This window comes from Pseudomonas sp. LRF_L74, from assembly GCF_965644255.1.
GTDB lineage: Bacteria > Pseudomonadota > Gammaproteobacteria > Pseudomonadales > Pseudomonadaceae > Aquipseudomonas.
In genome coordinates this window covers 57,672-99,552 of the sequence record NZ_CBFFRH010000014.1, presented here as the reverse complement: position 1 = coordinate 99,552, position 41,881 = coordinate 57,672, and the positions used below count along the sequence as shown (strand labels likewise).

The following is a 41,881-nucleotide window of genomic DNA, read 5'->3' as shown; positions in this document are numbered from 1 at the left end:
TGGCGTCCCCTAGGGGACTCGAACCCCTGTTACCGCCGTGAAAGGGCGGTGTCCTAGGCCACTAGACGAAGGGGACAAAACCTTCAATCAACCGAACGAGCTGGAAATCATTCGGCGGCAATTTGGTGGAGCTAGACGGGATCGAACCGTCGACCTCTTGCATGCCATGCAAGCGCTCTCCCAGCTGAGCTATAGCCCCGTCTCAACGACGGGGCGCATATTAGGATTCGAGCCCTGGGCTGTCAACACTATTTTTCACTACCCCCCTAAATTTTTTTTCGCCAGAACAAACACTTATAGGCGAGGAGCTAAAAATCAGGGAAAAGCGCCCAGGCACTCAACGACAGGCTACCCGGATTGAACAGCCAGCGAACCTAACGGAATGTTTCCAGCAGCTTCTTCCACTCTTTCGTTTCGCCATTGCTCACGCCACCAATCAATTCGATGGCCTGGCGCAGACGGAAACGCGAGAGGTCGGCGCCGAGGATTTCCATGGCGTCGAGCACCGATACCGAGCTGGACTTGCCGGTAATCGCCGGGAACATCAGCGGCATCAGATCACGCAGCTTCAGGCCCAGGCCCTCGCAGACGAACTGGATGCAGGCGGTGATCCTGTCCTTTTCCCACTGGCGCAGCGCTTCCAGTTCCCACAGCACCAGTTGCAGTGCCTGGCGCACCTGGTCGGGCGACAGCTTCTTGTGCTCCAGCAACTTGGCGTCGAGTTGCACGCCGCCGCTGAAAAAGAACCCGGCCAACGGTGCGATATCGCTGAAGGTCTCCACACGCTGCTGCACGTGCGGCGCGATCTTCGCCAGATAGCCAGGGTTGAATGCCCACGCCTTGACACGCTCGGAGAACGCCTCGACCGACAGCTCGCGCAACCACTGGCCGTTGAGCCAGGAGAGCTTCTCGATATCGAAGATCGGCCCGCCCAGGGAAACACGCGACAGGTCGAAGTGCTCGATCATCTCGGCCAGGGAGAACTTCTCGCGCTCGTCCGGCATCGACCAGCCCATGCGCCCCAGGTAGTTGAGCAGCGCCTCGGGCATGTAGCCCATGCGCTCGTAGAAGGTGATGCAGGTCGGGTTCTTGCGCTTGGACAGCTTGCTCTTGTCCGGATTGCGCAGCAGGGGCATGTAGCACAGCTTGGGCTGTTCCCAACCGAAATATTCGTAGAGCTTGATGAGCTTGGGCGCCGATGGCAGCCACTCTTCGCCGCGCAGGACATGGCTGATTTCCATCAGGTGGTCGTCGACCACGTTGGCCAGGAAGTAAGTAGGCAGGCCGTCGGCCTTCATCAGCACCTGCATGTCCATGCGATCCCACGGGATCTCGACATCGCCACGCAGCATGTCCGGCACCACGCAGACGCCCTCGCTCGGCACCTTCATGCGCACCACATGGGGCTCGCCCGCGGCAATGCGTTGCCGGGCAGCATCCGGGGAGATGTGCATGCAATGGCCATCGTAGCGCTGGGTTTCCTTGCGCGCGGCCTGCTCGGCACGCACCTGGTCCAGACGCTCGGCGCTGCAGAAGCAGGGGAAGGCATGCCCCTTGGCGACCAGCTCGTCCGAGTACTTCTGGTAGATCGCGCCACGTTCGCTCTGCCGGTATGGGCCGTGTGGACCACCGACATCCGGGCCTTCGTTCCATTCAATACCCAGCCAGCGCAGGGCGTCGAAAATCTGCTGTTCCGACTCGCGGGTCGAACGCAGTTGATCGGTATCCTCGATGCGCAGGATAAATTCGCCGCCGTGCTGGCGAGCGAAACACAGGTTGAACAGGGCGATGTAGGCGGTACCGACGTGCGGATCACCGGTAGGTGACGGCGCAATGCGGGTGCGGACTTTGGTCATGGCGGCTCTCGAGCGACAGGCTTTGACGATTAAGGGGCGCGATGTTAGCAGGGCCATGCCCGCAGGCTCCAGTTACGTCGGCAAGTGGGCGATGAGGAAATCGAGGAAGGTCTTGACCTTCATCGCCTGAAAGCGCCGCGACGGGTAGACCGCATACAGTTCACCGGCTGGCAACGGGGTATCGGGAATCAGCTCGATCAGGTCGCCATCACCGATCTGCTTCTCGGTGATCATCACTGGCAAGGCAGCGATGCCCACTCCAGCCATGGCCGCCGCCCGGGCAAAGGTGACATTGTTACAGGACAGCACGGCAATGCAGGACACCGGCTCACCGGGCAGCGGCCAGTGCCGGTGCGAATCCATGGGCAACAGGATTGCCCGGTGCCCGGCCAGTTCGGCGATGGTCCGCGGCGTGCCATGCTGCGTCAGGTACTGTGGGCTGGCGCACAGGTGCCGGCGGTTTTCGAACAGTTTGCGGGCGATCAGCGTGGAGTCGCGCGGCTGGCCGATCTGAATGGCGATGTCGACGCCCTCCTCCAGCGGATCGACATGCCGCGAGGTCAGCTCGACCTCGGCCTGGATCTGCGGATACTGGCGCATGAAATCACCGAGAATGCCGCCCAGGATCAATTGGCCGAACTCGATCGGCGAGGTGATGCGCAGCAGGCCGGCGGGCTCCTGCTGCAACTGCATGACCGCCTGCTCGGCCTCGGCGAAGTCGAGCATGATCTGCCGGCAGCGCTCGTAATAGGCTTGCCCCACTTCGGTCAGGCGCAACTTGCGGGTGGTGCGGTTGAGCAGCCGTACGCCGAGGCGCTGCTCCAGTTGCACGATGCGCCGGCTGACCGTGGACTTCTGCATGCCCATGCTGTTGGCCGCCTCGGTAAAGCTATGCAGCTCCACCACGCGAGTGAAGATCAGTGCATCATCGAGCCCCATGATCGTTCCCCAAAGACAACGAAGAGCGGCAATTCTAGCGTATTGATGCAAATACTCGATCGGCCATGACAGGGCAGGAACGGGCATTCAGTTTTTGCGTCCGGTGACCACCGATTGCTGGCTGCGCCTCGCTTTTCAGCGTCTAGACTGAAGCTCATGAGCATGTTCCATGCGCAGCCAGGGCCACGACCATGGGCGTTTTATGGCATTCAGAGGCACCGCAGACTGCGCATCCGGCGAAAGGTCCCAACGTGCCAAAGCCGAAAAAGCACCGGCGCGTGAAGATCGTAGTCTGGCTGAGCCTATTGGCCTTGTTCGCCGTGCTGGCCCTGCTTGGCTCGCATGAAATCAACACGTCCAACTTGCAATCCCGGGAGTTCAGCCGCTACGCCTCGACCCTGGACTATGCGCTTGGCGATGGCCCCAGCCATGCCATCGACTTTCCCTCCGCCGGGCCATTCGACAAACGCCTGGGCTACGCCAACCTGCCGCAGATGCTCGAACGCCTGACCCAACGCGACTACCGGGTAACCCAGCAGGTACAGTTCTCCCCTGCCCTGCTCAATTACACCCACCGTGGCTATTTCCCCCCCTACCCGGAGAAATTGCAGAGCGGCCTGGATATCACCGACTGCCGCGGCGAGCCACTTTACCGCTTCACCTACCCGCAGCAGCTCTACCGGCATTTCGCTGATATTCCGCCGCTGATGGTCAGCAGCCTGCTGTTCATCGAGGACCGCCATCTACTCGACACCGACCAGCCTCTGGCCAACCCGGCCGTGGATTGGCCGCGCTTCCTCAAGGCGGCGATATCCCAGGTCGGCAAGCGCGTCGCCATCCAGGATCAATCCGCCGGCGGCAGCACCCTGGCCACGCAATTGGAAAAATACCGCCACTCCCCCAATGGCCTGACCCTGGAGCCCATGGAAAAGCTGCGGCAGATGATTTCCGCCAGCATCCGCGCCTACCAGAAAGGTCCGCAGACCCTCGAAGCCCGCCAGGACATCGTGCGCGACTACCTCAACAGCGTGCCGCTCTCCGCAGCCCCCGGCCATGGCGAAGTCCACGGCCTGGCCGATGGCCTGCGGGTCTGGTACGGCGCCGACTTCGCCCAGGTCAACCGGTTGCTCAACGATGACCGCTCGCCCCTGGCCGAACGAGCCCTGGCGTTGCGCCAGTCGCTTTCACTGATGATTGCCCAGCGGCGACCCTCCTATTACCTGGGCCAAGGCCATGAGGAACTGGAGAAACTCACCGACAGCCACCTGCGCCTGCTCGCCAATGGCGGCGTAATCGATCCGCCGCTGCGCGATGCGGCACTGGCGCAACGCGTGCCGTTGGCGCCCACCCCGAGCGTGCAGCCGATCCCCAGCAACAAGGCGATCAATGCCGCACGTAACCGCCTCTCGGCGATGCTCGGCCAGCCGCTGTACGACCTCGACCGGCTCGACCTGGAAGCCAGCAGCACGATCAACGCGCAACTACAGGAGCAGGTCAGCCAGTACCTGGCGAACCTGGCCAAGCCCGACTTCGCCGAGCAGATCGGCCTGTTTGGCGAACGCCTGTTGTCACCGCAGAAAACCCGCGACGTGCGCTACAGCTTTACCCTCTTCGAGCGCACGGCAGAGGGTGCGCGGGTTCGGGTGCAGACCGACAATACCGACCAGCCCTTCGATATCAATGAAGGCAGCAAACTGGAGCTGGGCTCCACGGCCAAGCTGAGGGTTCTCACTACCTACCTGCAGATCATTGCCGAGCTGCACGACAAATATGCGCCACTGAGCGCCAGCGAACTGCGCAAGGTCGAGATCGCCGACCAGGACCCGCTCAGCCGTTGGGCAAGGGACTACCTGCTGGGCGTCAACGACCGCGGTCTCTCGCCGATGCTCGACGCGGCGCTGGAGCGGCGTTACTCGGCCAGTCCGGACGAGCGTTTCTTCACCGGCGGCGGCCTGCATCACTTCGGCAACTTCCGCCGCGAGGACAACGGTCGCATCCCGACCCTGCACGAAGCCCTGCGCGAGTCGATCAACCTGCCCTTCATTCGCCTGATGCGCGACCTGGTGCGCTACAGCACTTATCACGGCGAGAGCAACAGCGCCGAACTGCTCAAGGACGACCGCCACCCACTGCGCGCCGACTACCTCAAGCGCTTCGCCGACCGCGAGGGCACCACCTTCCTGCTGCGCTTCTGGCGCAAATACCAGAGCAAATCAGCCAATGAACGCCTGGACACCTTTCTCGACGGCCTGCGCCATACCTCGACCCGCCTGGCGGCCGTGCATCGCTACCTGCTGCCGAACGCCAGCGAGGCCGACTTCGCCAGCTTCCTCAAGGCGCGGCTGCCTCAGGAAAAACTCGACGACAAGCGCCTGGACAAGCTCTATCGCGATTACGGCCCCGGCGCCTGGAGCCTGCCCGACCAGGGCTACATCGCCCGCGTGCATCCGCTGGAGCTATGGCTGCTCGGCTACCTGATCAACAATCCCGACGCGACGTTCAAGGACGCCGTCACCGCCAGCACCGATCAGCGCCAGGAGGTCTATGGCTGGCTGTTCAAGACCCGCCACAAGAGTGCCCGCGACAGCCGTATCCGCAGCATGCTGGAAGTGGAGGCCTTCCTCGATATCCACCAGCGCTGGCAACGTCTTGGCTACCCCTTCGACCATCTCGTACCATCGCTGGCCACCGCGATCGGCAGCTCCGGCGATCGTCCCGCCGCCCTCGCCGAGCTGATCGGGATCATCCAGAACGATGGTGTTCGCGAAGCGGTGGTACGCCTCGACGAGCTGCACTTCGCGGCGAACACGCCCTATGAGACCCATGTGCGACAGAACGTGCATAACGGCCAGCGAGTGATGCCAGCGGAGGTCGCCGCGGCCATGCGCAAGGCCCTCGGTGAAGTGGTCGAGAGCGGTACCGCACGCCGCCTGCGCGCCACCTTCGCACTGCCTGACGGTACGCCACTGGCCATCGGCGGCAAGACCGGTACCGGCGACAATCGCTTCCAGAGCGTCACCCGTGGCGGCCACGTGATCAGCTCACGAGCGATCAACCGTACCGCCACCTTCGTGTTCTATCTCGGCCCCAATCACTACGGCACCCTCACCGCATTCGTCCCCGGCGAAGCGGCTGAGAACTTCCGATTCACCTCCGCTCTGCCGGTGCAGGTGTTCAAGGGCATGGCCCCCATTCTCCAGCCCTATCTGCAGGGCGGTATCCAGACCGGATGCGCGCTGCCCAGCGCGATGCAGGCACAGATGTGGTGAATCTCACACAGGCGGTTCTTCCCCCAGCCCCCGTGCAGGCATCACCTTTCTGCCCGGATTAGCGGAAGGGCCGATGACGACGCCCTGCTGGCGCGCTAGCATGGCGTCCTCTTCGAAGGGCCCGACCATGCCGTTACGCACCACCCGCAAAGCGCAGATTTGCCTGTTGTTGATTCTACTGACCCTGCAGCTCGGCGGTTTTCTCGCCACCAGCCTGATCAGCTACCACGTCGCCCGCGACAACATCCGACAGAACATCGTCGATACCGAGCTACCGCTGACCTCCGACACCATCTATTCGGAAATCCAGAAGGACCTGATCCGCCCCACCATCATCTCCTCGATGATGTCGCGCGATACCTTCGTGCGCGACTGGGTGATGAGTGGCGAACAGGATGTCGGCCAGATGACCCGTTACCTGCGCGAGATACAGGAACATTACGCAGCCTTCACCAGCTTCTTCATCTCCGAGCAGACCCACGTCTATTACCAGGCCAAGGGCATCCTCAAGCACGTGGATCAACAGTCGCCACGCGACACCTGGTACTTTCGCGTGCGCGACATGCAGGAACCCTACGAGATCAACGTCGATGTCGACATGGCCAACCAGGACCGCCTGACCTTCTTCATCAACTACAAGGTGTTCGATTACGAGCATCGCTTCATCGGCGCGACCGGCGTGGGCCTGACCGTAGACTCCGTGATCAAGTTGATCGACGACTACCAGCAGCGCTACGAAAGAAATGTCTACTTCGTCGATACCAACGGCAACGTGGTGCTGACCGGCTCCAAGGGTGGCCCGCAGGGTGCCCATGCGGGCCTGGCACTCAAGGAAATCCAGGGCCTGAAATCGATTCAGGAAAGCCTGTCGCACAACCATGGCGGGCGGTTCACCTATCGTGAGCAGGGACGCGGGCATTTTCTCAATGTGCGCTTCATACCCGAGCTGAACTGGTACCTGTTCGTCGACAAGCATGAGGAAAGTGCCCTCGCCGAAGCGCGGCAGACGCTCTACCTCAACCTGATCACCTGCCTGGTGGTCAGTTTCCTAGTCCTGGTCCTGGTCTACCTGTCGATGCGCCGCTATCACCAGCACATCGAGGCTCTGGCCACCACCGATACCCTGACCGAGCTGCCCAACCGCCGCGGCTTCAACATGCTCGCCACCCAAGCCCTGAACGAAGCCAAGCGCGACCAGTTGCCACTCAGTGCCCTGCTGATCGACCTCGATCATTTCAAGGTACTCAACGATACTCATGGGCACCTCGCCGGCGACGAAGTCCTGCGCGGCTTCGCCCAGGCCCTGCAGAGAGACTTGCGCCAGTCCGACATCATCTGCCGCTGGGGTGGCGAGGAGTTCATCCTACTGCTCAAGGGCAACGACGCCCAGGAAGCCCGCCACTTGGCCGAGAAGATTCGCCAGAGCGTCGAAAAGGCCCGCTTCGCCTTCAACGGCACGCAGTTGAGCATCACGACCAGCATCGGCCTGAGCGAACTGCGCCCCAGCGACAATCTCGACCGCCTGATCGGCCGTGCCGACCGCGCGCTGTACCGGGCCAAGCAGTCCGGACGCAACCGGGTATGCGAAGACCATACGCAATGACCGACACTCGCCACTGCCCGCTCTGCGGCGCCCTCAACACGTGCGCCCAGTCTGACCAGGACGAGCCAGTGGATGACTGCTGGTGCTTTCACACCACGGTCGCCTCGCAGTCGTTGCAAGCCTTATTGCCTGAAGACCTTGACCGCAGTTGCCTATGCCCACGCTGCGCCAAAGCCAGCGAGCGGAACGGCGAGTAGCCATGCGCCTTGATCGTCTTCTCGGCAACCTGCCCCAACTCAATCGGAGCGCCGCACGCCGGCTGATCGCCGAAGGCCGGGTGCGGGTCGACGGCCTGGCAGTTCGTGACGGCACGTTCGCGGTTCGCGATTTCAGCCGTGTAGAAGTGGATGATGCCGTCGTTCAGCCGGGCAGGACCGCGCGCTATTTCATGCTCAACAAGCCAACCGGCGTGGTCAGTGCGACCGAACATCCCGAACACCGAACGGTACTCGACCTGCTGGAACAGGCCGACCGCCCGGACCTGCATATCGCCGGACGCCTGGACCTGACCACCACCGGCTTGCTGATCCTGACCAACGATGGTTTGTGGTCGCGGCGCCTGACCGAACCTCGCAGCCGGCTGGGCAAGGTCTATCGCGTGCGTACCGAGCAACCGATCCTGCCCGAATACGTGGAAACCTTCGCCCAGGGCATGTACTTCGCCTACGAAGACCTCACGACCCTGCCAGCCGAACTGCAGATTCTCGACAGTCACGAGGCCCTGCTGACCCTGCACGAGGGCCGTTACCACCAAGTCAAGCGCATGTTCGGCCATTTTCGCAACAAGGTCACCGGCCTGCATCGTGAGCGCATGGGCCCCTTGCAACTCGACCCTGACCTTGCCAGCGGCGACTATCGTCCACTGCACGTGGAAGAGATCGCCCAAGTCTGAATACGGCGGTCTGACGGACGGTTGGGCGAAGTCGCGTAGATGACTTGCGACGGTAACAGTACCCTGCTTGAATGATTTCCAGGCCAGGATGTGACTCGAAGGCCTCGACATTATTCTAAGAACCTTTTTTCGATCGACGGTGTCTGCCCCCAGACTGGGCACCCTGTCCGCAACCCACGCCCAGCCTGGTGCTTGCGAGTCCGCGATCCGAAAACACCGCCAGACAACGACAAGAGTCGGCAGCCAGCATTAGCCGACACAGGCACTTATTTTCTTCCGGGTTTATGCCTACTGACCTGAGTCTCGTGCAGTCGCGAGGAAAGTGGCTGTGCGTCCGTTTCACCGAAAGCCAGGGGCTTTGCTATGAAACCAGAAATCGCTGTGCTGGATATCCAGGGGCAATACCGCGTTTACACGGAGTTTTACCGCGCTGAAAGCGCCGAGCACACCATCATTCTGGTCAATGGTTCTCTGTCGACGACGACCTCGTTTTCGCAAACCGTCCGCTACTTGCTGCGCCACATGAACGTGGTGCTGTTCGACCTGCCCTACGCCGGGCAATCGCGCGAGCACAACGATCATTCGCGCCTGATGAGCCGCGACGAAGAAGCCGACATCCTGAACGCGCTGATCGAGCACTTCGCCTGTGATCAGGTCATGTCCTTTTCCTGGGGCGGCATCGCTACCCTGCAAGCGCTCGCCCGCAAGCCGCGCGGGGTGACCAAGGCCATCATCGCCTCCTTCTCACCGATCACCAACGAACCGATGCAGGCCTATCTGCAGCGGGCGGTGGAAGTCCTGAGCACCTGTGATCGCGACAACATCGGGTCGGTCCTCAACAACACCATAGGCTCGCACCTGCCATCGCTGCTCAAGCGCTACAACGACCGCCACCTGGGTACTCTCGAAGATTACGAATACTTCCAGATGAGTCACCACGTGCAGACGGTACTGAACATGGAAGGCCGCTCCTGCACCAGTTATGCCGAGGAAATCGACATCCCGCTGCTGTTCGTCAACGGTGAGCAGGATGCCTACACCACCCCGGACGACGCGCGCTTGTTCGCACGCCACGTGCAGCGCTGCGACTTCCGGGTGATTCCGCAGGCGGGCCATTTCCTCGACATGGAGAACCGCACAGCCTGGATGCAGACCCGCGACGCACTGCTGGCATTCCTGATCCCACCAGTGGCCAGCCCCTCGCGCAGCACGGTTCAGGTTGGCCAGGCCATAGCGGTCTGAGCCTGTTCCCCACCCCGGCGCGGCGCCCCTCCGCGCCGGGTGTTTTGTTGCGCCGGTGATCGGAGAAGAGTGACGCGCCACACCACAGACTGCATTCTCGCGCCCGCTATTCTTCGTCTCTTTCTCCGCAATCGATCACTTAGTGCTGACCTGATGCTTGCCGCCCATACTATTGAGGCAAAATGCCGACTGATCGACATTAAAGCTCACGACCATCCCTGCCGACATAACACTGCAAGACCGCCCTGAAGTGCGGCCCAGACGCCTTCGCTTGAAAGAGACCATGATGAAAAACCTGCCGTTCAGTTACAAAATCCTGCTGGCTGCGACCCTGGTGGTCGCTGTCGCCTTCGCCCTCTTCAGCCTGTACAACGACAGCCGCCAAAGCGCCAGTATCCAGCAAGACCTGCAGGCCAACCTGAGCCAGGCCAGCAACGCGGCGGCTGGTAACATCGAAAGCTGGCTGTCAGGGCGCATCCTGCTGGTCGAAAGCATGGCGCAGAACCTCGAGCTGGCCATCGCCCAGGGCAACCTGCAGGCGGTTATTTCACGTCCGGTGTACAAGGACGCATTCCTCTCCACCTACATCGGCCAGGAGAGTGACGGACGCTTCCTTGCCAGTCCACCGGCGCAGATGGCACCGGACTATGATCCGCGCAAGCGCCCCTGGTATCAGGACACCACCCGCGCCAACCGCACCATTCTCACCGCGCCGTACCTCGACCAGATCAGCAACTCCCTGGTGATTTCGTCCAGCGCACCGGTACGCGGCAGCGATGGCAAGCTGTTTGGCGTCGCTGGCGGCGATGTCAGCCTGGATACCCTGGTGAAAATCATCAACTCGGTACACCTGGGCGACCTTGGCTATGCCTTCCTGGTCAACAAGGACGGCACCATCCTGGTCCACCCGAAGGCCGAGCGGGTGATGAAGAACCTGCACGATCTCTACCCGAACACCAGCATTGAGCTCGACGGCACACTCAAGGAGATCGAGCAGGATGGCCGCCAGCGCCTGCTGACCTTCGCCCCGGTCAAGGGCTTGCCGGATGCCGAGTGGTACGTCGGCCTGTCCATCGACAAAGACCTGGCCTACGCCGACCTCGCCGACTTCCGCTGGTCCGCCGCCATCGCCACGCTGATTGCCGTGGCGCTGATCATCGCCCTGCTCAGTGTGTTGATCCGCGTGCTGATGCAACCGCTGACCGCCATGGGCAAGGCCATGGAAGACATCGCCCAGGGCGAAGGCGACCTGACCAAGCGCCTGACCGTACACAGCAACGACGAATTCGGCACCCTGGCCAACTCGTTCAACCGCTTCGTCGAACGTATCCATGCCTCGATCCGCGAAGTGTCCTCGGCCACCACCCAGGTCCATGAAGTGGCGCAACTGGTGGTCAACGCCTCCAACTCGTCGATGAGCAACTCCGACGAGCAGGCCAGCCGTACCAACAGCGTGGCCGCTGCGATCAACGAACTGGGGGCCGCCGCCCAGGAAATCGCCCGCAACGCCGCCGATGCCTCGGCCCAGGCTTCCGACGCCCGGCATCAGGCCGAAGATGGCGGCAAGGTGGTGCAGCAGGCGATCCAGTCGATGAGCGAGCTGTCGGGCAGGGTCAGCGACGCCTGCACCAAGATCGAGATGCTCGCCAATAAAACGGTCGACATCGGCCAGATCCTCGAAGTGATCAAGAGCATTTCCCAGCAGACCAACCTGCTCGCCCTCAACGCAGCCATCGAGGCCGCCCGCGCCGGCGAAGCGGGACGCGGCTTCGCCGTGGTCGCCGACGAGGTACGCAACCTGGCGCATCGCACCCAGGAATCGGCCCAGGAAATCGAGAAGATGATCGAGGAACTGCAGGTCGGCTCCCGCGAGTCGGTCACCACCATGACCGAGAGCCAACGCTACAGCGAAGAAAGCGTGGTCGTCGCCAACCAGGCCGGCGAGCGCCTGGACAGTGTCACCACGCGTATCGGCGAGATCGACGGCATGAACCAGTCGGTGGCCACCGCCACCGAGGAACAGACATCGGTGATCGAAGCCCTGAACATGGACATCATCGAAATCAACACCCTCAACCAGGAAGGCGTGGAAAACCTCCATGCCACCCTGCGCGCCTGCGGCGACCTGGAGCGCCAGGCCGTGCGGCTGAAGCAATTGGTGGATAGCTTCCGGATCTAATTGTCATTCGATAAAAGCGCCGGAAGGCTGAAAGCTGGACGAAAAAGCTACTTCGTCAAGCCTTCCGGCGCTCTTCGTTTTTCGTCAAATCCGCCGATTGCGCCCCAGCAACCAGAGCAGATAGACACCACCAAGAATGCCGGTGGCCAAACCGATTGGCAGGTTGAGCTGCCACGGAAAACGCTGGCTGGCCAGGTCCGCGCCCAGCAGCAGGACAGCGCCCATCAGCGCAGCAGAGGCCAGCGGCACACCTGACGCGGCCGTCAACCGCCGAGCCAGTTGCGGCGCGGCCAGGGCGATGAACGCGATTGGCCCGGCGGCAGCCGTGGCGATGGCCGTCATGCCGACCGCAGTCATCACCATCAACAGCCGCGATGACTCGACGTCGACACCGAGCTGACTGGCCGTGTCGTCGCCCATCTCCAGAATATCCATGCGCCGGGCATGATGGATCGCCAGCGGTACGATCAGTAGCAAACCAAGCGCAGCCGGAAGCACATGGGACCAGGTGCGGGTATTCAGTGAACCAGCCAACCACAGTTGCGCGCTCATGGCCTGGTCGAGATCGCCCATCACCAACAGTACGGTGTTGAGCCCGGACAGCATCGCGCCAACGCCAATACCGACCAGTACCAGCCGATATCCGCCGCTGGCGCTGCCCTTGAGCGCCAGCAAGTAGACCAGCACTGCCGTGCAAACACCCGCCGCCAACGCCGCCATGGACGTCGCCAAAGGGCCGGCATCGCAGAGGATGATCTGTACGATGGCGCCACTCGCCGCTCCGGTGGTGAAGCCAATGATGTCCGGCGAGCCGAGGGCGTTGCGCGAGATCGACTGGAAGATCGAACCGGCCATGCCCAGGGCGGCGCCAACCAGCATTGCGGTTAGCACCCGTGGCACGCGTACGCGCTGGATGATGCGCTGCGCCGTCGGATTGTCGCCGCTGCCCAGCAGGCTGCTCGCCACCTCGCCGGGGGTGAAGGGCAAGGTGCCGGTGCCGAGCAACAGCACGCCCAGCAGCAGCGCAACCGTCGCCAGGATCAGGCACACCAATAGAACACGCGGCCGAAAGAGTACGGAGCCACCCCTCAGGCGTATCACCTTTGTCGTATTCATAAGGCTCGCAAGCGAAAGCGCCGTACCACGAGAATGAAGAACGGCCCGCCGAGCAACAGGGCGATGACTCCGGCGGCGACTTCTGCCGGGCTGGCGAGCAGTCGCCCGAGGATGTCGGCACCAAGCAGCAGCACCGCCGCGAACAGTGCTGCGTACGGTAGACCCCATCGGTAATCCGGACCGACCAGCATGCGCGCCACGTGCGGCGCGACCAGGCCGACGAAAGCGATGGGGCCCGCGCCGGCAGTGGCTGCGCCAGCCAGCAGCATCACCGCCACGCAGGCCAGGAACCAGGTCATGCGCACGTTGGCGCCGAGCGCGCGGCCGAGGTCGTTGCCCAGGGCCAGGGCATTGAGCTGGCCGACGATCGACAGCACCACGATACCGCCCAGCACGACGGCGACCGCCAGCACACCGGCCGCCTCGAAGCCGCTGCGCTCGATGGACCCGGCCGCCCAGTTGCGAAATTGGTCGAGTACGTCCGTGGGCGCATTGAGGATGAGGATGCCGGTGATCGATGCCAGCACCACCGACAGTCCCGCGCCGGCCAGCACCAGGCGAACCGGATTGGTGCCGGTCTCATGGGCCTGACCGAGCACGAATACAGCGGCGCCAGCCAGCCCGGCGCCAATGAAGGCGAACCACACATAGTCGATCACCGTCACCGGGGCCAGCAATACCGCACCGATGATCACCGCCAGCGCCGCACCGGCGTTGATCCCCAGCAGGCCCGGCTCGGCCAGCGGGTTGCGCGTGACCGCCTGCATGACCGCGCCAGCCAGGCCAAGCGCAAGCCCTGCGAGTACCGCCACAAGGGTACGCGGCACGCGCAGCTCGCGGATGACCAGGTGCAGATCGTCGTGACGGTCGTAGCTGACCAACGCCTGCCACACCGCCACCGGTGCGATGGCGCGCGAACCGACCATCAGGCTGAGCACCAGCATCGCCATCAGCAGTACCAAGCCGCCGAGCAGCCCCGACCAGCGTTTGCGTGCGTTCATGTATCAGCGCAAATGCCGGGCCACGCTATCGATCATCTGCCGTCCGGAGTAGTAATCGATGCGGAACGAGGTGATGCCAAGCGGGTAGACGCGCGCGTTGATTACTGCCGGCAAGTTGGCCAGCAGAGGATCAGCGAGGAACGCCTGCACATCGCCATCGCTGCCGCCGAGCAGGAACACGCTGTCGCCGGTGATTGCCGCCGATAGGTTTTCATGGGAGATGAACGCCACTTCCGAGGAGCGCTTGACCTGCGGCTCCAGCGCCTCCGGCAAGCCGACCACCTTGAAGCCAAGGGCACCCAGCAAGCGCGCTTGCGGACCTTGCAGGCGACTCACCGAATAACTGCCCGCGATGTTGTAGCCGACGATGGTCACCGCTGTCTGCGGCGGCTTGATACTCGACGCGGCCTGCGCCGCGTAACGGTCGAAACGTTCGATGGCGGACTCGGCCTGGGCCTGCAAGCCGGTCGCCTCGCCCAGCTGGCGCGCCAGCTCTTGCCAGCTGTGCTTGGAATAATCCACCACCAGGGTCTTGATGCCCTGGGCCTCGAGTTCGTCGCGGTGGGCGATGACGCTGTCGGCGCCGGTGGCCGAGATCACCAGCAGGTCCGGGTCCTGGGCGATCACCGCCTCGATGTCGAACTTCAGGTTGCCATACAGCACCTGCACGCCACGCTGGTCGGCGACCTGTGCCCATTGAGTAAAGAAGCCCTTGGCATCGGACAGCTTGCTCGGCGTGGTCGCGGCGCTGGCCACCAGCGGCGCGTCCATGGCCAGGAGAATGCCGGTCAGGCTCGGTGAGGTGGATACGATGCGCTCGGGCTTGGCGGCGGATGCGCAGAATGGCATGGCCAGCACGCACAGCGCAGCGATTGCCGTGGAGATCAGGGAGCGTCTTTTCATCGTCAGGGTTCGGGTCGGGCAAGCAGGAAAAGGTTTTCCATATTGCGGAATTAATTCTGCAACTTCAATATTGATTCTCAATTCGAACATCAGGATATCCGCATGACGCATCGCCTACACGCCGATGCGGTGACGCTGCGCTACGACGCACGCACCATTTCCCGGGACCTTTGCGTCACCATCGGCGACGGCTCGTTCACCGTCATCGTCGGCCCCAACGCCTGTGGCAAGTCCACCCTGCTACGGGCGCTGTCACGCTTGCTGGCGCCCGCTTCCGGCCAGGTCGTGCTCGATGGCGTGCCGATTGGCCAGTTACCGGCGCGGGAGGTGGCGCGACGCCTCGGCCTTTTGCCGCAAAGCGCCATCGCCCCGGACGGCATCAGCGTGGCTGACCTGGTCGCCCGTGGTCGTTATCCGCATCAATCGTTCCTGCGCCAGTGGTCGCGCGAGGACGAACGTGCGGTGGCCGAAGCGATGCGTGCGGCGCAGGTCGAAGAACTGGCCGAGCGCATGCTCGACGAACTGTCCGGAGGCCAGCGCCAGCGGGTGTGGATCGCCATGGTGCTAGCCCAGGAAACGCCGATCCTGTTGCTCGACGAACCGACCACCTTCCTCGACATCGCCCATCAGTATGAATTGCTCGACCTCCTCGCCGACCTGAACGCGCAAGGCCGCACCATCGTCGCCGTACTGCACGACCTCAACCAGGCCTGCCGCTACGCCTCGCACATCATCGCGATGAAGGACGGCGCCATCGTCGGCCAGGGCATGCCCCAGGCGATCTTCACCGAACAGTTGGTCGAAGAAGTATTCGGCATCGGCGCGCTGGTCATCGCCGACCCGGTCACCGGCACACCGTTGATCGTGCCCAAGGGAGGCAAGACGAAGAAGACGCTGGAGGCTTGAGTCTGGACGACAAGCATGCCGCGCCGCTCTTGCATCCAGCCGCCAGCGCTCTTGCTCGAACGCGAAGCCCGTTTTGCTCGAAAAGGCCGACAGCCGACTAGGGTCTGTTGCCGTTTCGGCGCAAGCCGCGTTGTCGCGAGAAATAGCCCCCGGTTAGGCGCAGGACGCAGGCAATGGTCGTTCCCTTACCAAGTCCTGCAACGACAGCGGGGGTTATTTCTCGCACAACCCGTAGGGCCGGGCCAGTTTTTACACGATGCAGCGTTACTCGATGGCTCATTTAGCCCACTAAACTTCGCATCTCGCGCCTCGCCTCGTGTAAAAACTGGCTCCGGCGCGGTCGCGACGAAACGGCAACAGACCCTAGGTTTGTGTCCAGCCAACGCCGCCGGTCGACTGATTGACCAGCGCCGCCGCATGGAACAGCGCCTTGCGCTCTTCCGGCGACTTCAACTGGCCGAGGTCAGTCACCGTGGTCACCACACAGACGATCTCGCCCTGGGCGTCGAACACCGGCGCGGCCTGGCCGGTGACGTTGGACAGCAGGTGGCTGGTCATCTCGCTCCAGCGGCTGCGCCGCACCTCGTCGAGTACCGCCTTGCTCGGCGGCGTGCCACGAAAATGCGCGGGCTGCGACTTGCGCGCCGCGTCGATCCGCGACTTGGGCAAAAAAGCCTGGAACACCAAGCCACACGAGGTGTTGTCGATCGGCAGGATATCGCCAAGGGCCAACGGGTTGATCGAGAAGTAGGCGCTGCGGTACCAGCGCACCAGGGTCGGCCCGCGGTCGGTCCAGATCGCCACCCCGCCGCTGGCGGCATTCTGCAAGGCCAACTGCTTCATGTACTGGGCGGCGACTTCCACCGCATCGACCCGCTTCAGTGCCGCGATGCCGATGTTCAGCGCCGCCGGACCGAGGTCATAGAGCCCGCTGGCCGGGTCCTGCTTGGCCAGCCCCTCCTTGACCAGGCTCTGCAGGTAGCGATGGGCACTGGAGGCACCGGTCTCGGTGCGTCGCGCCACTTCGCCAAGGGCGAGTTCGCTTTCCGCATTGGCCAATACCTGCAGAAAACGCGTGGCGATGGCGACCGACTGAATGGTCCCCGAGCGCTTCTCCGCTGCCGTGTCCATGGCGTCCTCTTCCGGGCGGTTTTTCCTCAACGGGTTCTCCTCACCACTGTCGCGTGACTGTTCATTGTTCGAGCGTGCTGCGCCGTCTGTTGCAGCGCGGCGCCCATGATAACGACTTTCCAGCGTATCGAAATGCAAACACGAATTACCACAATGCAGAATGAATTCCTTATTGAGGAATTTTGCCGCCACCTGTAACCTTCTTATGCCAACGATGATCATTCTCATTTGGAGCGAATCTTGAAGTATTACTCGCAGTTCACATTCACCCGTGGCTTCAGCGTCCTGAGCCTGTCGACGCTGCTTGGCGCAACCGCCGTGATGGCCGACGAAAGTACGTCGAATACCAAGGAAGTCCTCACCTTCGAACCCATCATGGTCACCGGGGAAAAGATCGAGCGCGACCTGAAGGACACGGCCGCCGCCGTCTCGGTCAAGAGCGGCAAGGACATCGACAAGGAAAAGACCGGCAACGCCTCGGTCCAGGAAGTGATCACCGACGTCCCCAACGTCCTCTACACCAACTCGATCAGCGCACCGATCATCCGTGGCCAGGACACCCAGGGCCCGCACAACGGCGCCACGGTGTTCTGGGGCGGCACCGTGCCCCGGGCGACGATCAACCTCGACGGTCACTACCTGAACTACCACGAGGTCTACTACGGCGCGACCTCGGTCTGGGACCTGGACAACATCGAGATATTCCGTGGCCCGCAGACCACCTCCCAGGGCGCCAACGCCATCGCCGGGGCGATCATCGTCAAGACCAAGGACCCGACCTTCACCCCCGAAGGCGCCTACCAGGCGGAAATCGGCAACTACAATTCGCGGCGCTACTCCGTTGCCGCCTCCGGCCCGCTGGTGGGCGAGGACTTGGCCGGGCGTTTCACCGTCGACTACTCCTCGCGCGACACCTTCATCGACTACACCAGCCCGACCTTCAGCAAAGGCAAGTCCGACGACCAGTTCCGCGCCCTGAACCTGCGCGGCAAGCTGCTCTGGCTGCCCAGCGACATCGAAGGCCTGGAAACCAAGCTCACCCTGTCCCACGCCGAGTACAACCGCCCCAGCCAGGAGTCGGCAAGCGCGTCATACAGTGACCTGGAGCACATCGGCGGGACCATGCCGTCGTGGAAGCAGAACGCCGACAGCGCCGTGCTGGATATCAGCTACGCGCTCAGCGATGAACTCAAGCTGTTCAACCAGACCCAGTACTCCGAGTCTCATGTGAAGCGCTACATCGGCGGTACCGCAGGCGGCAATGCCGATATCCAGCAGGACAACGCCTCCAACGAGACCCGCCTGAGCTTCGGCGACGCCCAGAGCACGTTCAGCGGCATGGGCGGCGTGTATGTGGCCAAGACCAGCTCCGACGAAATCCTCTGGATGACTGTCGGTAACTCGTCATTCGATGACACTAAGGAGAATTTCGGCCTGTTCGGCGAAACCAACTATCGCCTGACTGACCGCTGGACCCTGGGCACCGGCCTGCGGTACCAGCAGGACAAGGTCGACCGCCAGGGCACCTCGGCCTATGCCAGTACCCCGGTCGACTACCAGGAGACCTTCTCCGAGATTCTGCCGAAAGTGTCCCTGGCCTTCGCCGTGACCCCCGACTGGACGGTTGGCGGCATGATCAGCAAGGGCTATAACCCGGGCGGTGTTTCGCTCAATACCAGCGCACGCTCCTGGCAGTACTTCGACAAGGAAACGGTGTGGAACTACGAGCTGTTCAGCCGTGCCAGCCTGCTCGACAATCGCCTGCAACTCAGCGGCAACCTGTTCTACATGAAGCACAAGGATGCTCAGTACAGCATCCCCGTGGTGCTCACCTCGGGCGTGACCAACACCTACACCATCAACGCGGAAAAAGCCCACGCCTACGGTATCGAGCTGAGCGCCGACTACCAGCTTCTCGATAACCTCAGGCTCAAGGCCAGCGCCGGCACCCTGCGCACGCGCATCGACAAGATCGCCTCCAACAACGCCTACCAAGGCAATGATTTCGCCAAGTCGCCCGGCTACAACCTGAGCTTCGGCCCGAGCTGGGATGTCACCGACCGCTGGAACCTGTCGATGCAGGTGCGTTACACCGATGGCTACTATTCCGACGTGGCCAATACCAAGTCCTATGCCGTGGATTCCTATACCCTCACCGACTTGCGCACCAGCTATCGCTTCAGCAAACAGGTAGAGGTGTACGGCTACGTGAAGAACCTGTTCGACGACCGCTCGCCGACTTATTTCCAGGCGTCCCGGACAGCCAGCGGTACCACGTTCGACGAAGCCAGCATGACGTCGCCACGGATGTTCGGCGTGGGCGTCAAGGGTTCGTTCTAGCTTCACTGATCGTTCCCACGCACTGCGTGGGAATGATCAAATTGAGGCAGGAGCGGACGTCATTACCCGGTGTGTTTAGCCGTCACTCCCGCGAAGGCGGGAGCCCAGATACAAAGGCGCTTCTGGATTCCCGCCTGCGCGGGAATGACGAGGATATAAACCGATCATCGGACAAGTGTCCGCCCCTGCCTCAAAACGGCCGCTGACCGACCATCACTAAAATAACCAGGAGACCCTAACCGGCATGCCCCAGCGCAAGCGACTCCATATCGGCCTGTCACTGGCCCCCACCTGGCTCAGCGGCGACGCCTGGCGCCGCGCCAACAGCAATATCGAAGGCATCTTCACCGCCGACTTCGCCGTCGACCTGGCCAGGCGTGCAGAAGCCGCCCACCTCGATTTCGTGTTTCGCCCGGACGTCAGCTACCTGGCCGCCGAGATGCTCGAGACCGGCTCCGGTTTCGCCAGCCTCGACCCGAACATCCTGCTCGCCGCCGTGGCCCGCGAGACCTCTCACATCGGCCTGGTCTCGACCATTTCCACGACGTTCTATCCACCTTACGTCGTCGCGCGCCAGTTGCAGTCGCTGAACTGGATCAGCAACGGGCGGATCGGCTGGAACATCGTCACCGCCCTGCAAGGCCACGAGAATTTCGGCCACGAGCGGATGCCCAGCGCCGAAGAACGCTACGCCCGCGCCGCCGAGTTCACCCACCTGGTGCATGAGCTGTGGGCCAGCTTCCCCCATGAGGCGCTGAAGATCGACCGCGCCAAAGGGCGCTACGCCGACACTCGCCTGATCAAGCCGGTGGACCATGTCGGCGATTACCTCAAGGTCAAAGGACCGTTGAGCGTGCCAGCCTACCCCGGCACCCGGATTCCGCTGATCCAGGCCGGAGCCTCGGAGTCCGGCCGCGACTTCGCCGCCTCGGTCGCCGACCTGGTCTTCGCGCCGGCGCCAGATATCGAAGCAGCCCTTGAGCTGCGCCGCGACCTGCACGCCCGCGCCCAACGTCATGGCCGCAAGCCCGAGGACATTCGCCTGCTGCCGGGCTTCAGCCTGTTCCTCGCCGACACCCGCGAACAGGCGCGCGAGATGTTCATGGACACCCATGTCCGCCTGGACCGTCCACGCAAATTCGCGTCGATCAAGGAAATGATCGGCCTCGACCTCAGCGAGTGGCCGCAAGACCGCCCGATCACCCAGGCCGATCTGCCGCCGCCACCGGAGTTGCCGCACACCGGCAGCCGCACGCACACCAACATGCTCAGGCGCCTGCTGGAGCGTGAGTCGCTGACAGTCGGGCAGTTGCTGCTACGGCCGGAAGTGGTTTCGGCGGCGCACTGGCAGGTGATCGGTACGGTCGAGGATGCCGTGCAGCAAATCGCTCATTGGGCGGATGCCGGCGCCATCGACGGCTTCATCGCCGCGCCGGGTGGCGCGGTGGAGTCCATCGACCTGTTTCTGGAAGGCGTGGTGCTAAGGCTGGTCGAGGAAGGCTTGCTGCGCGCGGAGTATTCCGGGACGACCTTCGCTCATCATTTGATGGATTGATCGTTCCCATGCTCCGCGTCATCAAACCCCACGCAACGCCTCCAGCTCTGCCTCGGAAAAATCCAGTCGCTGCAACGCCTGCAGATTCTCCTGCAACTGCTCCGCCCGGCTCACGCCGACCAGCACCGAGGTGATGCGGGCATCGCGCAGCAGCCAGGACAGCGCCAACTGCGATAACGACTGCCCACGGCTGGCAGCGACCGTAGCGAATCTGCCGATGCGCGCATGCAGCTCCGCACTCAGGCTGCCTTCTGCCAGGTAACGGCTGCCACGTCCGATGCGCGAGTCCTCGGGCACACCGGCGCTGTATTTGCCTGACAACAGCCCCTGAGCCAACGGCGAATAGGTCACCACCCCGGCGCCTCGCCCATGGGCTTGTTCCAACACGCCGTTGTTTTCAATGTCACGGTTGAGCAGGTTGTATATCGGCTGCTGCAAGGTCAGCGGCACCTGGCGTTGCGCCAGCAACTCGGCGATGCGCGCGGCCTGCTCGGCGGAGTAGGACGAGATGCCGACGTACAACGCCTTGCCCTGGCGCACCACGCTGGCCAGGGCGTCGGCGGTTTCTTCCAATGGCGTATCGGGGTCGAAGCGGTGCGAATAGAAAATATCGACGTAGTCCAAGCCAAGCCTGAGCAGGCTCTGGTCGAGGCTGGCGAGCAGGTACTTGCGCGAGCTGCCACCCTGACCGTAAGGCCCTGGCCACATATCCCATCCCGCCTTGGTCGAGATGATCAATTCATCGCGATGGGCGCCGAAGTCCTGGCGCAGCAGTTGGCCAAGGTTGCGCTCGGCACTGCCATAGGGCACGCCGTAGTTGTTGGCCAGGTCGAAGTGGGTGATGCCATTGTCGAAGGCCGTATGCAGGATCGCCCGCTGGCGCGAGAGCGGCGTGTCATCGCCGAAGTTATGCCAGAGGCCCAGGGATAATGGCGGCAGCACCAGGCCGCTATGACCGGCGCGGCGATATTCACGCCCATCGTAACGGCGCGGGTCGGCGACGTAGATCGGTTGTGGCTGGCTCATTGCACGCTCCAACGGTAACGGTCGCTGGCTTGCCAGGCGTTGCTCAAACCAGTCTGGTCCAGAGCCTGTTGCAGGATGTCCGGGGCGATCCACTGGTCCACATCGATGGGCGCGCGGATCAGCCGGGCGTCCTGGGCCTGTTTCACGTCCTTGCGCAGGATGCCGACGTAATACGGGTCTAGCAGCGGCGAATAGATGAAACGCAGGTCGCCGCCACGCAGGCTCTCGGTCAGCACGTCGACCGGGTAGGCCGACTGCTCGGCGCTCAGCTCGATCTGCGCCTGGCGGTTTTCTTCTTGCGACAACCAGTCCAGGGCCTGGGCCACTGCGCCAGCCAGGCGCACGGTCGCTTGCGGGTGGGCGTCGATGAAGGCCTGGGTCACCAGCAGACCGCCCTGCCCCGCACCCTTGCCTTCCAGCTGTTGGCTGCCCAGCGGAATCTCGATCAGGCCTTTGTTCTTCAGCGCGAATAAACGCGCCGGCGCCCAGCTGGCATCGATCTGCTTCGCTGCCAGGGCACCGTTGACCGCGTTGAAGTCGAGGTTGATGACCTTGACGTCACGCTCGCTCAGGCCAGCGCTGGCCAGCACATCGATCAGCGCCAGGTGGTCGGCGGTGCCGCGCAGGATGCCGATGCGCTTGCCCTTGAGGTCTTCGATACGCTGGATGCCCGAGCCTGGAATCACCCCGAGGTAACCGTTGATACCGCGCCCGGTGGCGATTACCAGGCGCGTGTGCACGCCATTGGCCCGGCCGATGATCGACGCCAGGTCGCCAAGGAACGCCGCGTCGAGTTGGCCATTGGACATCGCCTCGTTGATGATCGGCCCGGCGCCCTTGAAGAAGCGCCATTGCACCTTCACACCCTCGGCGGCGAGCGCGTCTTCGAGCAGATGACGCGAATGCAGCACATCGACCACCGGACCGCCGCTGACCTTGGAACCGGCGCTCAGATCGGGCGCGGCAATGCGCAGCGTGATGTCCGCAGCCTGGGTGAACGTGGCGCTCGCCAGCAACGGCAGGGCAAACAGCAGCTTCGACAGGGTTCGTTTCATACCGGTCTTGCCTCTTCGAGCACGGCCGCACGGCGTACACGCCGTCGCGCAGGGAAATAGTCGGCAACCGCCAGATGTTGGGTACTGCGGTTGTCCCAGATGGCCACGGTGTTCTGCTTCCAGCCCCAGCGCATCTGGAACTCGGGAATCTGCAGGTGTTGCAGCAATAACGCCAGCAGATGCTCGGATTCCAGTGACGACAGCCCGCAGATATGCGAGGTGAAGGCGCGGTTGACGTAGATCGACTTGCGCCCGGAAACCGGATGCGTGCGGATCACCGGATGGCGCGTGGGCGGCGGCATCAGCTCGCGCGAGCGCTGGAGGCGCGCACGGCTGTCCTCGTCGTCATCGACATTGCTGGCATTCTCGAAACTGTGCATGGCACTGAGGGCGTCGAACACGACCTTGAGCGGTTCGGACAAGGCGCGATAGGCCGCCTCGGTATCGACCCAAAGCGTATCGCCGCCCAACGGCGGAATTTCCTCGGCATAGAGGATGCCGTACTTCAGCGGCCGCTCGGCGAACGTCACGTCGGCGTGCCAGGTATCGTTGGCGCCCTTGCGCTTGGCGTCGTAGGCGAACACCACCAGCTCGCGAACTTCCGGGTCGGCGTTGAATACCGGGTGTACGTGCAGGTCGCCCAGGCGCTCGGCGAAATGTTTCTGCTGTTCGGCGCTCCAGTGCTGGTCTTCGAAAAACACCACCTTGTGCTCGACGATAGCGGCCTCGATCCGTGCCAGCGTCGCGTCGTCCACGTCGGCCAGGTCGACGCCGCCGATGCGGGCGCCAAGCAAAGGATGAACAGGGTCAATCTTCACGCTCATGATGTCGCTCCAGGCGAAGGTGCCCCGGCCAATCATGCTGACTGCGGGGCACTGGGATTTCAGAAGTCCTTGCGTACCTGCACGCCGAAGTAGCGCTCGTCGTCACGCGGCACCAGGCGGCTGGTACTCGTGCCGCTGCCCAGCGAAGGCGAATAGGATTTGTCCGTGAGGTTCTTGGCCAACAGCGCCACACGCCAGCCCTGGTTGTAGTCGGCCAGGGCCACGCTGGCATTCCAGATACCGAAGGCGCCCTGCTTGGTCGATTCGGTCTGGTCGATGTTGTATTGCACTTCGCTCTGCCAGTTGTAGTCGGTGCTCAGTTCCACGTCCCAGCCATTGCCCAGCGGGATGCTGTAGTCAGCGCGCACATAGCTTTTCCAGTCCGGGGTGAACGGCAGCGGCTTGCCGTTGACGTTGCAGTTGGCCGCCGAGCCGGACGGGCAGGCGAATTCATCGATACGCGCATGGGTATAGGCCAGGGCGCCGGACAGTTTCAACTGACGCGTCACCTGCAGGGCATAGTCGAGCTCCACGCCTTTGCTGCTGACCGTGCCGGCGTTGACCAGGCGGGTGATCACCGAAGTACCGAGCACGTCGTAGACGTTGGCCTGGTAGTCGTCGTAGGTGGAATGGAACACGGCCAGGTTGGCGGTCAGACGGTTGTTCCAGGCGGTGCTTTTCAGACCGATCTCATAGGTGTCGGAGGTTTCCGGATCGAGCGGTTCGAGATCGGCCGCCTGCATATTGAAGTAGACGTTATAGGCCGGGCCCTTGTAGCCGCGCGAATAGGTCACGTAGCTACTGAGGTTGTCGTTGATGTCGTACTGCAGGCCCAGGCGACCGGAGACACCGGAGTCCTGGTGCGATCCGCTGCTGGCATAGGACGGACGAATCGCGTTGACCGCAGTGGCGGACGTGGAAACGCGGCGATGGTCGTACTCGATCTGGTCGAGGGTCCAGCGCAGGCCGAAAATCGCCCGCAGGTCGCTGCGCAGGTTGAAGGTGCTTTCGCCGAATACCGCGTAGCTGTCGTTGGTCGAGCTGTAGTCGGCGCGAGCGTTGGTCGCCACGGAACTGTTCACGCTCAGGCGGCGATAGACCTCCTCCGACTTGCCGTGGAACAGGTAAGTGCCCAGCACGTATTCGGCGAATTGGCCCTTGGGCGACGCCAGGCGCAGCTCCTGGCTGTACTGGTTGAAGTCGACCGTGCCCTTGTCGTGCAGGGCGGTGCGCGGCAAGTCGGCGAGGTTGTCGTTGTCCTGGTACTGGGTGTTGTCCCAGCCACGCCAGGCGGTGATCGAGGTCAGGGTGTAGTCCGCCAGCGACCAGTCGGCTTGCAGCGACAGGCCCTTGTTGGTGTCCTCGACGTAGGTCTTGTAGTCGCTGTTGATCTTACGGTTGTGGTCGCTCAGAACGATGCCGATATTCGAGGCCACATTGGCATTGGTGGTGCCGGTCAGGGTCGAGACGTTGCTGTTCTCACCGTCGCTGTAGTCGCCGATCAGGGTCAGCTTGAGGGCGTCGTTCGGCTCGAACTGCAGCTTGCCGCGTACGCCCTTGCGGTCGTAGCCGTTGACGTCGTGGCCGTTGGCGATGTTCTCGACATTGCCGTCGTACTTGCCGAGCGAAGTGATCAGCGAGCCCTTCAGGGTGTCGGTCAGGCGCCCGCCGATACCGAAGCGCAGGCGATTTTCGTTGCCGCCGCCGAAGTGCGAATAATCGACGTAACCGTGGGTCTCGTCCGAAATATCGCGGCTGGTGATGTTGAGCACGCCTGCCGAGGCGTTCTTGCCGAACAGCGTGCCTTGCGGCCCGCGCAGCACTTCGATGCGGTCGACGTCGAGCAGGTCCAGGGTCGACTGGCCGGGACGGGCGTAGACCACACCGTCGATCACCGTCGCCACACTGGGTTCGACCCCCGGCGAGGTGGAGATGGTGCCGATACCACGCACGAACAACGAGCTGTCCTTGTTCGACGCGCTGGTGCGGTAGTTCAGCGTGGGAATCTCCTGGACGATGCTGGAGATACTGGCGCGGCCTTCGCGCTCCAGTTGTTCGCCATCGACCACGGTCACCGCGACCGGCACCTTCTGCAGCGACTCTTCGCGACGGGTAGCGGTCACCGTGACGGTCTTCAGCGCGGGCGCGGCCTGGGTGCCGGCATCATCCACGTTATCGACAGTGGCCGCCTGGACAGCGGGCACGCACAACAGGCCAAGCATCGCCCCACGGTGCAGGGCGTTGGTTACAGATTTCATCGATCCGATCCTTTATGGGTTTAGGCAGCTTGCTTCCCGTGATCGGGTCAGATGGAGGCTGGCAACGCAGTGGCATGAGCGGGATGCATTGTCCCGCGGCGCCATTTTTAGCCATGCAGGGCGCGCACGTAAAAGCCGAAAATCTCATGCGAGTCATGCATGGCAGGTCTGGGTTGAAAAAGGCTCCCTCCGGGAGAGGGATGGGCGACCCGCTAAAGCACCTCCACATTCGCCTTGAGCGGCAGATCCACGGACGAATCCCCTGCTCCGATCAGATAACGCCCCGGCAGCACGTGCCATTGCCCACTCGCCCCCTCGAAGGTGGAAAACGCTCGCTGATCCAGTTCGAACACCACCTCGCGGCTCTCCCCCGCTTGCAGATAAACGCTGTCGAACGCCTTCAACAAGGGGGTTGGCACCTGCGCCGCCAGCGGATAGCGCAGATACACCTGCGGCACGACGGTGCCGGCGCGCTTGCCGGTGTTGCTCACGCGCAGGCGGACCTGTAGCGCGGGCAGGCCTTTGAAGGTGCCGTCGCTTGCCGGTGCGCCCGCCTCGAAACGCGTGCGGGACAGGCGCAGGTCGCTGTAGGCGAAGGTGCTGTAGGACAAGCCATAACCGAACGGATAAGCCGCTTTCGGCGCGCCGTCACGATTGTGGTGGCGGTAGCCGGTGGCGAGTCCTTCGGGGTACAGGGTCACGCCCGCGACACCGGGGAAACGAGTGATCGCCGAAGTGGCCAGATCCTGTTCTCGCTCAGGAAAGGAAACCGGCAAGCGCCCACCCGGATCGACCTCGCCGAGCAGCACCCGGGCAATCGCCGCACCGCCTCGGGTACCGCCATACCAGGCTTCGAGCAGTGCCGGCACCTGGTCGCGCCAGGGCAGGCTCACCGCGCTGCCGCTGGCCAATACCACCACGGTGCGCGGGTTGGCGGCGGCGACCGCACGGATCAGGCGTTCCTGATCGTTGGGCAGCGACAGGCCGGGTCGGTCGTTGGCTTCGCTGGCCAGATCACGCACCACCACTACCGCCACGTCCGCCTGCTTCGCCGCCGCGACCGCAGCCTGCATGCGCGGATCGAGAGAATGCTCGGGAGCAAGCAAACCGACCTTCAGGTGCCCCTTGCCCTGATGGGGCTCGAAGGTGAGCTCGATACGATGCGCCCCCACCGCCAGGTTAAGCGAGCGCTGCACGCGTTCATCTGTTTGGCTGTCGAGCATCAACTGCGTTTCGCCGTCGATGCGCAAGCGGCCGATACCCGCGCCGACCAGATCGAAGCCATAGTCGCCCTCGCTATCGACCTGCAATTGGCCCTGCCATTGCACCTTTCGCACGTTCTCCGGTGGTGCTTGCAGACTGGCGACGCTCGACAGGGCGATGTCTTCGAAACCCCGTACCGGGGTGAAGCATAGGCAAGCATCGATACGGCTCAGCAGCGTGCCCTGCCTTTGCTCATACCGCGCCGTCAGCCCTGGCGTGCCGCTGGCGTCGGCTTGCAGCATGGCCGATGACAAGGGTGGATAACCCGGCGCGGTCGAAACCATGGAAATATCGTCGATGCCCGGCTCGAACAGGATGCGAGTGTGCGGTAAACGCTCGCGCAGTGCCTTCAGCACGGTGTCCTTGCCGGCCGGTGCCGGATTGGCCGGCCCTCCAGCGGTGCGTACATCTGCGGCCGCAGCGCCGATCAGCGCCAGACTGCCGATGCCGTTGTCCAGCGGCAGCAAGCCAGCGTCATTCTTCAACAACACGATGCTCTGCTCAGCCACGCGCTGGGCCTGCTCGGCATGGGCTGACAGGTCGGTGGAGGTACGTTGCGGCAGATTGTCGAAGATGCCGTAGCGCATCATCGTCTGCAGGATGTGCAACACCGCGGCGTCAACCGCCGCCTCGGGGAAACTGCCGTCATGTACCGCCGCGATCAGGCGCTTGCCGAACTGCGATTCCTCGCGGAACTCCTGGTCCACGCCAATACGTAGCGCATCCATGCCATGCACCGCGCCGGCATCGGTGCGCACGATGCCGGTGAATCCCCATTTGCCGCGCAGCAGATCCTGGATCAGCCAGCGATCATCGCAGGCGTGGGTACCGTTGATCTTGTTGTAGGCGCACATGACCATCGCCACCTGGGCGTCTTGCACCACGTCCTGGAATGGCGCCAGGTAGAGTTCGTTGAGCGTGCGCGCATCGATCCGCGCATCCACGCTCAGGCGATCCTGTTCCACGGTATTGACCGCGAAGTGCTTGGCGTCGGCCAGCACGCCTTGGGTCTGCACGCCCTGTACATAGGCAGTGGCCATGGCGGAGACCAGCACCGGATCTTCGCCATAGGATTCGTGGGCACGACCGTGGCGCGGGTCACGCAGCACATCCACGTTCGGCCCATGGATCACGCCATAGCCCAGGTCATGCGTCTCACGACCAATCACCTCGCCATAGGCATGCGCCAACGAGCGGGAAAAGGTTGCAGCAAGGGCTACCGAAGCGGGCATTTGGGTCACGTCGCGGCTGCCGATCATCAGACCGTTCGGCGCGTCGCCCTGGGTCATGTCAGGAATGCCCAGGCGCGGATTGCCCTTCACGTAGACCTGCCAACGCTCATCGCCCCGCACCTTACTGCCGTAGCCGTAGAGCAGGGCGGACTTCTCTTCCAACGTCATCGCGGCGAGCAACAGACGGGCTCGTTCAGCAGCAGGCAGTGTTCGATTCAACCAGGGTTTGGCATCGGCAAAAGCGCTCGTCACGGAGACGGCCAGCAGCAATACAGCGGTCGTTCTGATCAGCCGACGGCCAGGTGTGAGTCTCATGCGGTTATCTCCTCGGAACACAATCGACGACGGGAGATATGGTTATAAAAAATCAGTATGAATACTAAAAAGTTATTACTGTAGCCTCTCCCCGCTCGGGTCCGGTTTATAGCCAGCGCGCTCCCGCCTTGAGAAACGCATTGTCTGCATACCTTTCATTCACTTCGGGACTGGCCGTGGATCTTCATCAACTTCGCCACTTCGTCGCGCTGGCCGAGCACGGCAATTTCACCCGCGCCGCCCAGGCGTCGTTCATCACCCAGTCGGCGTTCAGCCGCAGCATTCAGGCCTTGGAACAGAATCTCGGCTGCCTGCTGGTCGAGCGGAGTACCGGCGGGCGCAGTGTCACCCTCACCTCCCAGGGCAAAGCCTTGCAGCGCCGCGCACGGGAAATCGTCGATGGTGTGTCCAGCCTGCGTGCCGACATTCTCGGCCTCGACGGCCAACCGGCGCCGACCCTGGCCTTCGGTAGCGGCCCATTGCCCGCCGCACGGCTGGTACCTGCCGCCCTCGGCAAATTCATCGACGGTCACAGCGATACCCGCATCGATCTGCGCGTGGAGACACCAGACACGCTCAAAGAGCACCTGGACAACGGCGAGATCGAATTCATCGTCGCCGACCTGCGCCATATCGAGACCAGCAAGGGCTACGTATCCCAGGCGTTGCGGCCACGACGCTTCCAATTGTTCTGCCGTCGTCATCACCCGCTGACCCTGAGCGAAGTCTGCTTCAAGACACTCGCCAACTACCCACTGGGTAGCAACTCGCTGCCCGCCGAGTTGCGTGTGCTGCTCGCAGAACAAGCTGGGCGCCGGGCATTGCCGGCCAATCTGGAGTGCAAGCACACCGACGTGCTGGTGCAGATGGTCACCACCTCGGACATGGTCGGCATCGCCCCGGAGGATGTCGTCGAACACCTGGTACTGCGCGGCGACGTGGAACGCGTGAACTTCACCGATGCGCCTCAGGGGCTGCTGGTGAGCGGTACCTGCTTCGGTTTGGTCTATCGAGCCGACAGGAGCCTGTCGCCAAGAGCCGAGCAACTGATTGCCCTGATCGGCGAAATCGACGCGAGCTTCGTCGCGCTGAATGAGGAAGGAACGCGGGACTACGGTCTGGCCGTCTAGGCCCCAGCCAGGTAAACCAGAACATCGGCAATTGCAGGCTGCAACGCTCGTGGCACCAGAGGGATGGTGAGCGGGCGCTGTGGATTTCCGGGCATCCGGCTTTCGTCTGATCTTATGAGCATACGAAGGCATTTTCTTAGTAATGCTCAATGGTGCAACCCTTCCAGGCGACGTGAAACTGTGCAAAACGACACAGTGGAAGCAATCACATGCGCCTGGCCTCTTCACGCCCTCTGACACGCAGCCACTGGCTGCAAAGTCTGCCGGAAAACCTGCAGCCCGCGCGCTCGCTGGAGGGTAACCACAGCGCTGACGTGGCGATAGTCGGTGGCGGATTCGTCGGACTGTGGACAGCACTCACCATCAAGGAGCGCGATCCCGGCATCGACGTCGCCGTTCTGGAGCAGGACATCTGTGGTGGCGGCGCGTCGGGTCGCAATGGCGGCTTCGTCATGTCCTGGTGGCCGAAGATCGGCTCGCTCTTGAGCTTCTGCAGCGAAGAACAAGCCCTGTTCCTGGCCAATGCGGCCGAGCATGCGATCACCGAGCTGGGTGAGTTCTGCAATCAGCATGGCCTGGAAGAACACTATGTGCGCAAGGGCTGGCTCTGGACCGCGACGACGCCAGCCCATATCGATTCCTGGAACGGCACCCTCGAAACCTGTGCACGGCTTGGAGCCCAGCCGTTCGAACGCCTGTCGAGGGAGGTGGTCGCGCAGATAACCGGCTCCGCCATTCACCTGGCCGGCGTATACGAGCGCAGCAATGCCATCGTTCAGCCTGGCGCGCTGGTCCGGGGCATGCGACAGGTTGCCATCAACGCAGGCGTTCGGGTCTTCGAACAGACCCCGGTCACCGCCATAGAACCCGGCAAGACCGTGCGCCTGACCACCGGTGCGGGCCAGATCATCGCCGGCAGTGTCGTGCTCGCCAGCAACGCATGGGCCGCCGCCATTCCCGAACTGGCGCGCTTGATCGTACCGGTGAACAGTTCGATCGTGGTCACCGAGCCCATTCCCGTGCAGCTCGAGCAAATGGGTTGGTCGGGAAGGCAATCGATCACCGACTCGCAATTGATGGTGAATTACTACCGCACCACCAACGACGGCCGCATTGCGTTTGGCAAGGGAACCGGTGCCCTGGCCTACGGCTCGCGCATCAACGAGACCTTCAGCCTGCACAAGGACAGCATCGAACTCACGGAAAACGACTTCCGCCGCACCTACCCGAGCCTGGCCTCGACACGCATTACCGGTGCGTGGTCAGGACCAATCGATCGGACCTACGACAGCCTGCCGGTTTTCGGCACCCTGAACGGCAGTGAAAACATCCATTACGGCATCGGCTGGAGCGGCAATGGCGTCGGCCCCAGCCGACTCGGTGGGCGCATTCTCGCAAGTCTTGCGCTCAGCACCCGGGACGAATGGAGCACCTGTCCACTGGTGGGGCGTCGCTGCAAAACCTTTCCTCCGGAGCCGTTCCGATACTTCGGCGGCAGCCTCGTCAGAAACGCCGTGATCCGTAAAGAGCGCGCCGAACTGAAGGGTGCCCTCCCATCCGCCATCGATCGCGTGCTGGCCGGGCTCGCCCCGGCCGGACTTGAAGACAAAGCCTGACCATACAGGAGCCAACGACATGAGCCCGATCCTCAAACGGCTGACCGCCGACACCCAATTCTCTCCCCCAACGCCAGTCGTCCACCCCCTGGACGAGATCGTTGCACAGACCCGCATCGCCAGTGACCAGGTGCTGGAGAACCCGCGCGTCTCGCTCGGTATCTGGGAGTGCACGCCTGGTATCTGGCGCCGTCAGGTCCTCCAGGCTGAATACAGTTACTTCATCAGTGGCAAGGGCGTGTTCACACCCGACGAAGGCGACGCTATCCACTTCCAGGGAGGCGACGCCGTGTATTTCGCCCCCGCAACGGCAGGCGTCTGGGAAATCGAGGAAACCGTGACCAAGCACTACTTCATCGTCGGCTGAGCGAGCCTCCGCACCTTTTATAAATTCAATAAGAAAGGTCTTTACCATGAGCGTGTTCGATATCATCGAAAACTCCCCCGTGTCCACGTTTCACCGCAAGCTACTCCTTGCCTGCTGTGGTGGCCCGTTCCTGGATGGCTACATCCTCAGCCTGATCGGCATCGCCCTGATCGGGTTCGCCCATGACATTCCGGCATCCCCCGTGGAAACAGGGCTCATCGGCGCGGCGTCATTGCTGGGTATTTTCTTCGGCGCCACCGTGTTCGGGGCCATCACCGACCGGATCGGTCGAGAGACCATGTATGCACTGGACTTGACGGTATTGATCGTTGCCTGCGCCTTGAGCGCCTTCGTCACGGATGCCTGGCAACTGATCTTGCTGCGATTCGTCATCGGCCTGGCGGTCGGCGCGGACTATCCGATTGCGACCTCGTTGCTCACCGAATTCACGCCGTCCAGGCGCCGTGGCTTCATGATCGGGGTATCCGGCCTCGCCTGGTCGGTCGGTGCGATGACGGCATTCATCGTGGGCTACCTGGTGGTCAAGCTGAGCGGTGACCATTCGTTATGGCGCTGGATGCTGTTCAGCGGTGCGATAGTCGGTGTGATCGTCGTGCTGCTGCGCCGTGGCATCCCCGAATCGCCCCGCTGGCTGGCCAGCAAGGGCCGCGTGCAAGAGGCCGAAGAGGTGATTCGCCAGGTCTACGGCAAGTCGGTGAAAATCACCCGGCATGACATCGACCAGCTCAATGACGGTGGCCGTCCGCGCTCCTGGCAATCCGACCTGAAGATGATCGCCTCGGGCGGTTACCTCAAGCGCACCATCATGTGCGGCGTACTCTATTTCGCCCAGATCACCCCTCAATACGTGCTGTACACCTTCGGCGGCATGATCCTGGTTTCGGCCGGCATCACCGGCGTGAACGCGTCGACGCTGGGTGAATTGCTCATCGCAGTCCTGTTCGCCGTTGGCGTGATTCCCGCACTCAAGCTGGTGGAAACCTGGGGCCGTCGGCCAATGGTGCTGGTACCGTTCGCGCTCATGGCCGTCCCACTGTTCGCACTGGGACTGTGGGCCGACGCACCGGCCTGGTTCATTATCACGGCCTTCGCGTTCTATGCCTTCGTGTCCGGCGGGCCAAGCATCCTGGAGTGGATCTACCCCAACGAACTGTTCCCCACTTCCGTACGCGCTACAGCGGTCGGGGTTGCGGTCGGCTTCAGCCGCATCGGAGCCGCCACGGGCACCTACCTGACGCCAATCGGTATCGAGTCGATTGGCCTGCAGGCGACGCTCATGATCGGTGCCGGCGTGACACTGCTGGCGTTCTTCGTCTGCCTGGCCTGGGCGCCTGAAACCAAAGGCCAGTCGCTGCAACGATCCGCGTCGTTGAGCCTGACGACCTGATCGCAATCCACGGATGCCTTACCGTGCTAGGGTGAGGCACAAGCCAGCGGCGCAGGCGGTTATTCGTCCCATGCGCCGCCGGGCGTTCCAGCACAGGTGCGACGGTCGATCACCATGTCATTCAGTATCCAGGACATCATTGATAGCGTCTCGCTGCGCACCCGTTTACTCAGCGGCGAACAAGGTACCCAGAGACCCCTGAGATGGGCGCATGTGTGCGAACTGCCCGACCCCAGCGAGTGGCTGGGTGAAGGCGACCTGCTGATGACAACCGGCATCGGCGTTCCCCATGATGCCGGGGCACAGCGAGCCTATGTCTCCCGGCTCTCCGAAGCCAAGGTGGCGGGCATGATGATCGGTGAGAACATGCAAGCTCCCGAGGATCTCACCGGGCTCTGCGAGCAGGCGGTGCTGCTCGGCTTCCCGATATTGACCACCCACTACTCCGTGCCTTTCTCGGCCGTCACCAAAGCGATTCTCGATGCCCGCCAGCAAACCGAGGACCAACGTCGCCGCGCGGTGGTCCGCCTGTATGAAAGCACCAGGATCGGGCTGCGCCATCTCGCTCTCAAGGATCTGCTGCTGCGCCTGGCCGCCGACGTAAAAGCCGACCTCTACCTGTTCGACACACGTAGCTTGCGCCCCTGGGAAGAAGAACTGGCGCCTTTGCCTGAACGATGGAGCCAGGTGCTGGGCGCACGGCAGAGGCTCACCTACGATCTCGCACGCTGCCACGACGCAGAGCAAGAAGCGCTGGTGATGGCCCTGCCGGCGATTCCAGAGTGCGCCATTCTGGCGACGGGCGGCCTGCTGCTCGACTACGGGATTCTGCATCACATTGCGTCCGTGCTTGCGATCGAACTGGAACGTGTACAGAGCGAGCATGAACGCATGCTGCGCCTGGGCTCCGAGTTAGTCGATGACCTGGTCAATCTCAGGCTGACCGAGCGAGCGGCTCTGGAACGTCTGCAGCAGCTTGGTTACCAGCCTACCGCAACCCATTTCGCACTGGCCCGGCTCGACGAGGCGGCACCAGAAAACTGGCAGTTCGAGTTGAGCCGCCAGGGCCTCAAATTCCTTGCCAGGCAGGCTGGGGATGAAACAGTGATACTCCTGACCGAGCAAACGGCAAGCCAGGTGCTACAGTCGGCTCTGGCCTGCGGCGTGGGTATCAGCGCCCCTTTGGCTACGGGCTTGAGAGCCCCCGAAGCCCTTAGGGAAGCGCGCCTGGCGCTTGCCCATGCGACACCGAGCCGACCGATAGTTCACTATGCCAACGCCCTGGATGAAGCGTTCTGGCTACCCAGCGATCTGGACCAGGCTCGCAGGATGTATCGCCGGGTCATTGGCAACCTGCTCGACTACGACGCAGATAACGGCAGTCAGCTCACCCAGACCTTACGGGTATTCCTTGAACAGAATCGTTCATGGCAAAAATCATCGCAGATTCTCAACGTCCACAAGCAGACCCTGGTTTACCGCGTGCGTAGAATCGAGGAAATCACCGGGCGCTCACTGGACGATACGGAAGGCGTGGTGGCGCTGTGGATAGCCCTCCGTTCGATGGATATCTCGGCCGAAGGACCAGGCTGAAAACATGGCAGTCGCCAGATCGGCGCCCGACGCAAAAAAATGCGCCCACCCAGGGCGCATTTTTCATGCAGGGCCGCTCAGGACCTGTTCTCAGGCGCGAGCATCCCACGGGCGATCACCCTGCTCGTCCTTGATCCGGGTCGGCAGGCCCATCACGTCGAGCAGCTTGAGGAAGGGCTCGGCCGGCAGTTCCTCGACGTTGACCATGCGCGACACGTCCCACTCGCCACGGGCAACCAGCAGCGCGGCGGCTACCGGCGGTACGCCGGCGGTGTAGGAAATGCCCTGGCTGTCGGTCTCGGCGAAGGCTTCTTCGTGGTCGGCCACGTTGTAGATGAAGACTTCGCGCGGCTGGCCATCCCTGGTGCCCTTGACCAGGTCGCCGATGCAGGTCTTGCCGGTGTAGCCCGGCGCCAGCGAGGACGGATCGGGCAGCACGGCCTTGACCACCTTCAACGGCACGACCTCCAGGCCTTCGGCGGTTTTCACCGGTTGCTCGGAGAGCAGGCCCAGTTTGTTCAGCACGGTGAAGACGTTGATGTAGTGCTCGCCGAAACTCATCCAGAAGCGCACGTTGGGCACGTTGAGGTTCTTCGAGATCGAGTGCACTTCGTCGTGGCCGGTCAGGTACAGGTTCTGCGAACCCACCACCGGCAGGTCGTCGGTGCGCTTGACCTCGAACATGGTGTTGCTCGTCCACTGGGCGTTCTGCCAGCTGTAGACGGTGCCGGTGAACTCGCGGAAATTGATTTCCGGGTCGAAGTTGGTGGCGAAATACTTGCCGTGGCTGCCGGCATTGACGTCGAGGATGTCGATCGACTCGATCGTGTCGAAATGCTGTTGCTGGGCCAGGGCCGCATAGGCGTTGACCACACCCGGGTCGAAACCGACACCGAGAATGGCGGTGATGTTCTTCTGCTGGCATTCCTCGAGGTGTTTCCACTCGTAGTTGCCATACCAGGGCGGCGTCTCGCAGATCTTGCCCGGTTCTTCGTGGATGGCGGTGTCCAGGTAGGCCACGCCGGTATCGATGCAGGCACGCAGCACCGACATGTTGAGGAAGGCGGAACCGACGTTGATGACGATCTGCGATTCGGTCTCGCGGATCAGCGCCTTGGTCGCCTCGATATCCAGTGCATTGAGCGAGAAGGCCTGGATGTCGGCGGGCACCTTGAGGCTACCCTTGGCCTTGACGCTGTCGATGATGGCCTGGCATTTGGAGATGTTCCGTGACGCAATCGCAATACGACCGAGCTCGTCGTTATGCTGCGCACACTTGTGGGCCACCACCTTGGCGACACCTCCTGCACCAATGATAAGAACGTTCTTCTTCAATTGTTTCACCTCCAGGGTACTGCGCTCGTTGAGAAATATGATTCGGTACCACTACACATGACTTGTAGCTTCATCCGTCCACCAAACACGGTGGACAAAAAGAGCGTTGTCCACCCTACGCCCACATCCGGCTGTTACGACAGGCTCGACAGGTAATCGTCGAAGCCGAACTCGCGCACCACCTCGGTGCTGCCGTCGAGCTGCTTGACCACGATGGCCGGCATCTTCAGGCCGTTGAACCAGTTCTTCTTGACCATGGTGTAGCCCGCCGTATCGACGAACGACAGGCGATCGCCGACGGCCAGCGGCTTGTCGAACTGGTACTCGCCGAAGATATCGCCGGCCAGGCAGGATTTGCCGCAGACCATGTAGGTGTGCTCGCCGCTGTTGGGCGCCATCTTGGCGTTGAGGCGGTAGATCAGCAGGTCGAGCATGTGCGCTTCGATGGAACTGTCGACCACCGCCAGGTGCTTGCCGTTGTACAGGGTGTCGAGCACCGTCACTTCCAGCGACGCGCTGCGGGTGATCGCCGCCTCGCCCGGTTCCAGGTAGACCTGCACGCCATATTTTTCGGCGAAGCCTTTCAGGCGCGCGCAGAAGGCATCCAGCGGATAGTCGTCGCCGGTGAAGTGGATGCCGCCACCGAGGCTGACCCAACTGACCTTGTGCAGCAGGTGGCCGAAACGCTCCTCGATGTGCGTGAGCATCTTGTCGAACAGGCCGAAGTCGCCGTTATCGCAATTGTTGTGGAACATGAAGCCGGAAATCTGCCCGATCACCGCTTCGATCTTTTCCGGGTCCCACTCGCCGAGGCGGCTGAACGGGCGCGCCGGGTCGGCCAGCAGGTAGTCGGAGCTGCTCACCTGCGGGTTGACGCGCAGGCCACGGATCTTGCCCTCGCTGGCGGCGGCGAAGCGCTGCAACTGGCCAATCGAGTTGAAGATGATCTTGTCGCAGTTCTCCAGCATCTCGTCGATTTCATCGTCGGCCCAGGCCACGCTGTAGGCGTGGGTCTCGCCGGCGAACTTCTGCCGACCCAGCTTGAGTTCGAACAGCGACGAGGACGTGGTGCCATCCATGTACTGCTGCATCAGATCGAACACCGACCAGGTGGCGAAGCACTTCAGCGCCAGCAGCGCCTTGGCCCCGGACTGCTCGCGCACGTGGGCGATCTTCTGCATGTTGACCAGCAGCTTCTGCTTGTCGATGAGGTAGTACGGCGTCTTGATCATTGCGGGCACTCCGGCAAGGCCAGCCAAAAAAGGTCCGAATTGTGCCGTCACTCGACGAATATCGAAAGGGTTGGCCGCGCATTTCGCCGTTGCCATAGGCTGAACGGCCTAACCACGCGGCTTTCACGGAACAGCGAAAACGTGACGATTCGTGGCTGGGAGTAAACCAGGCGGATATGAACGCTTTATGGATGGGCGTTTTCTGGGTTCCCGCCTTCGCGGGAATGACGTGGGGGGACTAGGGATTCCTGCCTTCACGGGAACGTGGCGGCTTCGGCTCCCCCTCGAAAGCCCCCGCCCCACTCACCGTCATTCCCGCGAAGGCGGGAACCCAGAAAACCCAGGTCCCCCCACAGAAATGACGACTAGCTACAGCCCCTGCTCGCGCCCTCTTGCTCGGCCTTCATCCACGCACCCGGCTCACCGCCGCACGCAGCGCCAGCAGATAGCTGTCCAGGCCGAAACCGCAAATCTGCCCGCTGACGATCTCGGCAAACACCGAGTGGTGCCGGAACGGCTCGCGGGCATGGATGTTGGACATGTGGATTTCCACCACCGGCACGGTGAGTATCGCCAGGGCATCGCGGATACCGTAGCTGTAGTGGGTCCAGGCACCGGCGTTGATCAGCACCGCATCGACGCCGTCGGCATAACCCTGGTGGATGCGCTCGCAGACCTGCCCTTCGCAATTGCTCTGGAAGCTCTTGATACGCACATCCAGCTCATCGCCCAGGGCCTGCAAGCTGGCGTCGATCTCCGCCAGCGTAGTCGTGCCGTACTGCGCCGGGTCGCGCTTGCCGAACATGTTGTGATTGATGCCATGCAGCATCAGGACCTTGAGGGTACTCATGCTCACACCAGGGGAATGGTCAGGCGGTCGATGACCGGGCGGGTTTGCGGACGCATCCCCCGCCACCAGAAAAACGCCTCGGCCGCCTGCTCCACCAACATGCCAACACCATCGGCCAGATTGGTGACGCCAGAGCCCTGCGCCAGACGCAGGAACGGCGTCAGGCCCTTGCCATACGCCAGCTCATAGGCCAGTCGGGCATTACCGAACACATCGGCAGTGATCGGTGGCAACTCAGCGCTCAAACTCGCCGAGGTTGCGTTGACCACGATGTCGAAGGACTGCCCTTGCAACTGCGGGTAGCCCAGCACCTCGACGTCGCGGCGCCCCGCATCGGCGAGCAGCCGACGCGCCTTGTCCAGGTCACGGTTGGCGATCACCAGGCGCGCCGGGTTGGCGTCGAGGAACGGCAGCAAGGCGCCTCGTGCAGCACCGCCGGCCCCAAGCAGCAACACCCTGCGCCCGGCCAGCGGCTGGCCGAGGTTGTGCTGGATGTCCCGCAGCAGGCCGATGCCATCGAAGTTCTCGGCCTCGACCCGGCCCTCGACGAACTTCAGTGCATTGGCGGCACGCGCCAGACGAGCGCGCTCGCTGGCCGAGTTCGCCAACTCGAAGGCCTGCAACTTGAACGGCGCGGTGACGTTCATGCCCAGGCCGCCCTGTTCGCGAAAGCGCTGCACATCGCCCTTGAAGTCCTCCAGGGAGCCTTCGATGGCGGTGTACTCGATACGCTGCCCGCACGCCTCGGCAAACAGGCCATGGATCAGCGGCGACTTGGTGTGGTTGATCGGCCTGCCGATCACCGCGTAACGGTCTGTCATGGGACATCTCCCTGAGTGAACAGCACACCATCGGCCTGCATCGAGGCAATCTCGCCAGCACTGAAACCAAGGCCAGCAGCGACCTCGGCGTTGTGTTCGCCAAGATCGGGGGCGACCTGATGCACGGTGGTGTCGCAGTCAGAAAAACGGAACGGCAGGTTCGCCAGGCGCAAGGTGCCGTAGCGTGGATGCCGCTGCTCGACGAGCATGCCGCGCGCCTGGATCTGCGGGTCGGCCAGCACCTCGTCGATGCGCTGGACCTTGGCGCTGGGGATATCGATCTCGTCGAGCAGGCGCAGAATCTCGGCCACCGGACGCACGGCGACCCAGCGTTTGACCACGTCGAGAATGTCCTGCCGATGGGTATTGCGCCCGTTCAGGCTGTGGTAGCGAACATCCGCACCGAAACCGGCTGGCGCCCCATTGTCCTCCAGCATCGCCGCGAAACGCTTCCAAGCATCGTCGACCTGGGCCGCGATCACCAGATCGCCATCGGCGGCGCGGAACACGCCGTAGAGCGTCGAGGTCGGCATGTCGTGGCCGGTCTGTTCGGGCAGCACCGTGCCGTCGGACAGGGTGTAGCACTGCACCGCGTACTCGTGCATCGACACCAGGGTGTCGTACAACGCCATGTCGATATGCTGGCCGCGCCCACTGGCGACCCGCCCCAGCAGCGCCGCGTTGATCGCCGCCACCGCGTGGATGCCGGTGTACATGTCGCCCAGGGAAATGCGCAGCAACGGCGGCGCCTCGCCGGGCACGCCGACCATCTGCATGATGCCGCTCTTGGCTTCGGCGATCAGGCCGAACCCGGCGCGGTGGGCATCCGGCCCGGTGTGGCCGTAGGCGGAGATCGAGCAGTACACCAGCCGCGGGTTGCGTGCCGCGAGTTCGGCATAACCCAGGCCCAGCTTGTCCAGCGCGCCGGGTCGGTAGTTCTCGATGAACACATCGGCGGAGTCGCAGAGCTTGTGCATGAAGGCTTTGCCGCGCGGGTCCTTCATGTTCACGCTGACGCCGCGCTTGCCCATGTTCAGTTGCAGGAAGTAGCCGCTCTGCTGGTCGTCCAGGGTGTAGGCATGCTGGCGCCCGGCATCGCCCGTACCGGGGCGCTCGACCTTGATCACCTCGGCGCCGAGCGCGGCCAGGCAACGACCGACGTAAGGGCCGGCAAGGAAGTGGCTGTAGTCGATCACACGGATGCCCTTGAGCGGTAGTGGCTGGCTCATGCGTGCGGCCTCCGTGGCACCATCAGGCGGTGCTCGCCACGCTGCACCACCTCGCCGTGTTGGTTGATCAGCTCCGAGGGCAGCACCACGATGCCCCACTCGGGGCGGCTCTTGCTCGGGCGCATCGAGCCGACGCGCATCTTCACGTGCAGCACGTCGTCGACCTTGATCGGCAGCAGGAAGTCCCAGGTCCAGCCCAGCGACATGCCCGGCAGGAAACGGTAGTCGCACTGGGTCTTGAGACCATCGGCGATGCTCAGGCCGAACAGGCCGTGGGCAACCAGGCAACCGAAGTGGCTGGCGTTGGCGTAGGCTTCGTCGACATGCACCGGCGTGTGGTCGCCGGTCAGGTCGGCGTAGGCGAGGATGCGTTGCCTGGTCACGGTGTAGCTGGGGCTGATGCACTCGTCGCCTTCGCGGGCGTCATCCCAATACTTCTCGACGCTGCTCATGCGCACGTCTCCACCCGAGGGTTGATGGCCAGGATTTCGCCAACCGCCTTGGCCGGCGACGCCTGGATGAACTCCACCGCCAGGCCATCCGGCAGGCGCAACCAATTGCGTCCCTGGGGCATCTCGCTGACGCCGTCGAAACGCCATGCCGCCGCCAGCGCCGCTTCCATGTCTTCGCACATCATGCCGAGGTGGGCCATGCGCCCTTCCGGGCCGGCGAAGTCAGGCTGGGCGATGAACTGCATGCCGCCGAGGGTCCAGTACAGGGTCGGTCGTTCGAGGCTGCCGTGCACTTCGCGCATCGTCATGCCGAACACGTCGTGGAAGAACTTGATATGCCAGTGAATGTCACGGACCCAGAAGGCCACGTGCTCCAGATAGGCTTTGGGGATGCTCATGCTCAGGCTTCCTCTTGTTGGTGATCGGCCATCGCCCGCTCGATGCCTTTCATGCAGGCATGCAACGTGGCGTTGACCGGGGTGGCCACGCCATGGCGCTGACCCCAGCGCACGACGGAACCGTTGATGAAATCGATTTCGGTGACCGAGCCCTTTTCCAGGCTTTGCAGCATCGAGGTCTTGAATGCGGCGGGCAGGCCTTCGGCGGCCAGGTTCCAGGCCGACTCGGGATCGTTCAGGCTCAGCTCGATACCCGCCGCACGGGCCACCGCGATGGCCTCGGCGACAGCGGCCAGGGACGTGCTCTTCAGCAGTGGCTCGCTGTACAGCTGGCCGTAGGTCAGGCGGGTGATGCCGGTCAGCGCGCCCGTGGCGACGTTGACCAGCAGTTTGTCCCACATGGTGCCCATGATGTTGGCGCTGACCGTAGTCGCCAGGCCGGCGCCGTTGAACACCTCAGCGATGGCCTGCACACGCTCGCTCAACTGGCCGTCCAGCTCACCGATATAGGTGTGCTTGCCGGTCACCCCGGCGCGAATGCGACC

General features: G+C 62.9%; 33 protein-coding genes and 2 tRNA genes (1 of these 35 running past the window's edge). 14 read left to right on the top strand and 21 right to left on the bottom strand.

What is annotated here, in order from left to right; translation table 11 throughout:
• The 4 genes from ACSZPK_RS25385 to ACSZPK_RS25370 all read right to left on the bottom strand — a co-directional run bounded on the left by ACSZPK_RS25385 (window position 1) and on the right by ACSZPK_RS25370 (window position 2,795).
• Window positions 1–76: transfer RNA gene (locus tag ACSZPK_RS25385), tRNA-Glu, on the bottom strand.
• Between the two features lie 47 nt (window positions 77–123).
• A tRNA-Ala gene (locus ACSZPK_RS25380) sits at window positions 124–199 on the bottom strand.
• Between the two features lie 175 nt (window positions 200–374).
• Window positions 375–1,856: a glutamate--tRNA ligase gene (gene gltX / locus ACSZPK_RS25375; RefSeq protein ID WP_437884397.1), complete on the bottom strand. Its 1,482-nt coding sequence runs from the start codon at window positions 1,854–1,856 to the stop codon at window positions 375–377.
• Window positions 1,857–1,928: 72 nt separating this feature from the next.
• Window positions 1,929–2,795, bottom strand: a complete 867-nt coding sequence (locus tag ACSZPK_RS25370; RefSeq protein WP_437884396.1) for a LysR family transcriptional regulator — start codon at window positions 2,793–2,795, stop codon at window positions 1,929–1,931.
• A gap of 191 nt (window positions 2,796–2,986) precedes the next feature.
• Between ACSZPK_RS25370 and ACSZPK_RS25365 the strand changes: the two genes are divergently transcribed.
• The 6 genes from ACSZPK_RS25365 (at window position 2,987) to ACSZPK_RS25340 (ending at window position 11,980) form a co-directional block, all read left to right on the top strand.
• On the top strand, window positions 2,987–6,064 hold the full coding sequence (locus tag ACSZPK_RS25365) for a transglycosylase domain-containing protein (RefSeq protein ID WP_437884395.1): 3,078 nt from the start codon (window positions 2,987–2,989) through the stop codon (window positions 6,062–6,064).
• A gap of 127 nt (window positions 6,065–6,191) precedes the next feature.
• Window positions 6,192–7,667 (top strand): sensor domain-containing diguanylate cyclase, encoded by a 1,476-nt coding sequence (locus ACSZPK_RS25360; protein WP_437884403.1) that lies wholly within the window; start codon window positions 6,192–6,194, stop codon window positions 7,665–7,667.
• Window positions 7,646–7,864: a cysteine-rich CWC family protein gene (locus ACSZPK_RS25355; protein WP_437884394.1), complete on the top strand. Its 219-nt coding sequence runs from the start codon at window positions 7,646–7,648 to the stop codon at window positions 7,862–7,864. Before ACSZPK_RS25360 ends, ACSZPK_RS25355 begins: the two co-directional genes overlap by 22 nt.
• Before the next feature lie 2 nt (window positions 7,865–7,866).
• Window positions 7,867–8,559: a 16S rRNA pseudouridine(516) synthase gene (locus ACSZPK_RS25350; protein WP_437884393.1), complete on the top strand. Its 693-nt coding sequence runs from the start codon at window positions 7,867–7,869 to the stop codon at window positions 8,557–8,559.
• 363 nt (window positions 8,560–8,922) lie between these two features.
• Window positions 8,923–9,801 (top strand): alpha/beta fold hydrolase, encoded by an 879-nt coding sequence (locus ACSZPK_RS25345; protein WP_437884392.1) that lies wholly within the window; start codon window positions 8,923–8,925, stop codon window positions 9,799–9,801.
• A 283-nt stretch (window positions 9,802–10,084) separates the two neighbouring features.
• The gene (locus tag ACSZPK_RS25340) at window positions 10,085–11,980 is read left to right on the top strand and encodes a methyl-accepting chemotaxis protein (RefSeq protein ID WP_437884391.1); all 1,896 of its coding nucleotides are present in this window, start codon (window positions 10,085–10,087) and stop codon (window positions 11,978–11,980) included.
• Window positions 11,981–12,064: 84 nt separating this feature from the next.
• Here ACSZPK_RS25340 and ACSZPK_RS25335 read toward each other — a convergent pair whose 3' ends face one another.
• The 3 genes from ACSZPK_RS25335 to fepB are packed head-to-tail and all read right to left on the bottom strand — an operon-like array spanning window position 12,065 to window position 15,006.
• A complete protein-coding gene (locus ACSZPK_RS25335) occupies window positions 12,065–13,096 on the bottom strand; it encodes a FecCD family ABC transporter permease (RefSeq protein WP_437884390.1) in 1,032 nt (343 codons plus the stop codon).
• Window positions 13,093–14,097, bottom strand: a complete 1,005-nt coding sequence (locus ACSZPK_RS25330) for a FecCD family ABC transporter permease (protein WP_437884389.1) — start codon at window positions 14,095–14,097, stop codon at window positions 13,093–13,095. Before ACSZPK_RS25330 ends, ACSZPK_RS25335 begins: the two co-directional genes overlap by 4 nt.
• 3 nt (window positions 14,098–14,100) lie before the next feature.
• The gene (fepB, locus tag ACSZPK_RS25325) at window positions 14,101–15,006 is read right to left on the bottom strand and encodes a Fe2+-enterobactin ABC transporter substrate-binding protein (protein ID WP_437884402.1); all 906 of its coding nucleotides are present in this window, start codon (window positions 15,004–15,006) and stop codon (window positions 14,101–14,103) included.
• Window positions 15,007–15,102: 96 nt separating this feature from the next.
• Between fepB and ACSZPK_RS25320 the strand changes: the two genes are divergently transcribed.
• Window positions 15,103–15,906: an ABC transporter ATP-binding protein gene (locus ACSZPK_RS25320; protein WP_437884388.1), complete on the top strand. Its 804-nt coding sequence runs from the start codon at window positions 15,103–15,105 to the stop codon at window positions 15,904–15,906.
• Window positions 15,907–16,269: 363 nt separating this feature from the next.
• On the opposite strand, the gene ACSZPK_RS25315 is transcribed toward ACSZPK_RS25320, so the two are convergent.
• Window positions 16,270–17,037 carry an IclR family transcriptional regulator gene (locus tag ACSZPK_RS25315; protein ID WP_437884387.1) on the bottom strand — a complete coding sequence of 256 codons (768 nt, stop codon included), beginning with the start codon at window positions 17,035–17,037 and terminating at the stop codon, window positions 16,270–16,272.
• Between the two features lie 240 nt (window positions 17,038–17,277).
• On the opposite strand from ACSZPK_RS25315, the gene ACSZPK_RS25310 reads away from it, so the two are divergent.
• Entirely contained in the window at window positions 17,278–19,377 is a 2,100-nt protein-coding gene (locus ACSZPK_RS25310; protein ID WP_437884386.1) for a TonB-dependent receptor, read from the top strand.
• Between the two features lie 244 nt (window positions 19,378–19,621).
• Window positions 19,622–20,932: an NtaA/DmoA family FMN-dependent monooxygenase gene (locus tag ACSZPK_RS25305; protein ID WP_437884385.1), complete on the top strand. Its 1,311-nt coding sequence runs from the start codon at window positions 19,622–19,624 to the stop codon at window positions 20,930–20,932.
• A 21-nt stretch (window positions 20,933–20,953) separates the two neighbouring features.
• On the opposite strand, the gene mgrA is transcribed toward ACSZPK_RS25305, so the two are convergent.
• The 5 genes from mgrA to ACSZPK_RS25280 all read right to left on the bottom strand — a co-directional run bounded on the left by mgrA (window position 20,954) and on the right by ACSZPK_RS25280 (window position 28,905).
• Window positions 20,954–21,958, bottom strand: a complete 1,005-nt coding sequence (gene mgrA / locus ACSZPK_RS25300; RefSeq protein ID WP_437884384.1) for an L-glyceraldehyde 3-phosphate reductase — start codon at window positions 21,956–21,958, stop codon at window positions 20,954–20,956.
• Complete coding sequence (locus tag ACSZPK_RS25295) at window positions 21,955–23,013, bottom strand: ABC transporter substrate-binding protein (RefSeq protein ID WP_437884383.1); 1,059 nt, start codon at window positions 23,011–23,013, stop codon at window positions 21,955–21,957. Before ACSZPK_RS25295 ends, mgrA begins: the two co-directional genes overlap by 4 nt.
• On the bottom strand, window positions 23,010–23,837 hold the full coding sequence (locus ACSZPK_RS25290; RefSeq protein ID WP_437884382.1) for a TauD/TfdA family dioxygenase: 828 nt from the start codon (window positions 23,835–23,837) through the stop codon (window positions 23,010–23,012). The genes ACSZPK_RS25295 and ACSZPK_RS25290 overlap by 4 nt, the downstream gene beginning before the upstream one ends.
• Before the next feature lie 59 nt (window positions 23,838–23,896).
• Complete coding sequence (locus ACSZPK_RS25285) at window positions 23,897–26,095, bottom strand: TonB-dependent receptor (protein ID WP_437884381.1); 2,199 nt, start codon at window positions 26,093–26,095, stop codon at window positions 23,897–23,899.
• Between the two features lie 212 nt (window positions 26,096–26,307).
• On the bottom strand, window positions 26,308–28,905 hold the full coding sequence (locus ACSZPK_RS25280; RefSeq protein WP_437884380.1) for a beta-glucosidase: 2,598 nt from the start codon (window positions 28,903–28,905) through the stop codon (window positions 26,308–26,310).
• Between the two features lie 176 nt (window positions 28,906–29,081).
• Here ACSZPK_RS25280 and ACSZPK_RS25275 point away from each other — a divergent pair, with 176 nt between their 5' ends.
• The 5 genes from ACSZPK_RS25275 (at window position 29,082) to ACSZPK_RS25255 (ending at window position 35,019) form a co-directional block, all read left to right on the top strand.
• Window positions 29,082–30,035: a LysR family transcriptional regulator gene (locus ACSZPK_RS25275; protein WP_437884379.1), complete on the top strand. Its 954-nt coding sequence runs from the start codon at window positions 29,082–29,084 to the stop codon at window positions 30,033–30,035.
• Between the two features lie 209 nt (window positions 30,036–30,244).
• A complete protein-coding gene (locus ACSZPK_RS25270) occupies window positions 30,245–31,651 on the top strand; it encodes an NAD(P)/FAD-dependent oxidoreductase (RefSeq protein ID WP_437884378.1) in 1,407 nt (468 codons plus the stop codon).
• Between the two features lie 19 nt (window positions 31,652–31,670).
• A complete protein-coding gene (locus ACSZPK_RS25265; protein WP_437884377.1) occupies window positions 31,671–32,018 on the top strand; it encodes a cupin domain-containing protein in 348 nt (115 codons plus the stop codon).
• A gap of 46 nt (window positions 32,019–32,064) precedes the next feature.
• Window positions 32,065–33,426, top strand: coding sequence for an MFS transporter (locus ACSZPK_RS25260; RefSeq protein ID WP_437884376.1), 1,362 nt, complete (start codon window positions 32,065–32,067; stop codon window positions 33,424–33,426).
• Between the two features lie 114 nt (window positions 33,427–33,540).
• Window positions 33,541–35,019 carry a PucR family transcriptional regulator gene (locus ACSZPK_RS25255; RefSeq protein WP_437884375.1) on the top strand — a complete coding sequence of 493 codons (1,479 nt, stop codon included), beginning with the start codon at window positions 33,541–33,543 and terminating at the stop codon, window positions 35,017–35,019.
• Window positions 35,020–35,109: 90 nt separating this feature from the next.
• On the opposite strand, the gene ACSZPK_RS25250 is transcribed toward ACSZPK_RS25255, so the two are convergent.
• The 8 genes from ACSZPK_RS25250 to ACSZPK_RS25215 all read right to left on the bottom strand — a co-directional run.
• Entirely contained in the window at window positions 35,110–36,354 is a 1,245-nt protein-coding gene (locus ACSZPK_RS25250; protein WP_437884374.1) for a saccharopine dehydrogenase family protein, read from the bottom strand.
• A 134-nt stretch (window positions 36,355–36,488) separates the two neighbouring features.
• Window positions 36,489–37,586 (bottom strand): carboxynorspermidine decarboxylase, encoded by a 1,098-nt coding sequence (locus tag ACSZPK_RS25245; RefSeq protein WP_437884373.1) that lies wholly within the window; start codon window positions 37,584–37,586, stop codon window positions 36,489–36,491.
• 403 nt (window positions 37,587–37,989) lie between these two features.
• On the bottom strand, window positions 37,990–38,436 hold the full coding sequence (gene aroQ / locus ACSZPK_RS25240) for a type II 3-dehydroquinate dehydratase (RefSeq protein WP_437884372.1): 447 nt from the start codon (window positions 38,434–38,436) through the stop codon (window positions 37,990–37,992).
• 2 nt (window positions 38,437–38,438) lie between these two features.
• Window positions 38,439–39,257 carry a shikimate dehydrogenase gene (gene aroE / locus ACSZPK_RS25235; RefSeq protein ID WP_437884371.1) on the bottom strand — a complete coding sequence of 273 codons (819 nt, stop codon included), beginning with the start codon at window positions 39,255–39,257 and terminating at the stop codon, window positions 38,439–38,441.
• Window positions 39,254–40,486, bottom strand: coding sequence for a CaiB/BaiF CoA transferase family protein (locus tag ACSZPK_RS25230; RefSeq protein ID WP_437884370.1), 1,233 nt, complete (start codon window positions 40,484–40,486; stop codon window positions 39,254–39,256). Before ACSZPK_RS25230 ends, aroE begins: the two co-directional genes overlap by 4 nt.
• Window positions 40,483–40,938 carry a MaoC family dehydratase gene (locus tag ACSZPK_RS25225; protein ID WP_437884369.1) on the bottom strand — a complete coding sequence of 152 codons (456 nt, stop codon included), beginning with the start codon at window positions 40,936–40,938 and terminating at the stop codon, window positions 40,483–40,485. Before ACSZPK_RS25225 ends, ACSZPK_RS25230 begins: the two co-directional genes overlap by 4 nt.
• Complete coding sequence (locus ACSZPK_RS25220) at window positions 40,935–41,336, bottom strand: VOC family protein (RefSeq protein ID WP_437884368.1); 402 nt, start codon at window positions 41,334–41,336, stop codon at window positions 40,935–40,937. Before ACSZPK_RS25220 ends, ACSZPK_RS25225 begins: the two co-directional genes overlap by 4 nt.
• 2 nt (window positions 41,337–41,338) lie before the next feature.
• On the bottom strand, window positions 41,339–41,881 hold the 3' portion of the coding sequence (locus ACSZPK_RS25215) for a ketopantoate reductase family protein (protein ID WP_437884367.1). Its footprint extends 402 nt past the window's final position; the window shows 543 of its 945 coding nt (coding positions 403–945); the start codon falls outside the window, past its right edge; the stop codon is at window positions 41,339–41,341.

What these genes read in the sequence shown, in the direction of transcription:
- gltX (WP_437884397.1), bottom strand. Translation starts at nt 1,856, where the DNA reads ATGACCAAAGTCCGCACCCGCATTGCGCCGTCACCTACCGGTGATCCG.
- ACSZPK_RS25370 (WP_437884396.1), bottom strand. Translation starts at nt 2,795, where the DNA reads ATGGGGCTCGATGATGCACTGATCTTCACTCGCGTGGTGGAGCTGCAT.
- ACSZPK_RS25365 (WP_437884395.1), top strand. Translation starts at nt 2,987, where the DNA reads ATGGGCGTTTTATGGCATTCAGAGGCACCGCAGACTGCGCATCCGGCG.
- ACSZPK_RS25360 (WP_437884403.1), top strand. Translation starts at nt 6,192, where the DNA reads ATGCCGTTACGCACCACCCGCAAAGCGCAGATTTGCCTGTTGTTGATT.
- ACSZPK_RS25355 (WP_437884394.1), top strand. Translation starts at nt 7,646, where the DNA reads ATGCGAAGACCATACGCAATGACCGACACTCGCCACTGCCCGCTCTGC.
- ACSZPK_RS25350 (WP_437884393.1), top strand. Translation starts at nt 7,867, where the DNA reads ATGCGCCTTGATCGTCTTCTCGGCAACCTGCCCCAACTCAATCGGAGC.
- ACSZPK_RS25345 (WP_437884392.1), top strand. Translation starts at nt 8,923, where the DNA reads ATGAAACCAGAAATCGCTGTGCTGGATATCCAGGGGCAATACCGCGTT.
- ACSZPK_RS25340 (WP_437884391.1), top strand. Translation starts at nt 10,085, where the DNA reads ATGATGAAAAACCTGCCGTTCAGTTACAAAATCCTGCTGGCTGCGACC.
- ACSZPK_RS25335 (WP_437884390.1), bottom strand. Translation starts at nt 13,096, where the DNA reads ATGAATACGACAAAGGTGATACGCCTGAGGGGTGGCTCCGTACTCTTT.
- ACSZPK_RS25330 (WP_437884389.1), bottom strand. Translation starts at nt 14,097, where the DNA reads ATGAACGCACGCAAACGCTGGTCGGGGCTGCTCGGCGGCTTGGTACTG.
- ACSZPK_RS25320 (WP_437884388.1), top strand. Translation starts at nt 15,103, where the DNA reads ATGACGCATCGCCTACACGCCGATGCGGTGACGCTGCGCTACGACGCA.
- ACSZPK_RS25315 (WP_437884387.1), bottom strand. Translation starts at nt 17,037, where the DNA reads ATGGACACGGCAGCGGAGAAGCGCTCGGGGACCATTCAGTCGGTCGCC.
- ACSZPK_RS25305 (WP_437884385.1), top strand. Translation starts at nt 19,622, where the DNA reads ATGCCCCAGCGCAAGCGACTCCATATCGGCCTGTCACTGGCCCCCACC.
- mgrA (WP_437884384.1), bottom strand. Translation starts at nt 21,958, where the DNA reads ATGAGCCAGCCACAACCGATCTACGTCGCCGACCCGCGCCGTTACGAT.
- ACSZPK_RS25295 (WP_437884383.1), bottom strand. Translation starts at nt 23,013, where the DNA reads ATGAAACGAACCCTGTCGAAGCTGCTGTTTGCCCTGCCGTTGCTGGCG.
- ACSZPK_RS25290 (WP_437884382.1), bottom strand. Translation starts at nt 23,837, where the DNA reads ATGAGCGTGAAGATTGACCCTGTTCATCCTTTGCTTGGCGCCCGCATC.
- ACSZPK_RS25285 (WP_437884381.1), bottom strand. Translation starts at nt 26,095, where the DNA reads ATGAAATCTGTAACCAACGCCCTGCACCGTGGGGCGATGCTTGGCCTG.
- ACSZPK_RS25280 (WP_437884380.1), bottom strand. Translation starts at nt 28,905, where the DNA reads ATGAGACTCACACCTGGCCGTCGGCTGATCAGAACGACCGCTGTATTG.
- ACSZPK_RS25270 (WP_437884378.1), top strand. Translation starts at nt 30,245, where the DNA reads ATGCGCCTGGCCTCTTCACGCCCTCTGACACGCAGCCACTGGCTGCAA.
- ACSZPK_RS25265 (WP_437884377.1), top strand. Translation starts at nt 31,671, where the DNA reads ATGAGCCCGATCCTCAAACGGCTGACCGCCGACACCCAATTCTCTCCC.
- ACSZPK_RS25260 (WP_437884376.1), top strand. Translation starts at nt 32,065, where the DNA reads ATGAGCGTGTTCGATATCATCGAAAACTCCCCCGTGTCCACGTTTCAC.
- ACSZPK_RS25255 (WP_437884375.1), top strand. Translation starts at nt 33,541, where the DNA reads ATGTCATTCAGTATCCAGGACATCATTGATAGCGTCTCGCTGCGCACC.
- ACSZPK_RS25245 (WP_437884373.1), bottom strand. Translation starts at nt 37,586, where the DNA reads ATGATCAAGACGCCGTACTACCTCATCGACAAGCAGAAGCTGCTGGTC.
- aroQ (WP_437884372.1), bottom strand. Translation starts at nt 38,436, where the DNA reads ATGAGTACCCTCAAGGTCCTGATGCTGCATGGCATCAATCACAACATG.
- aroE (WP_437884371.1), bottom strand. Translation starts at nt 39,257, where the DNA reads ATGACAGACCGTTACGCGGTGATCGGCAGGCCGATCAACCACACCAAG.
- ACSZPK_RS25230 (WP_437884370.1), bottom strand. Translation starts at nt 40,486, where the DNA reads ATGAGCCAGCCACTACCGCTCAAGGGCATCCGTGTGATCGACTACAGC.
- ACSZPK_RS25225 (WP_437884369.1), bottom strand. Translation starts at nt 40,938, where the DNA reads ATGAGCAGCGTCGAGAAGTATTGGGATGACGCCCGCGAAGGCGACGAG.
- ACSZPK_RS25220 (WP_437884368.1), bottom strand. Translation starts at nt 41,336, where the DNA reads ATGAGCATCCCCAAAGCCTATCTGGAGCACGTGGCCTTCTGGGTCCGT.